The organism is Streptomyces sp. NPDC032198, from assembly GCF_040636975.1.
Classification (GTDB): domain Bacteria; phylum Actinomycetota; class Actinomycetes; order Streptomycetales; family Streptomycetaceae; genus Streptomyces.
In genome coordinates, this window is sequence record NZ_JBEZVL010000008.1 from 1 (window position 1) to 55,705 (window position 55,705).

56 protein-coding genes (1 of these 56 cut by a window edge) are annotated in these 55,705 nt (G+C 70.8%); 29 read left to right on the forward strand and 27 right to left on the reverse strand.

The annotated features are described in order from the left end of the window. On the reverse strand, positions 1-671 hold a 671-nt coding region (locus AB0E78_RS21555), incomplete at its 3' end, for a maltotransferase domain-containing protein (RefSeq protein WP_361834706.1). 73 nt (positions 672-744) lie between these two features. Further along, positions 745-996 carry a DUF5133 domain-containing protein gene (locus tag AB0E78_RS21560; protein ID WP_361834709.1) on the reverse strand — a complete coding sequence of 84 codons (252 nt, stop codon included), beginning with the start codon at positions 994-996 and terminating at the stop codon, positions 745-747. Between the two features lie 292 nt (positions 997-1,288). Here AB0E78_RS21560 and AB0E78_RS21565 point away from each other — a divergent pair, with 292 nt between their 5' ends. Both AB0E78_RS21565 and glgX read left to right on the forward strand, forming a co-directional pair. Then, entirely contained in the window at positions 1,289-1,807 is a 519-nt protein-coding gene (locus tag AB0E78_RS21565) for a pep a2 (RefSeq protein ID WP_361834712.1), read from the forward strand. Between the two features lie 89 nt (positions 1,808-1,896). After that, entirely contained in the window at positions 1,897-3,984 is a 2,088-nt protein-coding gene (gene glgX / locus AB0E78_RS21570) for a glycogen debranching protein GlgX (RefSeq protein ID WP_361834714.1), read from the forward strand. Between the two features lie 9 nt (positions 3,985-3,993). On the opposite strand, the gene AB0E78_RS21575 is transcribed toward glgX, so the two are convergent. From AB0E78_RS21575 to AB0E78_RS21620, 10 genes are all read right to left on the reverse strand, one after another. After that, positions 3,994-4,743, reverse strand: a complete 750-nt coding sequence (locus tag AB0E78_RS21575; protein WP_361834716.1) for a FadR/GntR family transcriptional regulator — start codon at positions 4,741-4,743, stop codon at positions 3,994-3,996. A gap of 5 nt (positions 4,744-4,748) precedes the next feature. Continuing rightward, a complete protein-coding gene (gene denD, locus AB0E78_RS21580) occupies positions 4,749-5,801 on the reverse strand; it encodes a D-erythronate dehydrogenase (RefSeq protein WP_361834718.1) in 1,053 nt (350 codons plus the stop codon). After that, positions 5,798-6,601, reverse strand: coding sequence for a 2-oxo-tetronate isomerase (gene otnI, locus AB0E78_RS21585; protein WP_361834721.1), 804 nt, complete (start codon positions 6,599-6,601; stop codon positions 5,798-5,800). Before otnI ends, denD begins: the two co-directional genes overlap by 4 nt. 41 nt (positions 6,602-6,642) lie before the next feature. Continuing rightward, positions 6,643-7,947 (reverse strand): MFS transporter, encoded by a 1,305-nt coding sequence (locus tag AB0E78_RS21590; RefSeq protein ID WP_361834724.1) that lies wholly within the window; start codon positions 7,945-7,947, stop codon positions 6,643-6,645. A 67-nt stretch (positions 7,948-8,014) separates the two neighbouring features. Then, the gene (locus AB0E78_RS21595; protein WP_361834727.1) at positions 8,015-8,689 is read right to left on the reverse strand and encodes an aldolase; all 675 of its coding nucleotides are present in this window, start codon (positions 8,687-8,689) and stop codon (positions 8,015-8,017) included. After that, positions 8,686-9,966 (reverse strand): 3-oxo-tetronate kinase, encoded by a 1,281-nt coding sequence (otnK, locus tag AB0E78_RS21600; protein ID WP_361834730.1) that lies wholly within the window; start codon positions 9,964-9,966, stop codon positions 8,686-8,688. The genes AB0E78_RS21595 and otnK overlap by 4 nt, the downstream gene beginning before the upstream one ends. A gap of 1 nt (position 9,967) precedes the next feature. Further along, positions 9,968-10,891, reverse strand: coding sequence for an L-threonate dehydrogenase (gene ltnD, locus AB0E78_RS21605; RefSeq protein WP_361834732.1), 924 nt, complete (start codon positions 10,889-10,891; stop codon positions 9,968-9,970). A gap of 173 nt (positions 10,892-11,064) precedes the next feature. Next, positions 11,065-11,715 (reverse strand): hydrolase, encoded by a 651-nt coding sequence (locus AB0E78_RS21610; protein WP_361834735.1) that lies wholly within the window; start codon positions 11,713-11,715, stop codon positions 11,065-11,067. Next, positions 11,663-12,550, reverse strand: coding sequence for a cytochrome c oxidase assembly protein (locus tag AB0E78_RS21615; RefSeq protein ID WP_361834738.1), 888 nt, complete (start codon positions 12,548-12,550; stop codon positions 11,663-11,665). Before AB0E78_RS21615 ends, AB0E78_RS21610 begins: the two co-directional genes overlap by 53 nt. Beyond that, on the reverse strand, positions 12,547-13,038 hold the full coding sequence (locus tag AB0E78_RS21620) for a DUF2243 domain-containing protein (RefSeq protein WP_361834741.1): 492 nt from the start codon (positions 13,036-13,038) through the stop codon (positions 12,547-12,549). The genes AB0E78_RS21615 and AB0E78_RS21620 overlap by 4 nt, the downstream gene beginning before the upstream one ends. 207 nt (positions 13,039-13,245) lie before the next feature. Between AB0E78_RS21620 and AB0E78_RS21625 the strand changes: the two genes are divergently transcribed. From AB0E78_RS21625 to AB0E78_RS21635, 3 genes are read left to right on the forward strand one after another with little or no spacing between them, the layout of a single operon-like run. Further along, positions 13,246-13,920, forward strand: a complete 675-nt coding sequence (locus AB0E78_RS21625; protein ID WP_361834744.1) for an HAD family hydrolase — start codon at positions 13,246-13,248, stop codon at positions 13,918-13,920. Between the two features lie 30 nt (positions 13,921-13,950). Continuing rightward, positions 13,951-14,805 (forward strand): NADP-dependent oxidoreductase, encoded by an 855-nt coding sequence (locus AB0E78_RS21630; protein ID WP_361835847.1) that lies wholly within the window; start codon positions 13,951-13,953, stop codon positions 14,803-14,805. Positions 14,806-14,831: 26 nt separating this feature from the next. Beyond that, a complete protein-coding gene (locus tag AB0E78_RS21635; protein ID WP_361834746.1) occupies positions 14,832-15,434 on the forward strand; it encodes a MepB family protein in 603 nt (200 codons plus the stop codon). Between the two features lie 39 nt (positions 15,435-15,473). Here the strand turns inward: AB0E78_RS21635 and AB0E78_RS21640 are convergent, their stop codons facing one another. Further along, positions 15,474-16,085, reverse strand: a complete 612-nt coding sequence (locus AB0E78_RS21640) for a winged helix-turn-helix domain-containing protein (protein ID WP_361834749.1) — start codon at positions 16,083-16,085, stop codon at positions 15,474-15,476. A 62-nt stretch (positions 16,086-16,147) separates the two neighbouring features. Here AB0E78_RS21640 and def point away from each other — a divergent pair, with 62 nt between their 5' ends. Next, positions 16,148-16,747, forward strand: coding sequence for a peptide deformylase (gene def, locus AB0E78_RS21645; RefSeq protein WP_361834751.1), 600 nt, complete (start codon positions 16,148-16,150; stop codon positions 16,745-16,747). Between the two features lie 27 nt (positions 16,748-16,774). Here def and AB0E78_RS21650 read toward each other — a convergent pair whose 3' ends face one another. Beyond that, entirely contained in the window at positions 16,775-18,103 is a 1,329-nt protein-coding gene (locus tag AB0E78_RS21650) for an aspartate aminotransferase family protein (protein WP_361834753.1), read from the reverse strand. A 90-nt stretch (positions 18,104-18,193) separates the two neighbouring features. On the opposite strand from AB0E78_RS21650, the gene AB0E78_RS21655 reads away from it, so the two are divergent. The 5 genes from AB0E78_RS21655 (at position 18,194) to AB0E78_RS21675 (ending at position 23,078) form a co-directional block, all read left to right on the forward strand. Then, a complete protein-coding gene (locus tag AB0E78_RS21655) occupies positions 18,194-19,120 on the forward strand; it encodes a LysR family transcriptional regulator (protein WP_361835849.1) in 927 nt (308 codons plus the stop codon). 48 nt (positions 19,121-19,168) lie between these two features. Beyond that, positions 19,169-19,447, forward strand: a complete 279-nt coding sequence (locus AB0E78_RS21660; protein WP_361834755.1) for a hypothetical protein — start codon at positions 19,169-19,171, stop codon at positions 19,445-19,447. Positions 19,448-19,529: 82 nt separating this feature from the next. Then, positions 19,530-21,239, forward strand: coding sequence for an Imm49 family immunity protein (locus AB0E78_RS21665; RefSeq protein ID WP_361834757.1), 1,710 nt, complete (start codon positions 19,530-19,532; stop codon positions 21,237-21,239). Between the two features lie 61 nt (positions 21,240-21,300). Further along, positions 21,301-22,290 (forward strand): ATP-binding cassette domain-containing protein, encoded by a 990-nt coding sequence (locus AB0E78_RS21670; protein WP_361834760.1) that lies wholly within the window; start codon positions 21,301-21,303, stop codon positions 22,288-22,290. Beyond that, a complete protein-coding gene (locus tag AB0E78_RS21675; RefSeq protein WP_361834763.1) occupies positions 22,287-23,078 on the forward strand; it encodes an ABC transporter permease in 792 nt (263 codons plus the stop codon). The genes AB0E78_RS21670 and AB0E78_RS21675 overlap by 4 nt, the downstream gene beginning before the upstream one ends. On the opposite strand, the gene AB0E78_RS21680 is transcribed toward AB0E78_RS21675, so the two are convergent. After that, a complete protein-coding gene (locus AB0E78_RS21680) occupies positions 22,999-26,244 on the reverse strand; it encodes a BTAD domain-containing putative transcriptional regulator (protein WP_361834765.1) in 3,246 nt (1,081 codons plus the stop codon). The two genes, AB0E78_RS21675 and AB0E78_RS21680, sit on opposite strands and share 80 nt — an antisense overlap. Before the next feature lie 172 nt (positions 26,245-26,416). Between AB0E78_RS21680 and AB0E78_RS21685 the strand changes: the two genes are divergently transcribed. Then, positions 26,417-27,391 carry an MBL fold metallo-hydrolase gene (locus AB0E78_RS21685; RefSeq protein ID WP_361834768.1) on the forward strand — a complete coding sequence of 325 codons (975 nt, stop codon included), beginning with the start codon at positions 26,417-26,419 and terminating at the stop codon, positions 27,389-27,391. 212 nt (positions 27,392-27,603) lie between these two features. Then, positions 27,604-28,308 carry a beta-ketoacyl-ACP reductase gene (locus AB0E78_RS21690; protein ID WP_361834771.1) on the forward strand — a complete coding sequence of 235 codons (705 nt, stop codon included), beginning with the start codon at positions 27,604-27,606 and terminating at the stop codon, positions 28,306-28,308. A 28-nt stretch (positions 28,309-28,336) separates the two neighbouring features. Here the strand turns inward: AB0E78_RS21690 and AB0E78_RS21695 are convergent, their stop codons facing one another. Further along, a complete protein-coding gene (locus AB0E78_RS21695; RefSeq protein ID WP_361834774.1) occupies positions 28,337-29,560 on the reverse strand; it encodes an erythromycin esterase family protein in 1,224 nt (407 codons plus the stop codon). 58 nt (positions 29,561-29,618) lie between these two features. On the opposite strand from AB0E78_RS21695, the gene AB0E78_RS21700 reads away from it, so the two are divergent. Further along, positions 29,619-30,356, forward strand: a complete 738-nt coding sequence (locus AB0E78_RS21700) for a TioE family transcriptional regulator (RefSeq protein WP_361834777.1) — start codon at positions 29,619-29,621, stop codon at positions 30,354-30,356. A 66-nt stretch (positions 30,357-30,422) separates the two neighbouring features. Here the strand turns inward: AB0E78_RS21700 and AB0E78_RS21705 are convergent, their stop codons facing one another. Next, positions 30,423-30,905, reverse strand: a complete 483-nt coding sequence (locus AB0E78_RS21705) for a hypothetical protein (protein ID WP_361834779.1) — start codon at positions 30,903-30,905, stop codon at positions 30,423-30,425. A gap of 260 nt (positions 30,906-31,165) precedes the next feature. Here AB0E78_RS21705 and AB0E78_RS21710 point away from each other — a divergent pair, with 260 nt between their 5' ends. The 4 genes from AB0E78_RS21710 to ppk2 all read left to right on the forward strand — a co-directional run bounded on the left by AB0E78_RS21710 (position 31,166) and on the right by ppk2 (position 33,638). Next, entirely contained in the window at positions 31,166-31,642 is a 477-nt protein-coding gene (locus tag AB0E78_RS21710; protein WP_361834782.1) for a DUF3995 domain-containing protein, read from the forward strand. A gap of 49 nt (positions 31,643-31,691) precedes the next feature. Next, entirely contained in the window at positions 31,692-32,132 is a 441-nt protein-coding gene (locus AB0E78_RS21715) for a sigma-70 family RNA polymerase sigma factor (protein WP_361835852.1), read from the forward strand. Continuing rightward, positions 32,129-32,590 carry a hypothetical protein gene (locus AB0E78_RS21720; RefSeq protein WP_361834784.1) on the forward strand — a complete coding sequence of 154 codons (462 nt, stop codon included), beginning with the start codon at positions 32,129-32,131 and terminating at the stop codon, positions 32,588-32,590. The genes AB0E78_RS21715 and AB0E78_RS21720 overlap by 4 nt, the downstream gene beginning before the upstream one ends. Positions 32,591-32,669: 79 nt before the next feature. Beyond that, positions 32,670-33,638 carry a polyphosphate kinase 2 gene (gene ppk2, locus AB0E78_RS21725; protein WP_361834786.1) on the forward strand — a complete coding sequence of 323 codons (969 nt, stop codon included), beginning with the start codon at positions 32,670-32,672 and terminating at the stop codon, positions 33,636-33,638. 74 nt (positions 33,639-33,712) lie between these two features. Here ppk2 and AB0E78_RS21730 read toward each other — a convergent pair whose 3' ends face one another. Next, the gene (locus AB0E78_RS21730) at positions 33,713-34,567 is read right to left on the reverse strand and encodes an alpha/beta fold hydrolase (RefSeq protein WP_361834788.1); all 855 of its coding nucleotides are present in this window, start codon (positions 34,565-34,567) and stop codon (positions 33,713-33,715) included. Positions 34,568-34,768: 201 nt separating this feature from the next. Here AB0E78_RS21730 and AB0E78_RS21735 point away from each other — a divergent pair, with 201 nt between their 5' ends. Next, on the forward strand, positions 34,769-35,113 hold the full coding sequence (locus AB0E78_RS21735; protein ID WP_361834791.1) for a VOC family protein: 345 nt from the start codon (positions 34,769-34,771) through the stop codon (positions 35,111-35,113). Between the two features lie 116 nt (positions 35,114-35,229). Here AB0E78_RS21735 and AB0E78_RS21740 read toward each other — a convergent pair whose 3' ends face one another. Both AB0E78_RS21740 and AB0E78_RS21745 read right to left on the reverse strand, forming a co-directional pair. Continuing rightward, entirely contained in the window at positions 35,230-36,777 is a 1,548-nt protein-coding gene (locus AB0E78_RS21740; RefSeq protein ID WP_361834794.1) for a hypothetical protein, read from the reverse strand. Beyond that, a complete protein-coding gene (locus AB0E78_RS21745) occupies positions 36,777-37,961 on the reverse strand; it encodes an FAD-dependent monooxygenase (RefSeq protein ID WP_361834796.1) in 1,185 nt (394 codons plus the stop codon). Before AB0E78_RS21745 ends, AB0E78_RS21740 begins: the two co-directional genes overlap by 1 nt. A 194-nt stretch (positions 37,962-38,155) precedes the next feature. Between AB0E78_RS21745 and AB0E78_RS21750 the strand changes: the two genes are divergently transcribed. The 7 genes from AB0E78_RS21750 (at position 38,156) to AB0E78_RS21780 (ending at position 46,099) form a co-directional block, all read left to right on the forward strand. Then, positions 38,156-38,752 (forward strand): hypothetical protein, encoded by a 597-nt coding sequence (locus AB0E78_RS21750; RefSeq protein WP_361834799.1) that lies wholly within the window; start codon positions 38,156-38,158, stop codon positions 38,750-38,752. Between the two features lie 102 nt (positions 38,753-38,854). Further along, positions 38,855-40,432 carry an FMN-binding glutamate synthase family protein gene (locus AB0E78_RS21755; RefSeq protein WP_361834801.1) on the forward strand — a complete coding sequence of 526 codons (1,578 nt, stop codon included), beginning with the start codon at positions 38,855-38,857 and terminating at the stop codon, positions 40,430-40,432. A gap of 146 nt (positions 40,433-40,578) precedes the next feature. Continuing rightward, positions 40,579-41,475 carry a universal stress protein gene (locus AB0E78_RS21760; protein ID WP_361834804.1) on the forward strand — a complete coding sequence of 299 codons (897 nt, stop codon included), beginning with the start codon at positions 40,579-40,581 and terminating at the stop codon, positions 41,473-41,475. A gap of 126 nt (positions 41,476-41,601) precedes the next feature. Then, on the forward strand, positions 41,602-42,510 hold the full coding sequence (locus tag AB0E78_RS21765) for a LysR substrate-binding domain-containing protein (RefSeq protein ID WP_361834807.1): 909 nt from the start codon (positions 41,602-41,604) through the stop codon (positions 42,508-42,510). Between the two features lie 64 nt (positions 42,511-42,574). After that, entirely contained in the window at positions 42,575-43,156 is a 582-nt protein-coding gene (locus tag AB0E78_RS21770) for a 2'-5' RNA ligase family protein (RefSeq protein WP_361834810.1), read from the forward strand. Between the two features lie 41 nt (positions 43,157-43,197). After that, positions 43,198-44,952, forward strand: a complete 1,755-nt coding sequence (locus tag AB0E78_RS21775) for an ankyrin repeat domain-containing protein (protein ID WP_361834813.1) — start codon at positions 43,198-43,200, stop codon at positions 44,950-44,952. Between the two features lie 343 nt (positions 44,953-45,295). Beyond that, entirely contained in the window at positions 45,296-46,099 is an 804-nt protein-coding gene (locus tag AB0E78_RS21780) for a carbon-nitrogen hydrolase family protein (protein WP_361834816.1), read from the forward strand. A gap of 14 nt (positions 46,100-46,113) precedes the next feature. Here the strand turns inward: AB0E78_RS21780 and AB0E78_RS21785 are convergent, their stop codons facing one another. From AB0E78_RS21785 to AB0E78_RS21805, 5 genes are all read right to left on the reverse strand, one after another. Next, positions 46,114-46,761, reverse strand: a complete 648-nt coding sequence (locus AB0E78_RS21785) for a GntR family transcriptional regulator (RefSeq protein WP_361834819.1) — start codon at positions 46,759-46,761, stop codon at positions 46,114-46,116. Between the two features lie 260 nt (positions 46,762-47,021). Further along, the gene (locus tag AB0E78_RS21790) at positions 47,022-47,213 is read right to left on the reverse strand and encodes a hypothetical protein (RefSeq protein WP_361834822.1); all 192 of its coding nucleotides are present in this window, start codon (positions 47,211-47,213) and stop codon (positions 47,022-47,024) included. Positions 47,214-47,313: 100 nt separating this feature from the next. After that, complete coding sequence (locus tag AB0E78_RS21795) at positions 47,314-49,440, reverse strand: tetratricopeptide repeat protein (RefSeq protein WP_361834824.1); 2,127 nt, start codon at positions 49,438-49,440, stop codon at positions 47,314-47,316. A 118-nt stretch (positions 49,441-49,558) separates the two neighbouring features. Next, positions 49,559-50,605, reverse strand: coding sequence for a hypothetical protein (locus AB0E78_RS21800; RefSeq protein WP_361834826.1), 1,047 nt, complete (start codon positions 50,603-50,605; stop codon positions 49,559-49,561). Between the two features lie 38 nt (positions 50,606-50,643). After that, positions 50,644-51,261: a hypothetical protein gene (locus tag AB0E78_RS21805; RefSeq protein ID WP_361834829.1), complete on the reverse strand. Its 618-nt coding sequence runs from the start codon at positions 51,259-51,261 to the stop codon at positions 50,644-50,646. 113 nt (positions 51,262-51,374) lie between these two features. Between AB0E78_RS21805 and AB0E78_RS21810 the strand changes: the two genes are divergently transcribed. Then, positions 51,375-51,827: an SRPBCC family protein gene (locus AB0E78_RS21810; RefSeq protein WP_361834831.1), complete on the forward strand. Its 453-nt coding sequence runs from the start codon at positions 51,375-51,377 to the stop codon at positions 51,825-51,827. Positions 51,828-52,076: 249 nt separating this feature from the next. Here AB0E78_RS21810 and AB0E78_RS21815 read toward each other — a convergent pair whose 3' ends face one another. Beyond that, a complete protein-coding gene (locus tag AB0E78_RS21815; RefSeq protein ID WP_361834834.1) occupies positions 52,077-52,709 on the reverse strand; it encodes a hypothetical protein in 633 nt (210 codons plus the stop codon). Positions 52,710-53,183: 474 nt separating this feature from the next. On the opposite strand from AB0E78_RS21815, the gene AB0E78_RS21820 reads away from it, so the two are divergent. Beyond that, entirely contained in the window at positions 53,184-54,326 is a 1,143-nt protein-coding gene (locus AB0E78_RS21820; RefSeq protein ID WP_361834837.1) for a hypothetical protein, read from the forward strand. A gap of 97 nt (positions 54,327-54,423) precedes the next feature. On the opposite strand, the gene AB0E78_RS21825 is transcribed toward AB0E78_RS21820, so the two are convergent. Next, positions 54,424-54,915: an Rrf2 family transcriptional regulator gene (locus AB0E78_RS21825; RefSeq protein WP_361834840.1), complete on the reverse strand. Its 492-nt coding sequence runs from the start codon at positions 54,913-54,915 to the stop codon at positions 54,424-54,426. A 105-nt stretch (positions 54,916-55,020) separates the two neighbouring features. Between AB0E78_RS21825 and AB0E78_RS21830 the strand changes: the two genes are divergently transcribed. Beyond that, a protein-coding gene (locus AB0E78_RS21830; protein WP_361834842.1) for an SDR family oxidoreductase crosses the window boundary here: on the forward strand, positions 55,021-55,705 show its 5' portion. The gene runs 56 nt beyond the window's last position; 685 of the gene's 741 nt are visible here — the first part of the coding sequence; the start codon lies at positions 55,021-55,023; its stop codon lies beyond the right edge, outside the window.

Sequence of the window (55,705 nt, forward strand, 5' to 3'; positions counted from 1 at the left end):
CCCGAGCGCGGGGGCTCGCCCTCCCGGACGACGGCACCCTCCGAACGCGGGAAGAACTCGTACCACGACCCGAACAACGCCCGCTCCCGCTCCACCAGCAACGGCAACGGAGCGCTCTCGGTGCGGCGTTCACGCAGCGGATGGGCCGACAGGAGCGCGCGTACGTCCGGTGCCGTGGCCGCCGCGAGACGGTCCAGCGGGGTGCGGGTGTCGTCGCGCAGCAGGCCGAGCGCCGTGCGCAGGGTGGTGCGCGCCGCGCCATCGGGCGTCTGGTCGACGGCCCGCTCGAAGAGCAGGATCCCGTCCTCCAGGGTGACCCCGGTGTCCACGTCGGCGTGCACCTTGATCACCGCGTCGCGCTGCCAGGCGGCCATCGGATCGGTCCACGCCTCGACGGTGAACGTCCAGCGGCCGATCGCGTCCGGGGTCACCTCGGCGGCCCACCGGTCCGTTCCCGGTGCCCGTTCCCGCATGGTCCCGCGCCGGGTGGTGCGCCCGTCGGGCGCGTACAGGACCGCCTCGGCGCCGACCACGCCGGAGCCTTCGACGAAGACGAGGGCCGTGACCTCGACGGCCTCGCCGACGACGGCCTTCGCCGGGCGCAGGCCACCGTGGACACAGGGCCGCACATCCTCGATGGGGATGCGGACGTGACTGGGGTCCACCGACATGCTGTCCACCTCCGGGGTCGTCCGGTGCGCGTTGTTCGTCTCGGCTTCTTTCCTTGCGGCTTCGCTTCCCGCGTCAGTCGCTCCCGGGCGGGGCCGCGCGGCGGGTGGACCCGGGGCGGATCGACGCGTGGAGCCGGCCGTGTTCCGCGGCCTCCGCCGCCTCACGCCCGCAGCGCCGGCTCGTCACCGCGCACAGGGCGACCACGGCGTCCTGGAACCCCGCGCGCACCGCGGGGTCGCCGGGGGAGGCGAGGAAGCGGCGCTGCCACGCGCGATACCTCTCCAGTTGCCGACCGACGTCATCTGTGGCGCGCTCCGCCCGCATCGCACTCGACCTCCTGGACCTCCACGACGGTGAGCCCTGGCGGGCTCTCGGGCCGTTCACGGAGGGGGAGCGAACCGTCACAGTGGGTTTGCTCACTCCTTCATGGTGCGAGGTGAAACGCGCTCCGTCCTGTTGAACGCAGAGCGCTCGGCCGATCACTCTCGTGTTGCACGAATGGAGTAGAGGGGTGAAGCTGAGTGCTGACTCTCAAGCGATCACTGCTCACGCTCTGTGCGTACAGCGACTCCGTCGACGCGTCCGAGCGCGAGCTCCGCGGTGAGGAGCAAGAACGATGAAGCACCACGCAGCGCCCCGCTACTACCACCTCGACGTGGATCTGGTGCCGGAGCGCGTCGGTCAGGTCCGGCGCATCCTGGCCGCCCATCTGAGGTACTGGGGGCTGGAGCAGCATGTGCCGGACGTGTCGCGGGGGATCGGTCTCCTGCTGGAACCGGCGGCGCGGAACACCTGCGCGGGGCGGACCGCGATCGAGACCTGGTGGACCGGACACCATCTGATCACCGCGGTCTCGCACGACGATCCGGCCGTCGCGACCGCGCACCACGTCGAGTCCCATTCCCTGGCCGAGATCGCGGCGCTCAGTGACGGGTGGGGCAGCTGCACCGCCGCCGACCAGCACATCGTCTGGTTCTCGCTGCGCAGCCGCAGGCAGCTTCGCGAACCCCTGGTTCCCAAGGGCCCGGCGCCCAGCACGATCGAGGCGCGGCCCCTGCCCCGCACCGCTCCGCAGCCGGTCGCCGTGGGCGCCCCGGAGCGGACGACGCCCCTCGAGGCCGCAAGCCCCGCCTGACCGGACCGTGTCTGCCGGGTGCGCGCCGGAAAGGCGCGCACCCGCCGCATGCCCGAAGGTCGTACCGGGGGACGACGACGGGAGACCTTGTGCGCGTGTGGACCGGCCGACCCTTCCCGCTCGGCGCCACCTACGACGGTGACGGGACGAACTTCGCCCTGTTCAGCGAGGTGGCCGAGCAGGTCGACCTCATCCTGCTCGACGCGGACGGCGCCGAGCGGGCCGTGACGCTGGCGGAGGCCGACGGCTCGGTGTGGCACGGCTATCTGCCGGACATCGGCCCGGGCCAACGCTACGGATATCGCGTGCACGGCCCCTGGATGCCCGCCGCCGGCCACCGCTGCGACCCGGAGAAGTTCCTCCTCGATCCCTACGCCAGGGCCGTCCACGACCTTCGAGACGACGCCGGGCCGGACGCCCTGTGCGGTGTCGTCGTCGATCCGGAGTTCGACTGGACGGGGGACAGCCCGCCCTCGCACGCCTACGCCGACTCCGTGATCTACGAGACGCACGTACGCGGACTGAGCCGCACCCATCCGGGCGTCCCCGAAGAACTCCGCGGCACCTACGCGGGCCTGGCCGCACCGGCCGTCCTCGACCACCTGACCTCCCTGGGGGTCACCGCGGTCGAGCTGATGCCGGTGCACCAGTACGTCCAGGACGGCTTCCTGCTCGACAAGGGCCTGTCCAACTACTGGGGCTACAACACGATCGGATTCTTCGCGCCGCACCACGCGTATGCGGCCCACGGGACGCTCGGGCAGCAGGTCACCGAGTTCAAGTCCATGGTGAAGGCCCTGCACGCGGCCGGCCTCGAAGTGATCCTCGACGTGGTCTACAACCACACGGCGGAGGGCAACGAGAACGGCCCGACCCTCTCCTTCCGGGGCATCGACAACGCGTCGTACTACCGGCTGTCCGACGACGACTTCAGCCGCTATTACGACACCACGGGGACGGGCAACAGCCTGCTGATGCGCCACCCCAACGTCCTTCAGCTGCTCATGGATTCGCTGCGCTACTGGGTCACCGAATGCCACGTCGACGGATTCCGCTTCGATTTGGCCGCCACCCTCGCCCGGCAGTTCCACGAGGTGGACCGGCTCTCGGCCTTCTTCGACCTCATCCAGCAGGACCCCGTGATCAGCCGTGTCAAGCTCATCGCCGAGCCGTGGGACCTCGGCGACGGCGGCTACCAGGTGGGCAACTTCCCGCCGCTGTGGTCCGAGTGGAACGGCAAGTACCGCGACTGTGTCAGGGACTTCTGGCGCGGGGGCGACCGGACCCTCGCGGAGTTCGCCTCACGCCTCACGGGATCCGCCGACCTCTACCAGCGCGACCGGCGCCGTCCGCGCGCCAGCGTCAACTTCATCACCGCCCACGACGGATTCACCCTGCGCGACCTGGTCTCGTACGACGTCAAGCACAACGAGGCCAACGGTGAGGGAAACCGGGACGGCGAGAGCACCAACCGCTCCTGGAACTGCGGCACGGAAGGCCCCACCCGCAACCCCGAGGTGCGCGCCCTGCGCGCACGGCAACAGCGCAACTTCCTCGCGACGCTGATGCTGTCCCAGGGCATCCCGATGCTCGGCCACGGGGACGAACTGGGCCGCACCCAGCGCGGCAACAACAACGCCTACTGCCAGGACAACGAGACCACGTGGATCGACTGGGACCTCGACGAGGAACGCGAGGAACTGCTGGACTTCACCCGCCGGGTGGTGGCGCTGCGCACCGCACACCCGATCCTGCGCCGCCGCCGTTTCTTCCGGGGCGACACCGTCACCCGTCAGGGGCAGCCGCTGCCCGACCTGGTCTGGCTGCGCCCGGACGCCGCCGAGATGACGACGGCGGACTGGGACCGGCCCGACGCGCACGCGGTGGCCGTCTTCCTCAACGGCGATGCCATCGCGGAACCCGACCGCGTCGGCCGGGCCGTCGTCGACGATTCCTTCCTCGTGCTGTTCAACTGCTACTGGGAGCCGATGGAGTTCCGGCTCCCCGACACCCCGTACGGAGCGTGCTGGACGACCCTGCTCGACACGTACGAAACCGGCGGCCCGCCGGACGAGACGGAACACAAGGCCGACACGACTCTCAGCGTGGGCCCGCGGTCCCTGGTCATCCTCTCCCGGCCCTCGGAGCAGCCCTCGGACCGGCTTTCGGACCAGTGACAGGGCGGGTCATTGCTGGTCCAGGTCCACCTTGAGCTCGTCCGTCTCCGTCCAGAAGCCCTCGTCGGCGTCCTGCAGCCGGGACGCGGCGTGCTTCATGTGACGGCGTACGGCGCTGCGGGCCGCCTCCGCGTCGCCCGACTCGACGGCCGCCAGGATCGCGTGGTGCTCCACCCGCACGGCCTCGATGAAGTCGTCGCGCCGCGCCTCGTTCGCCCGCGTGACGCGGATGCCGCCGCGCATGACCTCGCCCAGGTACCGCACGGTCGAGACCATCACCGCGTTCCCGGTCGACTCGGCGATCGACTGATGGAAGGCCAGGTCCTCGTCGACTCCGTCACCGCCGTCCGCCACCGCCTTGTCGATCGCGGCCAGCGACTGCCGCATCCGGGCGACGTCGTCCGGTGTGGCCCGGACGGCCGCCAGCGAAGCCGCCTCGCCCTCCATGGCGCGGCGGACCTCCACGATCTGCAGCACCTTGGACTTGGTGCCGGAGGCCTCGGCCTCCAGGTCCAGCGGCCGGGTGCGCCGGGGCATGACGAACACGCCCCGGCCCTGGCGCGGTTCGACGAGCCCGGCGTTGCGCAGCCGGGAGACGGCCTCGCGGATCACGGTGCGGCTGACGCCGAGCTGCTTGACCAACTCGACCTCGGTCGGCAGCTTGTCGCCCTCGGCAAGACGCCCGGACTCGATCTCCTCCGAGAGGATCGCGGCGACCCGGTCCGCGAGCCGAATGGGGCCACTCACCTTGGAGAACATGCTCGTCAGTCTATCCGTCGGGCCCCGATCGCCCCGGCCGCGGGCAGGTCCGCGGACCTCACGGCTTCGGGGTGGTCCTCGACGTAGGCCCGCACGACCGACTCGAAGCTCGCGTCGGGCCGCAGGCCGAGCGCCGTGGCGCGCGCGTTGTCGAAGGCGGCGGGCCAGGAGCCGACCATGGCCTCGACGGCGGGGTCGGGCGAGAGCGTCACGCGGTCGGCCACGGCGTCACCGGCCACCCGGCGCAGCGTGTCCAGCATCTCGGCGACCGTGACCGTCAGCGCCGGAAGATTGACCGGAAGTCCGCCCTCCAGCTCACCGGGGCCACTGCCGCGCCCGGCCTCGGCGATGCACAGGATGCCTTCGACGGTGCGCCGCGGCGAGGCCAGGGCGACCCGCAGATCGGGGCTGACCGGGCAGATGGCGGGCAGCCCCGCGAGCGGCTCGCGGATGATGCCGGACAGGAAGCCGGATGCGGCGGCGTTGGGCTTGCCCGGCCGCACCGACACGGTCATCAGGCGCGCCACGCGTCCGTCGACGAAGCCCCGCCGGGTGTACTCGGCGACCAGCTGCTCGCAGACGCGCTTCTGCGTGCCGTAGCTGGACTGCGGCGTGGGCAGCGTCGACTCGCTCACCACGGGCGGCAGCGGCAGCGCGGGGTCGGAGCCGTAGACCGCGACGCTGCTGGAGAACACCACCCGGGGCGTCGGGCCGTCGGCGGCCGACTGTGCGCGGGCGGCGTCCAGCAGCGCGCGGGTGGTGTCCAGGTTGGCGCTCATGCCGAGGTCGAAGTCGGCCTCGCACTCGGACGAGACGGCCGACGCCAGGTGGATCAGGACGTCCACGGGCTGCGTGAAGATCTCGTCGAGGCGCTCGCTCAGGTCGCCCTGGACGACGTCCACCAGGGGATCGGAGGCCACCGTCGCCTCGGCGGGCACGGACCGGTCGGCGAGCACCAGGCGGTCGATGGGCGCCCCGCACAGGGTGCGCCGCTCCAGCAGGGCGTCGGCGACCTGCCGTCCCAGGAAGCCGAAGCCACCGGTGATGACGATCCTCATGCGTGTTCTCCTCGGTAGTTCTTCAGCCAGCCGAGCCCCTCGCTCGTACCGGCCCGGGGGTGGTACTCGCAGCCGATCCACCCGTCGAAGCCCAGCTCGTCGAGGACGTCGAACAGGTGGCGGACGTCGAGTTCGCCCCGGTCGGGCTCGTGGCGGTCGGGCACGCCGGCGATCTGCAGATGGGCGACGCGGCCGGTGGGCAGGTCGCGGCGCAGTGTGGTGGTGAGGTCGCCCTCCACGATCTGACAGTGGTACAGGTCGAGTTGGACCTTGAGGTTCGGGGCGCCCACCTCCTGGACGACAGCGTGCGCCTCGGCCTGCCGGTGCAGGAAGTACCCCGGCATGTCACGTCCGTTGATCGGTTCGATCAGCAGGTCGACGCCGACGGCGGCGGCCCGCTCGGCGGCCCAGGCGAGGTTGGCCAGGTAGGTGGCGCGGTGCGCGGCCCGCAGATCGGGCGTGCACTGAGGCGACAGGAGACCGGCCATCACGTGCACCTGGCCGCAGCCGAGCACCGCGGCGTACTCCAGCGCCTGTCCGATCCCGGAGCGGAGTTCGCCCTCGCGGCCGGGGAGCGAGGCGATGCCCCGCTCCCCGGACTCCCAGTCGCCGGGCGGCGCGTTGAACAGCACCTGGCGCAGGCCGTGGTCATCGAGCCGGCGGCGCAGCTCTGCGGCCTCATGCGCGTAGGGGAACAGGTACTCGACGGCCTCGAAGCCGTCCGCCGACGCCGCGGCGAAGCGGTCGGGGAAGTCGTGCTCGGTGTACATCATGGACAGGTTCGCGGCGAACCTCGGCATGCTTGCTCCTGTGGTGGGGCCGGGACCGTGACCGGACCAGGTCAGCGGTTGACGACATCCTTCTTGGTGGTCAGCACGGCGACCGCGCCGATCACCAGGCTCAGGGCAAGGACGTACATCGGTATGGAGGTCGACCCGGTGGCGTCCTTGAGCCCGCCGATCATGTACGGGCTGACGAACCCGGCCAGGTTGCCCACCGAGTTGATCAGGGCGAGCCCGGCCGCCGCCGCGGTGCCACCGAGGAACGCGGTGGGCAGCGACCAGAACAGCGGGGCGCAGGTGAGCACACCGGCCGCCGCGAAGGACAGGGCGATCAGGGACAGCACCGTCGATCCGCTCCAGCCGGCGGCCAGGGAGAAGCCGAGGGCGCCCATGAGGCTGGGGACGACCAGGTGCCAACGGCGCTCGCGGCGCTTGTCCGCGGAGCGTCCGAACAGGTTCATCGCGATCAGCGCGGCCACGAACGGCACGGCGCTGAGCACCCCGATCGTCAAGTTGTCGTCGATGCCGGTGGACTTGACGAAGGTGGGCATCCAGAAGGTCAGGGCGTACTGACCCATCACGAAGCAGAAGTAGATGAGGCACATCAGCCACACCTTGGGGTCGCGGAAGCCGTCCCACACGCGGCCGTGCTTCTGGTGCGCGGTGTCCTTGGCGATCGCCGCCTCGACGATGTCCTTCTCCTCTTCGGAGAGCCACGTGGCGCTGCGCACCCCATTGTCGAGGTAGAACAGCGTCGCGACACCGATGAGGAGCGCCGGAATCGCCTCCAGCATGAACATCCACTGCCAGCCATGCCACCCGCTGACCCCGTCGAAGCTGTCCATGATCCAGCCGGAGAGCGGGTTGCCGAAGATGCCCGCGACGGGGATCGCCGACATGAACATCGCGATGACGCGGGCCCGGCGGTGGGAGGGGAACCAGTAGGTGCAGTAGAGGATCACCCCCGGGTAGAAGCCGGCCTCCGCCGCGCCCAGGAGGAAGCGGAGCGCGTAGAACGTCGTCTCGTTCGTGACGAAGGAGAACGCGCCCGAGACCAGACCCCACGTGATCATGATCCGGGCGATCCAGGTGCGCGCGCCCACGCGCTGGAGCATCAGGTTCGAGGGCACCTCGAAGATGAAGTAGCCGATGAAGAACAGACCGGCGCCGAGGCCGTACGCCGCTTCGCTCAGGCCCAGGTCGTCGGACATCTGCAGCTTCGCGAAGCCGACGTTGACGCGGTCCAGGTAGGAGAAGACGTAACAGAGGATCAGGAAGGGGACGATACGGAGAACGACCTTGCGGAACACGGCGTTCTCACGGGCGAGATCGGGGGTCTCGGCCGTCGCGGTGGGCGTGGGCATGCGGAATCCTTACTGCGGCTCAGGGGATTCTCCGACGGAGGGGCGCGCGGTGCGGTGCGGTGTGCGGTCACCAAGAGGCGCCGAACACGGACCTCAGTTCGTCGAGAGCGGGGGAGGGGAGCGGCTCGGGGCGACGGTCGGTCAGGAGCCAGAGGCGCGCCGTTTCCTCGAGTTCTTCGAGGACGGCGAGAGCGGATGCGGCGTCCGGGCCCCAGACCACCGGGCCCAGACGGTCGAGCAGCACGGCCCTGATTGGCGTGCGGCCCGCCGCACGATCAGCGATATGGCCGGTCACCAGGTCGGCCACGTGGGGATCGCCGGGCCGGTGGTAGGGGATGAGCGGGACGTGCCCGACCTTCATGACGTAGTACGGCGTGAGGGGCGGAAGCACATCGTCCTGGCTCCACACTCCGGCCAGGGTGAGCGCGACGAGATGCGTGGAGTGGGTGTGGACGACGAACCGTGCCGTGGGGTCGGCGGCACAGATGCGGCGGTGCAGGGTGAGGGTCTTGCTGGCGCGGTCGCCCGCGATCTGCTCACCGTTCGGATCGACCAGGGCGAGGCGCTCGGGCTCCAGGAAGCCCAGGGCGGCGTCGGTGGGCGTGATCAGGTGGGAGTCGCCGACCCGCGCGCTGATGTTCCCGGCGCTGGCGTGGACGTAGCCCCGGGCGAACAGGCTGGTGCCCACCCGGATGATCTCCTTGCGCGCCGCGTCCACGGCAGCGTGGGGCGGCTCGGTCATTCCGTCCCCCGGTCGAGGTGGGCGAAGGACGCGGTGAAGAAGTCGGGGCCGCCGAAGTTGCCGGACTTCAGCGTGATGTGGAGCGTGTCCCCGCCGGGCAGGGTCGCCGCGCACCAGGGCACACCGGGGTCGATCTGCGGTCCGATGCGCAGGCCCGTCAGACCGAGAGCCTGGACGACGGCGCCCGAGGTCTCGCCACCGGCGACGGCCAACTGACGCACCCCCAGCTCCACGAGCCCCTGGGCGACGCGGGCCAGGGTCCGCTCGACGAGCTCACCGGCCTCGGCGGCACCGAGGCGGCCCTGCACATCCTTGACCGCGTCGGGCGCTTCGGTGGAGTAGACGAGGACAGGCCCCTCGGCCAGATGCGCGGCGGCGAAGGCCAGGGCCTGCCCGGCCACGTCGTCACCGGCCGCGATCCGCAGCGGATCCACGCTGAACGCGGGCAGGCCACCGCGCAGGAACTCCCGGACCTGCCCGTTGGTAGCGGTGGAGACCGACCCGGAGACGATGGCCTGATGGCCGTGGGGGGAGGGCAGTCGGGCAGCGGCGGGGGACGGCTCGAACCCCCAGTTCGCGGGAAGGCCGATCGCCAGACCGGATCCGGCGGTCACCAGCGGCAGCTCCTTGACCGCCGCACCGAGCCGCAGGAGATCGTCGTTCGAGACGGCGTCCACGATCGCGGCGCCGACCCCCTCCTTGCGCAGCGTGTCGACGCGCTCCCGGATCGCCCCGGCGCCGGCGGCGACCACGGTGTGGTCGATGAGACCCACCGGACGCGCGGTCTGCGCACCGAGCACGGACACCAGGTTGGAATCCGTCATCGGCGTCAGCGGGTGGTGCCGCATGCCGCTCTCGCCGAGCAGTACGTCGCCGACGAAGAGATGTCCTTTGAAGACGGTGCGCCCGTTGTCGGGGAACGCGGGGGTGGCGACCGTGAAATCGGTGCCGAGGGCGTCCATGAGGGCCTCGGTGACGGGGCCGATGTTGCCGGCCCGCGTCGAGTCGAACGTCGAGCAGTACTTGAAGTAGATCTGCTCGGCGCCCGCCGAGCGCAGCCACTCCAGCGCCCGCAGCGAGGCCGTGACGGCCTCCGGCGCCGGGGTGGTCCGCGACTTGAGCGCGATGACGACGGCGTCGGCGTCGGCCGGCCCCTCGGCGCCGGCGGGCGGTACGTCGATCAGCTGGACGACGCGCATGCCCGCGCGCACCAGGTTGTTGGCCAGGTCCGTGGCGCCGGTGAAGTCGTCGGCGATGCAGCCGAGTCGGATGGCCATCTCAGGCCTTTTCCTGTGCGGGTGCGGGCAGCTCGATCCCCGGGAAGATCTTGATCACCGCGCTGTCGTCCTCGCCGCCCAGACCGGAGGCCGACGCCTGCAGGAACATCTGATGGGCGGTGGCCGCCAGCGGTAGGGGGAACTTCTCCGGCCGGGCCGCGTCGAGCACAAGACCCAGGTCCTTGACGAAGATGTCGACCGCGGACAGCGGCGTGTAGTCCCCGGCGAGCACGTGCGCCATGCGGTTCTCGAACATCCACGAGTTGCCCGCGCTGTGCGTGATCACTTCATAGAGCGCATCGGCGGGTACGCCCGCCTTGATGCCCAGCGCCATCGCCTCGGCCGCCGCGGCGATGTGCACCCCCGCGAGCAGCTGATTGACGACCTTGACCTTGGAGCCGATCCCGGCCTCGTCGCCCAGCCGGTAGACCGTGCTGCTCATGGCATCGAGCACCGGATCGGCGATCGCGTACGCGGTCGGGGCGCCCGAGGTCATCATGGTGAGCTCGCCCTTCGCCGCCCGTGCGGCGCCACCGGAGATGGGCGCGTCCAGGTAGAGCACGCCGCGCTCGGCCAGCCGCCGCTCCAGCTCGGCGGACCAGGCGGGGTCGGCCGTGGAGCACATGACGTAGACGGAACCCGGGTGCAGCCGCTCGGCCGCGCCGCCGTCACCGAACAGCACCGACTCGACCTGCGCCGCGTTGACCACGACGCCGACCAGGACATCGACGGAGCCCGCGAGTTCACCGGCGGAGGCGAAGGCGGTGCCGCCGTCCGCGGCGAAGGCGGCAGCCACGTCGGGGCGCAGATCATGGACACCTACGTCGAAGCCCGCGTTCCGCAGGCTGCGCGCCATGCCGAGCCCCATGGCCCCGAGCCCCACCACGCCTACGCGCGGCCGTGCCGGCCTGTCCTGGTCGTTCATGCCCATCCTCGTCTCGCTGTGCCATGCCGTCAGGAGCGCGGCACGGCTCGGAATCCGTGCGGCGATCGGGTCATATGATGACCTGAGGATGTGGCGTGGCGCACTGTGATGCCGGTCACAGTTAGGGGGCGCTCGGGGTGCTCGGGGGTGCGTGGACCGGGGCGCTCAGATCCTCAGATCTCTGCCTGGCCCATGCCGGCGAACCACCGGGCCGCCACGGCGGCGACCTCGTCCAACGCTCCGGGCTCCTCGAAGAGATGCGTGGCGTCGGGGATCACGCGCAGTCGGCTCAGGACACGCATCCGGTTGGCCGCTTCCCGGTTGAGTCGCAGTATTTCGGTGTCGCGCCCTCCGACGAGAAGCAGGACCGGGGCGTGCAGATGGCCGAGGACCTCGTCCCCGGCCAGGTCGGGGCGGCCGTCGGGGCAGACCACCGTGTCCACCAGGCCGGGCCTGGCGGCAGCGGCACCGAGCGCGGCCGCCGCTCCCGTGCTCGCGCAGAACAGGCCGACCGGCAGATCGGAGACGCGGGCGGAGAGCCAGTCGACGGAGGCGATCAGTCGGCGGGTCAGCAGATCGACCTCGCTGTGCCGTCGGCCGATCGGCCTGCCCCGGGCCGCTTCGTCGGGCGTGAGCAGGTCGATGAGCAGCGTTCCGACAGCGGCATCGTGAAGCGTGCCGGCCAGGGCCCGGCTGCGGGGGCTGTGCAGGGAACTACCGCTGCCGTGGGCGAGCACCGTGACGCCGAACACCGTGTCCGGCACGGTCAGTTCACCGATGAGTGCCCCCTCGCCGTTGGGCACGGTGACTGTCTCGCACAACATGGGACCTCCGGATTCCGGGGACGAAGTTCGCCGGGTACCCCGCGAGACTGTCGCTACGCGGGAGCGGTACGGGACAGGTGTGCGCCCGGGGCGCACGCCGGGCCCGGACCAGGGCCCGGCCCTCGGCCGCGTACCACTGGTGTCCCAGCAGCACGGCCAGCGCGATGCCGACCACATCCCCGCCGTAGTACATGACGTACGACGCCATACGCAGATCGGCCGCAGCGAAGGAAGTGCCGGGCGGGCCCGTGGCGTAGAGCGACTTGGCGAGGATTCCGTGCGCGGCCGACGCCGCCAGCATGGCTCCGCCGCGCGGCGTGAATCCGGCGCGGTGACGCAGCGGATCCAGGGCCAGGACGGCGAAGGTGAACAGCAGGCCGGACGCCACGAGATGCGCGCTGACCAGTGTGTGCAGCCACGGACGGTGGTGCGCGGCGGCCATGAGCGGCGTGCGGTACACCGCCCAGAGTCCGGCGATGTGCACGAGCGCGGCCACCGGCGGCCACACGAGCAGGGCTGCGGGCCGGGAACGTACGCAGGAGAGAAACAGCCGCCGCGGCCCCACCGGCAGGGCGCGCAGCGCCAGCGTCACGGGACGGCCGAGCACGAACAGCGGGGGCGCGATCATCCCGATGCCCAGATGGGTGGTCATGTGCCCGGTGAACGGCGGCCACGTGGCCCACGGAGCGGCCAGCGAGGTGATCAGTACCGCGCCGCCCGTACAGACCGCCGCGTCACGCCGGTGCGGCCAGCGGTCGCCGCGCCGACGCAGTTGCCGGGCCGCCGCCACATAGCCGAGACAGCTCATGGCCACGGCCAGTACGACAGCCGTCACCGGCGGGCCCGGAGCAGGAGCAGCGCGCCGGTCGCCAGGAACAGCACGGCGATCACGTTCCACGTCCAGTCGTACGGTGCCAGCTCCACGCCGTAGCGGATCTGGTGCAGCTCCAGCGCCTTGTGCTGGAACGTGCCGTCGTAGAGCTGGAAGCCGCCGAGCCCCAGACACAGGCCGGACCACCAGGCGGTGAGGTGCCGGGCGCCGCGGCGCCACAGATCCGCGTACAGGAAGAGGCCCGCCACCATCGCCAGCCAGCCGAAGGCATGGAAGATCCCGTCGGAGACGAGACCGGCCTCGCTGGACGCCTTGTCGTAGAAGTGGTGCCAGTGCAGCAGTTGGTGGAACACCATCTCGTCGACGAACGCCGCGATACCGACGCCGACCAGCGCCCCGGAGAGGAGGGAGCGCCGCTTCACCGGTCCATGGCGCTCGCGTTGCCGCTCATGGTGCTGCGTACGTTGGTGCTCACGAGGATGGAACGTCATCCGGGTCTCCTCGGCGCCGGGGCGGGCATAGGGGCAGGTCGAGCGGGAACGAGGAGTCGAGTACCCGCGAAGCGGAATGGCTGACCGCCACATTTGGGCCAGAGTGCGCCGGGGCGCGGAGGCGTGCCGTCGGTACGGCTCGGTCATGCGGGTCGCAGATACAGCTATTACGGTGAAAGCCCACGAAAGATCGCGAATGGAGTCCTCGTGACGCGTGCCGCCCTGTTCGACGTCGACGGAACGCTCGTCGACACCAACTACCTGCATGTCACGGCCTGGTGGGAGGCGTTCCGGCAGGCCGGTCACCGGGTGCCGATGCGCGCCGTGCACCACGCGATCGGTCTGGGCGGCACCGACCTGATCGAACACGTCCTCGGCGACGACCGCGATCCGGACCAGGACGACGCCATCAGCGCGGCGCACAAGACGCTCTACGGCACCCACTTCGACCGGCTCGAAGCGTTCGAGGACGCGGGACAACTGCTGCGTTCTCTCGCGGGGGAGGGGTGGACCATCGTGCTCGCGACCTCCGCGGGCGGCGCCGAACTCGACGCGCTGCGCGCCGCCGTCGACGCGGACGACGTCATCACCGCGACGGCCAGCGCCGACGACGTCGACGAGGGCAAACCGGCCGCGGAGCCAGTGACCCACGCGCTCGACCTGGCCGGTGCGAAGGCGCAGGACAGTGTGTTCGTCGGCGACTCGGTCTGGGACATGAAGGCGGCGCGGCGTGCGGGCGTCACGCCCCTGGCCGTGCTCAGCGGCGGCATCCCCCGCGCCGAACTCTCCGGGGCCGGAGCGGCAGAGGTGTACGACGACACCGCCCACCTCCTGTCCTCGCTCGGGAGCAGCGCGTTCGCCGGTCGGGAGAGCCGGGGCTGACCCGTCGGAGGCTGTCCGGAGGTCCTCGAGATCGTGGATCTGCCCGCCCCGCGCCCGGGCCCCGGCGAAGTCCGGATCGCGGTGCGCGCGGCCGGCATCAACCCGAGTGACTGGAACAAGCGCCAGGGTCTGATGGATCAGGAGCTCCCGCAGACCATGGGCCACGAGGCGGCGGGCGTCGTCGACGAGCTCGGTGCAGGCGTCACGGACGTGGCCGTCGGCGATCGCGTGTTCGGCCTCTGTGCCGACGGGGCGACCCAGGCCGAGCTGGCGGTGCTGTCCTTCTACGCGCCGATCCCGCCGTCGCTCGACTTTCCCGGCGCGGCCGCGCTGCCGGCCGCCGTCGAGACGGCCACGCGCGCGCTCGACCGACTCGGCGTCGGGAGCGGCAGCACGCTGCTCGTCAGCGGCGCCTCGGGGAGCGTCGGCAGTGCCGCGGTCCAGCTCGCCGTGGCGCGCGGCGCCCGCGTGATCGGCACGGCAAGTCCGGCGAACCACGCGTACCTGCGCTCCTTGCAGGCCGAGCCCGTGACCTACGGAGAGGGCCTCGTCGAGCGGGTTCGCACGCTGACGCCCGACGGCGTCGACCTCGCTCTGGACGTCGCAGGGAGCGGCGTGCTGCCCGAGCTCATCGACCTCGCGGGCGCACCGGAGCACGTCGTGACGCTCGCCGACTTCGCCGGTGCGCGGGAGCACGGGGTGACCTTCAGCCGCGGGGACGCCGGCCGCGCGGTCCACGCGCTCGCCGAGATCGGCGGGCTGATCGAGTCCGGCCGCTTCTCGCTCCCGGTCGCCAAGACCTTCCCGCTCGCCGCCATCGCGGAGGCGCATCGCGCCGGTGAGGACGGCCAGGTGCGCGGAAAGCTCGTACTGGTGATCGAATAGCGTGGCCGTCATGACAGGTTGCACGCATGGCACCGACCCGCGCGCACGCGTCCGCTCCCGCACCGTGGCTCGACACGGCCTCCGCTCACGGAGATCTCACCGCGGCCAAGGCGCTCGTGTACGACCCCTGCGGGTTCGCCTGCTCGCAACCGGTGCCCGAAGCCGAGAGCGCCGAATACGCCGCCCACGAGTTCACCCTTGAGGGACGCTCCATCCGGTTCCGTGCGGCCAGGACGACCCCCACCAAGGCCGGCCAGTTCGTCACCGTGTGGAAGAGGTCCCAGGCCGGCCCCATCCAGCCCTTCGACACCACGGACCCCATCGACCTCTTCGTCATCAGCACCCGCGACCACGACCGCTTCGGCCAGTTCGTCTTTCCCATGGACGCCCTGCGTGAGCAGGGAGTCGTATCCGGGGGCGGCTCCGCCGGGAAGCGTGCGTTCCGCGTCTACCCGCCCTGGGTGATCACCACGAACCGCCAGGCCGCCAGGGCGCAGGCCTGGCAGGTGGACTTCTTCCTGCGTCTGCCCCAGGACGGACCTGTCGACCTCGCCCGCGCCTGGGGGCTCTACGGCCCGCAGGGCGGGGCTGACGTACAGAACCATCAGGCGGCCGCGGACCCCTCATGACGTGCGGAGGGCGGGACGGCGTTATCTCCAAGGTGCCAACTAGGTAGCTGAAGGCGGAGTGTCTCCCCCGTCCGCACCGGAGTCGGGCTGCGGCAGCAAGGGGAACAGCCGGGCGATGAGTGCCACTGGGCGGGCGCCGTCGGGCCGGGCCAGAGGGCGCTGCTCGCGGTCCTGGTAGGGGGCGAGTGCGCGTCGCACGGCGTCCGAGACCCGGCTCATCTCCTCGGGTGTCAGATAGGCGATGGCACTGAAGGCTTCGTCACGGCGCCATTCGTCCGGAGCCTGATCGCGCTGGCCGAGCCAGCGCTGCCAGCTCTCGTCCTCCAGTCCTCGCGCCAAGTCCCCGAACTCCTCCACCGCGGGTTCGCCGGCGGTGGCATCGTCCTGCCTCAGGCGCCAGGGGCGTGCGCGGCCGCCGTGGTGAGGGGCTTCCTCGATGAGTCCGTGACGCGCGAGCTGCCGGAGGTGGAACGAGCAGAGTCCCGAGCTGTGGCCCAGCCGGGCGGCGGCCTCGGTCGCTGTCACGGTGCCGACCTCGGCCAGCAGGGCCATCAGGGCCGTACGGACCTCGTGCTCGCGCAGGGCGTCGCCGTGGGTGGCCCACGTCTGGTCAGCCCTGTCGGGGGAAGGGTTGAGGTCATCTTCAGTCACTTTGCAAAGTCTGCTACTTTGCAAAGGTCTTGGCAAGCGTGGAATCAAAGGGGGAGACAGCGATGTCTGTTCGTCACGACCTGCCGCCGGAGGCGGAGCGGGGCTCGGTGCGCAGGGTCACGGTGGTGGGCGAGGAGATCCTGGGCCGTCGGTGCCAGGAGGTGACCGAGTTCGGGACCGCGGAACTGTCGGCGCTCATCGACGACATGTTCCTGACGATGCACGTGGCCGACGGTGCCGGGCTCGCCGCCAACCAAGTGGACGTAGACCTGCGGCTGTTCGTCTACGACTGCCCGGACGACGACGGAATCCGGCATGTCGGCCACATCATCAACCCCGTCCTGGAGCTGTCCGGACCGGGCAGCCGCCGGCTCGTCGACGCACCCGAGGGCTGCCTGTCCGTGCCGGGTGCCACCATGGCGGTTCCTCGCACCGACCGTGCCGTCGTGCGCGGCCGGGACAAGGACGGCAACCCTCTCGTCATCGAGGGCACGGGTTACTTCGCACGGTGCCTGCAGCACGAGGCCGATCACCTCGAAGGCCACACCTATCTCTCCCGGCTCTCCAAGCGGGACCGGAAGGACGCCTTGCGGCAGATGGAAGACCGCCGTGAGGACGTCTTCGCCCAACGTGCCGCCAAGGCCCAGAACTTGGGGCGCTGAGGCCTGGGGCCGCGGTGGGGGAGCGGGTCAGAGGGAGGCGCCGGCGTCGCCGATCGCCTGGTCCAGCATCGACAAGCCGAGGGACAGCTCCTCCTCGGTGGCGGTCAGCGGTGGCGCCATCCGCAGGACCCCGCCCATGTTGGCGAGCTGGACGATGTTCATGTGCAGGCCCAGTTCGAGACAGCGCCGGGTGACCAGCGCGCCCAGTTCGCTCGAGTGCTGCTTGGTCTCGCGGTCGACGACGAGTTCGACCCCGGCCAGCAGGCCCCGGCCGCGGATGTCGCCCACGACCGGGTGCCGCGCGGCGATGTCGGTGAGGCCTTGGTGGAGGAACGCCCCAAGAGACTGCGCGCGCTCGTCGAGCTTGTCGGCGATCAGGACATCGAGGACGGTGTTGCCGACCGCGGCGACCAGCGGGTCGGCGACATGTGTGGTGAAGAACAGGAACCCGCGCTCGTACGCCTCCTGCTCGATCTCGGCGCTGGTCACCACGGCCGCCAGGGGCAGCCCCGCACCCAGCGTCTTGGACAGCGTGAGGATGTCGGGCACGACGCCGTCACGCTCGAACGCGTACCAGGTGCCGGTGCGGCACAGGCCGGTCTGGGCCTCGTCGAGGATCAGCAGCATCCCGCGTTCCCGGCACTTGGCCCGCAGGGCCGCGAAGTACCCGGGCGGCGGCTCGATGATGCCGCCGGAGCTGAGGATCGGTTCGACGAGGCACGCGGCCAGGCTGCCGGTCGACTGGGCGTCGATCAGGTCGAAGGCGAAGTCCAGCTGGCGCCGCCAGTCCAAGGAGCCGTCGTCCGTGGTGAAGTCGGGCCGGTACGCGTTCGGCACGGGGATGGCGAAGTTGCCGGGCGCGCCCGGGCCGTAGCCCTTGCGTCCCGCGCTGTACGTGGCGGACGCGGCGGCCTGTGTCATGCCGTGCCAGGACCGCGCGAACGAGACGATCTCGTGCTTGCCGGTGACGAGCTTGGCCATCCGGATGGCGGCCTCGTTGGACTCGGCGCCGGTCGTCAGGAGCAGCGCCTTCTCCAGCGGGGCGGGCAGCGTGTCGGCGAGGCGCCGGGCGAGGTCGACCACCGGGCGGCTGAGCATGCCGCTGAAGAGGTGGTCGAGGCTCGCGACCTGCCGCTGGACGGTGGCGACGATCTCCGGGTGCGAGTGGCCGAGGACCGCGCTCATCTGGCCGGAGGTGAAGTCGAGGATCTTCCGGCCGTCCGCGGTGAACACGAAGCTTCCGGCGGCACGTTCGATGATCTCGTGGGTGAACTCGGCGCCGTAGCGCACGAGATGCCTCTCGGTATCGGCCCAGAAGGTTTCGGTGGACGCCAGGGCGGTGGTTGAAGCGGTCATGCAGCCGACGGTAGGCGGCAGCCGAGCGACACGTCCATCTCACGATTCCGGCTTTCCTGTTCGGTAGAACCGCACAACAATGGGGTGGTGATGAATCCCTGGAGGCTGCGGCTGCTGAGCCAGCTCGACACGCTGGGCACCGTCAGAGCGGTCGCCCAGGCCGCCAACCTGAGCCCGTCGAGCGTGTCCCAGCAGCTCGGCGTGCTCGAGACCGAGACGCGTACACAGCTGCTGGAAAGGACGGGGCGCCGGGTGCGGCTGACCCCGGCCGGGCTGATCCTCGCGCGCCGGGCGCGGGCGATCCTCGACCACATGAACAGCGTGGAGGCGGAGCTGCGCGGCTTCGGCGAGGAACCGGCAGGCCTTGTGCGGCTCGGCGCGTTCCAGAGCGCGATCCACACCATGGCCGTGCCGGCGGTGAGCCGGCTGGCGCGCGAGCATCCGCACCTCGACGTCGAGCTGCTCGAGCTGGAGCCGCACGCGAGCATGCCCGCGCTGCGGGGCGGCGACGCGGACATCATCGTCACGACCACGGACTTCGACGAGCTTCCGCTGGGCCCTGACCTGGACATCGTGCCGCTGGCCATGGACCCGATCCTGTTGGTGGTCCCGCCCGGGCATCTGGCGGCCGGCCGCGGTGCCGTGGACCTCGCGGCGTACGCGGACGAGGCGTGGGCGTTCGACATCCCGCAGTCGTACATGGCCAATCTCGCGCTGCGCCTGTGCCGTCAGTCGGGCTTCGAGCCGCGCGTCGTGTGCCGGTTCAGCAACTACATGATGACCTTGCAGCACGTCGAGGCGGGACTGTCGATCGCGCTGCTGCCCGGCCTGGCGGTCGACCGCCGCTACGACGTCACGACCAGGGAACTCGCCACCCCCATGACGCGCACCATCACGGCAGCGATCCGCCACGGCTCACCGCCTCGCGCGGCGGTGCGCGCCGTGCTGGAGGCACTGCGCCACCATCCGGAACTGCCTCTACCGCTGCCGGGTGGGGACGGGGGACCGCCCCGGTGAGATCGGGCAGGAGCCCGATTGTCAGTGGTGGCTGGGAGTGTGGGACGTATGGACAGGGATGAGGAGTTGCTGCGCGGCCGGGTGTACGGCCAGGACCATGACGATCCCCGGCGGGGCCCGCGGCCGGGGAGGGATTACGGGCAGCTGGTCGGTGGCCCGCTGGACGGGCTGTTGCTCGACATCACCGGCTGGACCAGGACCGAGAGAGCGAGCGGAGTCGCCCTGCCCACGGAGCTCGGGCAGTTCGGCGCGGGCGGGCGGGCGATGTACGACCCACGCCCCGGCGACCGGCGGTGCCGCTGGGACTGGTCCGGTGATACGCCGTGACTCCGCGCCCTCATGACTCCATGGCGAGGGGTTCGTATACCCGAGGCCAGACCGCCCACGCACAGATCGTAGAGTCGCAACGGTGAACGAAAACAACACCTTTGGCACGCCTGACGCTGCCTTCGCTCCCGACCGTGATCTGCCGATGCTGACCACTGCTCAGGCCACCCGCCTGCGGGCACTCGCCGCCCCGTACGCGCAGGAAGGGCGCACCTACTCCCTGTACAACCTGGCGCAGAAGTGCCGACAGGCACCGGAGGAGCGTTGGCCCGAGCTGGTCGAGGCGCATTTCGCCGCTCTGGCGGAGGGCAGTCAGGGCGGCGAGAGCGCCGCGGAGCTTCTTCGCGGTGTGCACGCGCGGCTGCTGCCCACGGATTCGCTCACGCCCGAGATAGCCGGTGCCATGCGTTACGCACGCGTGGTGGCCGAGGGACTTGTATTTGCTTACGCCCTCGACATGCCCACGAGCGTGCGGATGCTCACCGACTCCGACGTGGAGCGCGCCGGGATCGAGGAGTTGGGGCAGGCGGCGTACGCGAACTTGATGAGTGTTCCGGTCGAGCACGACGAAGTGCACATCGGGGGAGGGGCGTTGCTGCACTCCCTGTACGGCGATTCGCCGTTCGTCGCGAGCAAGGCGCTGTTCCTGTCCGAAGCGGCCCGGCAGGTCACCGGAGAGTCACTCCCGGACGCCGGAGCCCTTGTCGTCGTGCCCAATCGGAACCTTCTGGCGTACCACCCGATCGCCGACGGGTCCGTTGTCGACGCCGTCAACGGCCTTGCTTCGTATGCCCTCGGCGCCCACGAGGACGGGCCGGGCGGGCTGTCCCCCCGGGTCTACTGGTGGCACCGGGGAAGCCTGACGTCGCTCACGGTCATCGACCACGACACCCGCTCCTTCTCCCTGCAGCCGCCGCCGGAACTGCTCGACCGCATGAAGGGCCTGGTCCGCCTCGATGGTGCCGGGCGCCTTGACACCGCAGCCGTCGCCAAGGCACCCGACGTGGCCGCCCTCACCCACGACACGGCCGAGGCGATAGGCGGTCTCGCCGCCAACCCGGCCGGACTGGGCGATGCCTTCGCCTCGGCACTCACGCTCGCCCACGCCCGCTGCACGGCCGACCCCCAGGCGGGGAACATCGAGACCTGGGATGCCTGGGCCGCCGCCGTACAGCTCGGCTCGGCGCTCTTCACCGGTGCGCAGGCCCAGGAGTGCCATCTGGGCGAGGACATCGTGAGGCAGCTGCCGGCGACTCCCGCCGCGCCTCCCGCGGACGCCCGCGCCTGGCTCGACGCCTTCTACGTCGCGGTCGCGTGCCGTCAGCAGGCCAGGGCCGACCGGCTGTGCCAGGTACCACTCGACGTGCTGCGGCAGGACGACTCCGTCGACGCGTACGTACTGCACTGGATAGACACGCTGCAGACCTACTGGGCAGAGCGCCCGATGGACGACGTCGTGGCAAAGCTCCTCGCCACCATGGAGACGTCGCAGCCCCAGTCCTTGACCCACACTCCCAAGGACTTCGCGGACCTGGTCGACTACCAGCCCGTCGCCCTCTTCCACCGCCTGCTCACCCGCGACCACGACGCGTTCGCCGAGGCGCTGACCGAAGCCGTCGCGCACCACGGCACCTACTGGGGGGAATCGGCGGCGCCGCGTGCCCGGGTGGCGCTGGGGACACTGGCGATGGCGAGCCTGGCGTACGACTACGGCTTCCCCGTCGCCCTGCCGCAGCCGTACCTGCCCACGTACCTGCTCAACCGCGAGCGGATCGAGGAGATGCCGGCCTGAGGCCCCACGCTGAAACCCTCGTGAAACCGCGTTGAATGCGCCGTGCCGCAACCTCTGCGGCATGACGACACCGACGACATCGACACCGATCACGCGGCCCTCATCGGCCATAGCGGCCACGGGGCTGCGCAAGGCCTATGGGGACAAGACGGTCCTCGACGGCATCGACCTGTCGGTGCCCGCCGGCACCGTCTTCGCCCTGCTCGGGCCGAACGGCGCCGGGAAGACCACCGCGGTCAAGATCCTGTCCACGCTCATCAGCGCCGACGCCGGCACCCTGCGCGTCGGCGGCCACGACCCGGCCGCCGACGCGCAAGCCGTGCGGGCCGCGATCGGTGTCACCGGACAGTTCTCCGCCGTGGACGGTCTGATCACCGGTGAGGAGAACATGCTCCTCATGGCCGACCTGCACCATCTCTCCCGCAGCGAAGGCCGCCGAGTCGCCGCCGAACTCCTGGAGCGCTTCGACCTCACCGACGCCGCCAAGAAGCCCGCCTCGACGTACTCCGGCGGGATGAGGCGCCGCCTGGACATCGCCATGACGCTGGTCGGCAACCCGCGGATCATCTTCCTCGACGAGCCCACCACCGGCCTCGACCCGCGCTCCCGGCACAACATGTGGGCCATCATCCGCGAGCTGGTCTCCGGCGGGGTGACCGTCTTTCTCACCACGCAGTATCTGGAGGAGGCCGACGAACTCGCCGACCGCATCGCCGTGTTGAGCGACGGGAGGATCGCCGCCGAGGGCAGCTCCGAGGAGCTCAAGCGGCTCATCCCCGGCGGCCATGTGCGGCTGAGGTTCACCGACCCGGCCGTGTACCGGTCCGCCGCCCTGGCCCTGCGCGAGGTGACGCGCGACGACCAGGCGCTGTCCTTGCGGATCCCCAGCGACGGCACTCAGCGCGAACTGCGCTCCCTCCTCGACTGGCTGGACTCCGCCGGCATCGAGGCCGACGAGCTCACCGTGCACACCCCCGACCTCGACGACGTCTTCTTCGCCCTCACCGGCCCGGCCAACACCCGCAGCCAGCCCAAGGAGTCCGCCCGATGAGCTCCCTCTCCCTCGCCGTGCGCGACTCCTCCACGATGCTGCGCCGCAACCTCCTGCACGCCCGGCGCTACCCCTCCCTCACCCTGAACATCCTGCTGACGCCGATCGTCCTGCTGCTGCTCTTCGTCTACGTCTTCGGCGACACGATGAGCGCGGGCATCAGCGGCGGCGGCGCCGACCGCTCCGACTACATCGCCTATCTCGTCCCGGGCATCCTGCTGATGACCATCGGCGCCACTCCGGCAGGGACCGCGGTGTCCGTCTCCATGGACATGACCGAGGGCATCATCGCCCGCTTCCGCACGATGGCGATCCACCGCGGATCGGTGCTCGTCGGGCACGTCGTCGGCAGCGTGCTGCAGGCCATCCTCAGTGTGCTGGTCGTGGGCGCCGTGGCCGTGGCCATCGGCTTCAGGTCCACCGACGCCACCGTCCTGGAGTGGTGTGCGGCGTTCGGGCTGCTCACGCTCGTCGCGCTGGCGTTCACCTGGATCGCCGTCGGGATGGGGATGGCGAGCCCGAACCCCGAGGCGGCCAGCAACAACGCGCTGCCGCTGATGATCCTGCCGCTCATCTCCAGCGCCTTCGTGCCGGTCGACGCGATGCCGGGCTGGTTCCAGCCGGTCGCCGAGTACCAGCCGTTCACCCCCGCCATCGAGACCCTGCGCGGGCTGCTGCTCGGCAGCGAGATCGGCGACAGCGGGTGGATCACGGTCGCCTGGTGCCTGGGTCTTGCCGCGCTCGGCTACCGCTGGTCGACGTCGCTGTTCCACCGCGACCCGAGGTAAGCGCGCGGGCCGCCTCCCACAACTGGCCCCGATCCAGGGCGGCGTACCGCGACTCCGCGTCGGCGTACGCCGCCGGGTCGGCGTTCTCGGCCGCCTCCCGTGCGCGGGCCGCCGCCATCGTGGGCTGGAACTCCCGCAGCACCCGCAGCCGTTCGGCAAGCGCGATCAGCCGTACGGCGGAGGCGTCGCCGGACGCGAGACCGGCCATGCCGAGGGCGTGCAGCATCGTGCCGAACACCGGCAGCTCCACGGCCGAGCGGGGCGGGCCGTCGAGCAGCGTCCGCAGCCGCTGCCCCAGCCGGTCGACCGGCTCCGTGACCAGTTCGAGGCGGCCGGCGTGCGCGTGCGCCGTCACCGCCGCCGACTGGATCTGCAGGGCCCAGGGGTCGAGCCACGGGTCGCCGCCGTGCAACGATCCCGCCGCGGGCATCCGCTCCACGGCGCTGCGCCACAGGCTTAGCCCGGCCTCCGTCAGCCCGCGGGTGAGGGCGATCTCCGCGCGGCTGCCGAGGTCGGGGCTGTAGAAGGCGTTCTCGTACGGGGTGCCGTCCACCTCGGTCTGCCGCAGCCAGTACTCGGCCTCGTCGGGGTCGCCGCGCTGCAGGCAGGCCAGGACGAGGGCCGAGCGGATGCCGATGTAGTCGAGCTCGTCACCGAGCCGCGGCAGAGCCTTCAGCGCCGCCTTGAGATGCTCGTAGGCGGTGTCGCCCCGCCCCATCCGCAAGGACAGTTCACTGAGCCGGGAATGGCCCATGAGCTGCAGGGACGGATGATCGACGGGAGCGAGCGCGGTGATCATCCGGTGGGCCGAGGCGAGCGCGCCGTCGATGTCGTGCTCGTACTCCCACACATAGCTGGCCACACACTCGGCGATCCCGGCGACCAGGGGCTGCTCGCTGGCGCAGAGCGCGTGCAGCACGGCGTAGTCGGGAGGGCGCATCCCGGGAAGTGCGCTCAGGACTGCCGCGGTGGCGCGCGGCAGCGTGTCCGGCGGGGCAGCGGGCAGCCGACGGAGGGTGGCGAGCTGGCGTACGCCGTGCGGCCCGTAGTTCATGAACAGACCCGCCGCGCACAACACCGCCGCGGCGCGGGCGACTTCGACGTACTCGGGCCCGGGGTAGTAGTGCGACAGCGGCGGGCCGGTGTCGGCGGCGAGCGTGGCCAGGCGGGGATAGTTGGAGTCGGTGGACCACAGCGCGGCGAGGACGGCGGTGAGGGCGGCGATCGTGGGGCCGTCGGTGCGGGCCAGGGCATACCGCAGGGCGGCCACGAGGTTGTCCTGCTCGGCCCTGATCCGCTCCCGGGCGGCGACGGGGCCGCCCCCGTCCGAGGCGAGCCGGGAGCCCGGGGAAGCGGCCGGGCCGAAGAGCACGTCGTGGTGGGCCACCCCGAAGCCCCGCGCCCACGCCAGGAAGCGGCCCACGGCCTCGTCCTCCTCGCCCGCCTCCGCACGGCGGGCCGCGCTGAACTCCCGTACGGCCTCCAGCATCCGAAAGCGCACACCGGCCGGGGTGTCGGCCACGGTGAGCAGCGACTGGCCGGCCAGCTGCTCGAGGAGCCACAGGGCGTCGTCGCCGAGCACCTGCTCCGCCGCCGCACCGGAGAAGCCGCCGGGGAAGACCGACAGCAGACGCAACGCTGCCCTGGCTTCCTGGGCGAGCAGGTTCCAGCTCCACTCCACGACCGCGTGCAGCGTGCGGTGGCGCTCCGGTACGTCCCGCGCCCCGCCGCGCAGCAGCGCGAACCGGTCGCCGAGCCTGCGGGCGATCTCCGGCACCGACAGCGCCCGCACGCGCGCCGCCGCCAGCTCCACGGCGAGCGGCAGCCCGTCGAGGTGACGGCAGACCTCGGCCACCGCGTCCGGCGACAGCTCCACGCCGCTCCTCGCGGCCCGCGCCCGCTGCGTGAACAGCTCCACCGCGGTGTCGAGTCCGAGCTCCGGCAGCGCGTACACCGCCTCCGACGAGAGGTCCAGCGGAGCCCGGCCGGTGGCCAGCACCCGCAGCTCCTTCGACGAGGCGACCAGAGCCTGTACGAGGTCGGCGGCGCCCCGGATGACCTGCTCGCAGTTGTCGAGCACCAGCAGCGCGGGCCCGGAGCCGAGCACGCCGAGGATGCCGGAGACCGGGTCGGCCGCGCCATGGCCGCTCACGACGCCGTGCCGCCCCTCGCCCGCACCCAGCGCGGAGGCCACCTGCGTGGCGACGTCCGCGTCCGCGGTGACGGCGGCGAGCGGCACGAAATACACCACGCGCTGCTCGGCCCGGCGGCTGACGGCGTGCGCGAGGCGGGTCTTGCCGAGGCCGCCGGGCCCGACGACGCTGACGGCACGGAAGGTGCCCAACAGGTCCTCCACCGCCGCGATGTCCTCCTGCCGGCCGAGGAGCGGATTCGGCTCGTGCGGCACACCGTGCCGGATCACCCGCGCCTCACCGCCCAGCAACTCCCGCTGTACGGCCCTGAGCCCGGTACCGGGATCCGTGCCGAGTGTCTCGCGCAGCTCACGGCGGTAGGCCTCATAGCGCGTGAGCGCGGCGGACGGGCCCGCCGTCGCCGCCTCGGCGCGCAGCAACTGGGCGAGCACTTCCTCGTCACGCGGGTGCTGCGCGGCGGCCACGGCCAGCGGAGCAGCGGCCTCCGCATGCCGACCCAGGCGGGCGAGCGCGAGCGCCTGCGCGCGCATGAGCGTGCCTCGGACGGGAGCGCGGTCGGCGCGCAACGCGGCGACAGGATCGCCGGTGGCGTCGGGGCCGTCGGTGCCGGCCGCCACGCCAGGGGTTCCCTGCCACAGCGCGAGCCCGGCCTCGGCCTCGGCCAGCGCTCCCGCGTGATCCCCGGCCCTGGCACGCTCCGCGCTCGCGGCGGCATGCAGCAGCAGGGCGGAACTGTCGACCTGATCCTCGGCCAGGGTGAGCCGGTATCCCGTCGGTGTGCTCGCGATGACGTCGGCACCCCACTGCGCCCGCGCCCTGGACACCAGGACCTGCAACGCCTTGCCCGGCCGCTCCGGCAACGCGTCCGGCCACAGCCCTGCCACCAGCCGCTCGATTCCGCAGCCCGAGCGCAGGTCGCCCGCGAGCAGCGCCAGGAGGCCGCGCAGCCGGGGCGCGGTGACCTCCTGCCCGCGATGGGCGACACGCGGCAGCAGGGTCAGTTCGGTGGTCACATGTGCAGATTAGCCAAGGCGCCGTCGGCCCTTGGCCCCTGTCACGAGCCCAACTCCCACGGGGCGGGCGGGGCCTCACCCGACGTCCGCATGGTGGACGCGAGGACCGGACGGCGCGTCATGTGCCCCACGCCACACGACGTGAGGAGACATCTTCGGCGAGAATGCGCCGATGGACCTCCCCCGCCAGCTCACCCCGATCCCGAACGCCGCCGGGCTGCACGTGTGGATGCCTCCCGGCGGCGGCAGTTGGGGCTACGCCAACTGCCTGTGGATCATTTCCGGCGACGAAGCCGCCATCATCGACACCCCGTACGACGGGCCGCTGACCGACGCGATGATCCGGGCGGCCCGCCCGGTTCTCGGGACGCGACGCGTGACCACCGTGGTCAACACCCACGCCAACGGCGACCACAGCTGGGGCAACCACCTGTTCCCCGGCGCGAACATCATCACCACCCGCACCGGCTCCGAGCACCTGGCGCACGAGCCGACGCCCCAGGAGATGCACCGCCTGCTGAACGAGACGCCCTCCGACGGGGCACTGGGCTGGTACATCCGCCGTCACTTCGGTGTCTTCGACTTCCTCTCGGCCCGGGTGACCCCACCCACCTCCACCTTCAGCGGGCACCACACCTTCACGGTCGGTGCAACGGAGGTCGAGCTCATCGAGGTCGGTCCCGCGCACCACGCGGGAGACCTCATCGTCAAGGTGGGTGACGTGGTCTGCGCGGGCGACGTCTTCTTCCCCGAGGACCATCCTCCGCACTGGTCGGGCCCGTTGCAGAACATCATCGACGCCAACGAGACCATCCTGGGACTCTCGCCCCGCGTCATCGTTCCCGGGCACGGCGGGCTCAAGGGGCCCGGTGACCTGAGCGAGCACATCGACTACCTGCGCACCATGCAGGGCGAGATCCGGCTGCGTTTCGAGAAGGGTCTGTCGGCCCGTGAGGCCATGGACGACATCGTCCGACGTGGCCTCTACCCTCAGCTCGGCCTCCCGGAGCGCCTCATGATCGTCATAGCGCTGGAGTACAGCCACCTCCGGGGCACCAGCCCCGACAACACCGTCATCGAGCTGGCACACAGTGCAGCCCAGTGGGCCTTCGACCAGCGCACCGAGCCTCAACTGCCGGTCGCCTGACGGTCCGGAATGTGGCCGGCCGCCCCGGAACGTCATTCCCGCGTCGACTGGGCCGTACTGGACGCCGCAGCCATGATCAGCCGTCAACTGACCCGGGCCGGCGCGTCTCCGCCCCCGCTCTGTGACCTGATCCGACGTGACCTAACCTGATCGGTTCCGACCCATCCATCGGATCCATCAACTGCTCGACAGTGTTTTGCGAAAGGCTTTTTGTGACCCGCTCCGTCCTGATCACCGGCGGCAACCGCGGCATCGGCCTGGCCACCGCCCGCGCCCTGCAAGCGGCGGGCGACCGCGTCGCCGTCACCTACCGCACCGGTGAACCCCCCGAGGGACTCTTCGCCATCCGGTGCGACATCACCGACACCGAGCAGGTGCAGGCCGCCTTCAAGGAGGCGGAGAACGAGCACGGCCCGGTGGAGGTACTGGTGTGCTGCGCGGGCATCACCAAGGACCAACTCCTCATGCGCATGAGCGAAGAGGACTTCACGTCCGTCATCGACACCAACCTCACGGGCACGTTCCGCGTGGTCAAGCAGGCCAGCAAGGCGATGCTGCGCGCCAGGTTCGGGCGCGTCGTCCTGGTGTCCTCGGCGGTGGCCCTGCGCGGGGAGAGCGGCCAGGCCAACTACGCCGCCTCCAAGGCCGGACTCGTCGGCTTCGCGCGCTCCATGGCGCGCGAACTCGGCTCCCGCAACGTCACCTTCAACGTTGTCGCCCCCGGCCTCACGGAAACGCAGATGATCGAGAGCCTCACCGACGAGCAGCGCGAGAGCCTCGTACGGCAGATACCCCTGGGCCGCCTGGCCCGCCCCGAGGAGATCGCCGCGACCATCGCCTTTCTCGCGTCCCCCGCCGCCGGCTACATCACGGGTGCCGTCATCCCCGTGGACGGTGGTGGCGGCATGGGGCACTGACACCCGCGCGAGACACCCCGCCGAACCGTCAGGCCCCTTTGTGCGGGACGTCCTTGACGAACACGAGCCCGTCGAGCCCGGTCAGGTGGGCCGGGTCGACCGGGGCGTAGCCGAACCAGGGGGAGACGCGGGGTGCGATCGGAGTGCCGCCGAGGGCGGTCGCCAGCCGCGGGGCGTCGATGAGGCAGCGGTGCTGGGGGAGCGCGTAGAGGAGCCCTTCGACCGTGTCCGGCGGCGGGGTGTCCACGCCCTGGTGCTGAAGCGTGCCGAGGGCCGTGGCCAGGAAGGCGTACTCCTCGCCAAGCCGTGCGCTCACGAGCGCGCCGGCGCTCCACCACTCGACCAGCGGCTGGTCCCACATGCGCATCGTGCTCTTGTCCCGCTGGAGATGACTGTTGTGGGCGTGGACGAAGGTCCGGCCCCGGTCGGCGAGGGCGAGGAGGTTGTCCGCCATCATCTGGTCGCGCAGACCCACCAGCCGGGCCATCCGCCTCGGGGAGGTGTCGGCCATCCAGTGGTGGTAGCGCAGCAAGCCCGTGGCGGTGCGCCCGTACAGGCGCGCTCGGTCCAGGTCGTCCCGCGAGGTCACCGTGATCAGGTGCGGGGTCTGCGCGTCGAGCAGGGCCACGAGGTCGTCGGCGAGCAGCCGCAGCTCCTTCGCCTCCGCCGACTGCCCCACGGACTGTGCCGGGTCCATCATCGCGTCGGGGTTGGTCCACTTCTCGTCGGCGCCGAGCAGGCGGTCGAGGGTCTCCGCGGTGCAGGGGAGCAGGTCCGCATCCACCATGCGGGCCGAGAGATAGCTGTGGAGCAAGGTGAGTGCCCGGCGGGGGCTCGCGGCGTGGGTGATCTCCAGGGGGCCGTCGAAACCGGCGAAGCGGACCTGCTCGGACGCGGGCCGGCCCTCGTTGAACGCCCGTGTCCAGCGTACGAGTTCACGGTTGGCCGCGGAGGTGCCCAACCCCAGGTCGGGGTGGCTGAATCCCTGCTCCATGACCTCGTCGAGAGAGCCGGTGCCCGAGGTGACGTAGTCGTCCACGACCAGCCCCTTCATGCAGTCGCTCTCGATCGCGATCGTCCGGTAGCCCGCTTCCTCGACGAGCTGCCGGAAGAGCTCGTTGCGCAGGTCGAGCAGAGTGTCCTCGCGGTGGGTGGGCTCACCCAGGGCGAGTACCTGTGGCCGGGACGGGAGGAGCTTCATGACAGCGGTCGCTTCGAAGGCATGGGCGGTGTCCTTGATGTGAAGAGCCATGCCTTAAACGCTATCGTTGAACCATCGGTTGAAACTTTTCTGCCACATGGGTGGGCGCATGGGGGAAAACCTTCAAAACGGGGTGCGGCTCAGGCCGGTCGACCTGGCGCGCGGGCACGGTCTGTCGACGCAGGCGATCAGGAACTACGAGGAGGACGGGATCCTCCCGGCCGCTGAGCGCACACCCAGCGGCTACCGCACCTACACCGCGCTGCACGCGCGGGCCCTGCGCGCGTTTCTCGCCCTGGTGCCCGGCCACGGCCACCGGACCGCGACGGCGATCATGCGGGCCGTGAACCAGGGCGAAGCCGAGGAGGCGTTCCGTCTCATCGACGAGAGCCATGTGCAGCTCCTCGACGACCGGCGGACCCTCCAGGCCGTGGAGAGGGCACTCGGCGACCTGGGGCCCACGCCGGCGTCCGGGGCGCAGGCCGGGGCCGACGACCGGTTCATCGGGCCGCTGGCCGGAAGGCTCGGGATCCGGCCCGCGACGTTGCGTAAATGGGAGACGGCCGGTCTCGTGCACCCGCGCAGGGACCCGCGGACCGGGTACCGCGTCTACGACGAAGCCGACGTACGGGATGCCCGGCTGGTGCACCAACTCAGGCGGGGCGGCTACCTGTTGGAGCAGATCGCCCCGCTGATCGCCCAGGTGCGAGCGGCCGGCGGCCTGGAGCCCTTGGAGGCCACGCTGAGCGACTGGCACGATCGGCTGTCCGCCCGCGGCCGTGCGATGCTGACGGGCGCCGCCGAACTGGAGGCGTACCTCAGCGAGAGCGGGCGAGCCGAACCCTGATCGCCGTGACTCCACACTCCACGGTCTTGCTGTGCCGCTCGCTTTTCCGCATCAATTCTCCCCGCGTCAATGCAGGATTTCCGCCCGCAGCCTCTCTTCCGGTGTGGCGATGTCCCAGTAGCGAACAGTGCCCCGCGCGTCACTGAAAGCGCCGGTGCCACCGGTGATGGCCATGTCGAGGGAACGCGTTCCGCTGGTCCAGAGCGACTGCATCGTCAGCGAACCACGCTCGAGTTCCACCGTGATCAGACACTGTGTCGTGAGTTTCTCGCCCTCGATGCGAACGACCTGACACGATCCGCCCCCATGCCCGACTCGGCGTCCGTCCTGTAGCGCGATGCCGGAGTAGACGTCCATGTCACCCAGGCTCGGCCCCGCCGGGCCGAGATCAGTGGCCTCGTGCTGGTCGTTCTGAATCTTGATCTCGAGGACCTCGACCTGACGCTTCCCGCCCTGTGCCGGGGTATCGGCGGTCGCTCCTCCCGCAGCGCAGAAGCCAATCGCAGCGGTGGCCAGAGATATCGCGAACAATCTCTTGCTGGTGACCATGGTGGATTCTCCCCACTTGGAATTCCTGTTTCCCGTGCGAACAACTCGACGCTATTGCGCGTGCGTCATGACGTCTAAGATCAATTTCGCTATGGGGTCATGGCCGCGGAGGCATGAGGAGCGGAGCGCGTCGTCACCCTGTATCGGTGGCTTGTCGGTCGCCTGTCGGAAGGGGCCCGGCACCTTTCCTGCACCTCCGCGGGAACCTTTGCCCGAGTCGGCTCCTCTGTCGGGCATCGATTCCCGACGCAGGAGGTCTCATGTCCGACCGAACGGCACAGCGAGCAGCCGTAGTTCTCGCCTCGGTGCTCACCGTGGACGCACTGTTCCACCTCTACTGGGCGACCGGCTCCACCTGGCCCGCCGACGACGCGGAGAGTCTGTCGTACGCGGTCCTGGGCACCGAAGCGCCGTTCACCCCGCCCGTCGTCCTGCCGCTCGCCGTCCTCCTGCTGGCGGCGAGCGGCATCGTCGTCGCTCAATCCCGGCGCCCCCGCAGACTGTTCCGGCTCGGAACCCTCGCGGTGGCGGGCGGACTGGGCCTGCGCACGGTGGCGGGCCTCTACTGGCTCTTCGCGCAGGACACCGGTTCAGCCTTCTACTGGCTCAATCTCGGGCTCTACACCCCGCTGTGCGCCCTGCTGGGGATGGCCGCGATCAGAGTCCTCCGTGGCGCGGCGACACCCACTCTCCGCAAGGGCAAGGCCCGTTGGGAGGATGCCGTACGTGTCCGATGAGGAAACGGCGGGCCGGGTGCGCGCGGCGCAGCGCGGCGACACGCTGGCCATGGCCGAGCTGCTGGACGAACTCGCCCCCTACGTGAGCCGTATCTGCGGCCCCATCGCCCTGGATCAGGGTCAGGACGCCGCGCAGGAGGCACTGGTGGCGGTGTTCCGTTCGCTGCGCACCCTCAAGGAGCCGGCGGCGCTGCACGGCTGGGTCCGTGCCATCGCGGTGCGCGAGGCCGTCCGGCTGGCCCGGCGCGCCGCCCGTGCGGTGCCCGCCGACCTGAGCGCCCTGCCCTCACGCGGCGACCCCCAACTGGGCGCCGACATCAGGGACGTACTGGAACGGCTGTCCCCGGAGCACCGGGCCGTACTCGTGCTGCGTGACGTGGAGGGCCTGGACGAGCGGGCCGCGGCCGAGCTGCTCGACATCCGCGTGGGCACCGTCAAGTCCCGGCTGCACCGGGCCCGCGACACCTTCCGGAAGGCATGGACCTCATGACTGAAACCACCGGCGGGTGGCCCGCCGCCGACCTGGACCCCGTGCGGCGACTGCGTGTGCTCGCCGCCGCCATCCCCGGCGCACAGGTCACCGAGGGCTTCGTCGCGGCCCCCTGCGATCGTGTCCAAGCCCTGCTGGGCGATCTGGAGGGAGCCTTCGGGCGGATCACCCCCGACATGCGGGGGCTCAGGGTCGTACGGAGGGATGGCGTGCGCGTGGAGGCGCTGGCCCGCAGCAAGTACGGGATGCGGGCCCGACTGTACGGGGAGCAGCGGCCCGGCTGGTGCTGGCTGCAGAGCCGCTTCCTGCTCATCGGCGCCGCCGCGGCACCGGACGGCGAGGGCACCAGGGTGGCGTTCACCGGCGGGGTGCGGGTGCCGGGACGTGCCGCATTGGTGCCGCTGGGTGTACGACGGGAGGGGGAGCGGAGCCTGCAGCGGCTCAAGGGCCTGCTGTGAAGGGGGAGGGCGTGGTCCTGGCCATATGGCGATTTCTGTGGAGTAGCGCTCGATCCGGGTAGAAAGGAGGGACGCGGCGATGAGAGGAGACGTAGTGGCGTCGGACGACGAGGACGCGGAGCGCCTGCTGGACGGCCTTTCGGTCGATGAGGCCCGACCGGAGCGCCCGGTGCTGCTCGACGCGCAGGGTGAGCCGCTGCGGACCTGGCAGGAGAACTATCCCTACTCGGAGAAGCTGAAGCGCAAGGAGTACGAGCGCCAGAAGCGGATCCTGCAGATCGAGCTGCTGAAGCTGCAGAAGTCGGTGCGCGATCAGGGCCAGCGTGTCGTGGTCGTCTGCGAGGGGCGGGACGCGGCAGGCAAGGGCGGCACCATCAAGCGCTTCACCGAGCGCCTCAACCCCCGAGGTGCCCGTGTCGTGGCGCTGGACAAGCCCACGGAACGCGAATCGGGCCAGTGGTACCTGCAGCGCTACGTCGCGGAGTTGCCGTCCGCCGGGGAGATCGTCTTCTTCGACCGCTCCTGGTACAACCGAGCCGGTGTCGAGCCCGTCATGGGTTTCTGTACTCCGCGCCAGCACGAGGAGTTCCTGCGGCAGGTGCCGATGTTCGAGAAGATGATCACCGATGACGGCATCGTGCTGGTCAAGTTCTGGTTCTCCGTCTCCAGGGCGGAGCAACGTACGCGCTTCGCCATCCGCCAGGTGGATCCCGTACGTCAGTGGAAGCTCTCGCCCACGGATCTGGCCTCGCTGGATCTCTGGGACGCCTACACCCGCGCCAAGGTGCAGATGTTCCGCGCCACGGACACCGCCCACGCACCGTGGTCGGTGATCAAGTTCAACGACAAGCGCCGTGGTCGCCTCGAAGCCATCCGGCACCTGCTGCTGCGTGTCGACTACGAGTCGATGGACAAGGACGCGGTGGGGGAGGCGGACCCGCTCATCATCGGCCCGGCCGACACGCTGTTGGAAGCGGGCGAGGACCCGACGGACCTGTCACCCAGCAGACTCGCCGAAACTGGTCAGGGACCTGGCCTGCACCCCTAAGGGCCTGCACCCCTAAGGGCCTGCACCCCTAAGGGCCGGTCGCCCGGCCGCGACCGGTGGGGAGGCGCGGGCCGTCAGCGTGTCGCGAGGTCCGCGAGCAGCTGGGCGGCGGGCTTCGGGTGGACGAGCCAGCGCAGGTGGCTCCCCTCGAGGGTGCCGACGTGGAAGGGGTTGTCGGGGGTGAGCGCGTCGGCCTCGCGGATCATGCGGTCCTGCATGGCGAGCGGGACGCTGGCGTCGTCGGCCAGTCGCACATAGCTCTTCGGGATGCGGCCCCACGTCGCGGCCTGCGCACGGTCGGCGGGCGTGCCGATGTCGAGGTTCTCGTCGGGCTGGAAGGTGTTCAGGAACGTACGGAACTCGTCGTCGGTGAGGTCGTCTGCGAAGGCCTGCTTGACCGCGGCGAGCGTCTCCGGGGCGGCAGTGCGGAAGTTGACCCGGAGCAGGCCGAGCTCGGCCGGGTTCCCGACGAGCGCCGAAGCGTAGGAGCCCCCGTCGACCTCCGCCATCTCGGGCTCGGCGTAGTAGCCGTTGACGTCCAGGTCGACGGGGCACCAGGCGGCGACGTAAGCGATCCGGTCGACCAGCTCGGGCCGGGCGTTGCCGACCGCGGTGATCGTGGCGCCGCCCCTGCTGTGGCCGACGAGGATGGTCGGGCCGTTCTGCTTCGCCCGTTCGAGGACCTCGATCACGTGGGCGGCGTTGTCGGCGAGAGTGACCCCCTTGAGGCTGCCCGGTTCCCCGGCGAGCGCGTCGAGATCCTGCGGCGCCTGGTAGGCGGCGGGGTAGGTCGCCCCGAACCCGTGGCCCGGAAGGTTCAGCGCGACCGAGCGGTGCCCGAGGAGGCCGAGCTCCGCCTGCAGCGGCGCGAACGAGAACGAGTTCGAGAAGGCGCCATGAACGAATACGAACGTCGGCTGCTTTTGCATGCTCGTAGCCTCCAATGGAACGATCTTCGAAGCAAGCACGATTTGGGCAGTTCTGTGTCGTTTTCCGGCCCGCCGGTGCGACCTTGGCCTGTAGTGCTCGCGCACGTATTCGTATACGGAAAAGACCAGGTGGGACGCCGTGCCGTCCTGGTGCCAGGTACGCAAGGGGCTCGCGGGCGCCGCCGTGCTTAGCATGGCCTCATGACCGTAGATCTGTTCGCGGGTATCCCTGTCCGCGACTACACCACGGCGGTGGCCTGGTACGAGCGACTGCTCGGCGGGCCGCCCTCCTTCCTGCCCAATGACACCGAGGCGGTCTGGGAGCTCGCCGAACACCGGTACGTGTTCATCGAGGTGCGGCCCGAGCACGCCGGGCACGCCCTGCACACCCTCTTCGTCGAGGACTTCGACACCCGCGTCGCCCGGATCGCCGAGCGGGGTCTGAAACCGGACACGCGCGAGACCTACGCCAACGGCGTCCGCAAGGCCACCTTCCGCGATCCGGACGGCAACGAGATCGGAATCGGCGGCGGCCCGTCGGACTGACCGGGACCGACCGGGCGGACGGCACTGGCTGGGGGGACGGGACCGACCGGGCGGACGGGACCGACTGGGGTGGACGGGACGGGCGATTTCGTCCAGCTCTTCGTCCAGCCCGTCGTTCAGCTCGGTGAACTCGCCGCCGTCGCGCTCGCCTTGGCACAGAGGTAAGGGCGCGCGAGGAACAGGGCGGTGCCGGTCAGGATGATGCCGAAGTAGACCGGCGCCAGGTGGATGAGGTCGGTGTAGTGGATCGTGCCGTGCACCACGACAGCCGGCAGGAAACCTGCCGCGCCCGCCGCCGCCAGAGTCCAGAACACCCACGCCTCGCCCCGCCGCCAGCCCCACGCGCTGAGGAGCACGATCGCCACCGCGGCGGACATCAGGGCGCCGCCGAACCCCGCGCGGTCGTGGGCGAGGAACGGCACGAGCCGCGGATTCACGGCTTCCAGTGTGTGCGCGTCGGTGCCGAGGAAGGTCAGGTCCGTCGGCACGAAGACATCGGTCAGACCGACCACCGAGATCACCGCCCCGCCGACGAAGAGGCCCGCGCCCGTGAGAATCATCAGGAGCTGGCCGACCAGTGCCCGCCTGCGCTCCGGCTCCGGCCCCTCGGCCACCAGGCGCCACCGCGGCCCCTGCGGGGCGCGGCGGACGCCTGCCACGAACATCGGGAACAGCACGAGCGCGGTGGCCGTGTGCAGGGGCTCCACGAAACCGGTGGCCAGGAAGTAGAACAGGGTGGGGAAGCCGATCGCTCCTGAGAGCAGATACACCTCGCGGGCCCATGGCCAGCCGCGGCGGATCCCACCCACGGCGAGGCCGGTGTAGAGCGCGCCGATGGCCACCATCGTGCCGGCCATGGTGATCCGGTCGTGCTGGAGGAAGTGCACCAGGTGGTGGTTGGCGGCGTGCAGTTCGTGCAGCGTCATGCCGAGGTAGTCGCGGTCGTACCAGAGCAGCACCGGCCCGAGCGTGATCGCCGCCGCGCCGAGTCCGGCGCCCGTCATGCCGAGCCCGACGAGCAGTGCCCACCACCAGGCGGGCCAGCGCCGTGGATCACGGCCGACGTCGCGCAGCACCGGAGCGGGGGCGGTGGGCGTGGCCGCCTCGACGACCCGCGCGAACCAGCCGGGTCCCGCCGCCACGAGCACCCCCGGCCGGATGAGCACGACGGTGCCCGGCTCGTCGAGCACGGTCGCGGCGGCGGTGACCGACGGATCGGACACGTGGACGACGCGCGGGTCGTCGTCGCCGGTGAATCCGTCCACGTGAGGCTTGAGGGCGGCCTCGACCTCCGGGTCGCAGGTGCGCGCGACCACCGGTATCGCGCGGCCGTCGGCGGCCTCGCGCACGGTCTGTATGTCAGCCGCCGAGACGGGCGCCACCTCGACGACACCGGCCCCCAGCGGTGACATGGCGCGGACCGTGTCGCGGGCCAGCGAGGGCGGGACGGTGATGCCGAGGCGGACGGCCACGGGCACACCGGCCACCTCGCCGGCCAGCCGCTCCGGCGGATGCCGGTGGCCGAACCCGCGGGCGATCAACCGCGCTCCCGCGGGGCGGGAGCCGATCGTGGCCAGCATCCGCAGGGCGGTCCGCTGCGAACGGCGCAGTCCGAGTACGGCAGCGGCGGCGCCGCGCAGGGGTTGGTAGGTCCAGTCCGGCATCAGGGGGTCTCGTTCTCCGTCGTGGTCGACTGCTCACCGGGTGCGGTCCAGCCGAGGACCGGCGTCATGGACCGCAGCGTCGCCCACGCGGGCATCAGCCGGGCTGCCGTGTCACGCAGCAGTACGGCGGGTGGCCACGCGAGCTGGCCCATGTCGCCGAGCCGGGCGGAGCGGCGCGTGATGGCCTGGGTCCGCGGGCGGCGCAGCAGGTCGTACGAGTGGAGCGCGGCGGCCAGGTCGTCAGGGGCGGAGTCCAGGCAGTGGGCCAGGGTGACCGCGTCCTCGAGCGCCTGGCACGCACCCTGGCCGAGGTTCGGGGTCATGGCATGGGCCGCGTCCCCGAGCAGCGCGACCCGGCCGCGTACGAAGGAGGGCAGCGGCGGCAGGTCGTACAGATCGTGCCGGAGCACCGCGTCCGGGGGGACCACGGCCAGCAGACGGGGGATGGGGTCCGGCCAGGACCCGAACCGGCGCAGCAGTTCGTCGTGTTCGGAGGAGTCGCTGATCGTTCCCGCCGGCAGCGAAGCGGTCGCGAAGCAGTACATCCGCCCGCCCGGCAGCGCCGTGTAACCGAACCTCTCCCCGCGGCCCCAGGTCGCCGCGCCCTCGGCGGGCGGGTCGGCGAGGGGCTCGGTGACCATGCGCCAGGCGGTATATCCGGCGTACCGGGGGTCGGCCGCGCGGGGCCACAGCGCGCCGCGGACCGCGCTGCGCAGCCCGTCGGCGCCGATGACGAGGTCGGGCCGGGACGCGCCGCCGGGGTGCTCGACGACCGGGCCGTGGTCGTCGTCGCGGACCTGGGAGACCTCGCTGTCCGGCCGCAGGCTGTCGGCGGGCAGCGCCTCGGCGAGCGCCCGCAGCAGGTCCGCGCGGTGGAGGACCAGCAGGGGGTGGCCGAAGCGGCGGGTCAGCTCCGCGTTGTCCGTACGGGTCAGCCAGCGGCCCTTGCGGTCGCGTACGCCACCAGCGGCCTCGACGGCGCCCAGTGCCCGGACGGTGTCGGCCAGGCCGAGCGCGTCGAGGGCTCGCAGCGCGTTGGGCCACAGGGAGATGCCGGCGCCGATCTCGGTGAACTCCGGGGCCCGCTCCAGGACTTCGACGCGCCAGCCCCGGCGGTGCAGGGCGATGGCCGCCGCGAGGCCGCCGATCCCGCCGCCGACGATGGTCGCGGCGCGCTGCGGCATGGTTCCTCGCTCTGGGTTCGGGGGCGCCACCCCCGGTCAAGTGGCCTGCGATCCGGTGCCCGAACGGCATGCGAGGTGCGCAAGTCCGGCTGAGCAGCGCCTTATAGCAACATGTCGACAGGAGCCTGTCAACGTGACGAGGAGCGGTTCACCCCCGCCGTCCGGCGCTCGATCAGAAAGCCTAGCCTTGCGGCATGGGAGTGGGCATCGAGGTTCTTGTCGTCGACTGTGACCGGGTCGAGGCGGCACCGGCGGGCGAACGGCGTGAACTGCTGGAGGAGGCCGCATTCGGAGTCGAGGGCGACCTCGACGAAGCGGGGTGGATCTGGCCGTCGGCAGCGGGCACCGACTGGTACGGCCGGTACGCCTTCCGGCACACCTTGGGCTCGTACAAGCCGCACTTCTGGGCGGGCGAGCGATGGGAGAACGTCAGGGACTTCGCCGCCCCCGGCCTGCGCGCGGCCCTTGACCGCTTCACGGCCGCACTGTTCTGGCAGGGCCTGGAGGACGTGGCCGGGGAGACCGCCGGGGGTCTGCCCGAGCGGGAGTGCCCGTGGGACGCGGACCTGCTCCTGTGGCGGCCACCGCACGACATCGCCGCCATCAAGGCCTTCTGGACCCAGGCAGCCCCTGACCTGGACACCTTGCGGGAGCCGTTCGCGCGACACGCGGCGGTGCCGAACGGCTGGATCGGCGACTTCGCCTCGTTCGCCGAGTTCCTCAAAGGATGGGGCGAGGTGGTCGCCGAGGCGGACCGCCGCGGCTGGGGCATCGTCGGGCTCCGCTGCTGAGCCCCGAAGCGCGCTCCCGTCCGCGACGGCGTGCCGGATCTCCACGACGGCGCGTCGGAGATACGGCGAGACGCCAGGCCGGCGGGGATACTGTCCGGTGTGATGCGGTTTGTACTGTTGTTCGTGCTCGCGCTCATGGGCTTCGGGTTCACGGCGCTGTCCCTCACGGTCTCGCCGTGGTGGTGGCCCCCTGCCGCGATCGCGCTGGCCCTGACCGCCGTAGGCCTGTACGACCTGGTGCAGCGCAAGCATTCCGTGCTGCGCAACTATCCGCTCCTGGGCCACCTCCGCTACCTGCTGGAGAGCCTGCGCCCGGAACTCCAGCAGTACTTCGTCGAGCGCAACTACGACGGGCGTCCCTTCGACCGGGACGTCCGCAGCATCGTCTACGAGCGGGCGAAAGGCACTGCGGCGGAAGAGGCCTTCGGGACCGAACGCGATGTCTACGCCGAGGGCTACGACTTCCTGGTGCACTCCATCGCGCCCGTACCGGTACGCGAGACTCCGCCCGTCGTCCGCATCGGCGGTCCGGACTGCACCCGGCCGTACGACATGGCGCTCCTGAACGTCTCGGCGATGAGCTTCGGGTCGCTGTCCGCCAACGCCGTGCTCGCGCTCAACCACGGCGCCGCGCTCGGCGGCTTCGCCCACGACACGGGAGAGGGCGGTATCTCCGAGTACCACCTGCGGTACGGCGGTGACCTCGTCTGGGAGGTCGGCACCGGATACTTCGGCTGCCGCACGAAGGACGGCGATTTCGACCCGCGGCAGTTCGCCGAGCAAGCGGCGCGCGACGAGGTCAAATGCGTGTCGCTGAAGCTGTCCCAGGGCGCCAAGCCCGGCAGCGGCGGCCTGCTGCCCGGCAGCAAGGTCAACGCGGAGATCGCCCGGGCCCGCGGCGTTCCCGAAGGTGAGACCGTCGTCTCGCCCTCCTACCACCGCGTCTTCAGCACGCCGCGTGAACTGATCCGGTTCCTGGCGCGGATGCGGGAACTCGCCGACGGGAAACCCGTGGGATTCAAGCTCTGTGTCGGATCCCGCCGCGAGTTCCTGGCCCTCTGCAAGGCCATGCTGGCAGAAGGCAGCACCCCGGACTTCATCATCGTCGACGGTTCGGAGGGCGGCACCGGAGCCGCGCCCCTCGAATTCGCCGATCACCTCGGTCAGCCGCTCACCGACGGACTGCTCATCGTCCACAACGCCCTGACGGGCACGGGTCTGCGCGACCGGATCCGCATCGGCGCCAGCGGCAAGGTCGCCACCGGCGCCGACATCGTCAAGCTCCTCATCCAGGGCGCGGACTACACCAACGCGGCCCGCGCCATGATGTTCGCCGTCGGCTGCATCCAGGCCCAGCGCTGCCACACCAACACCTGTCCCGTCGGCGTCACCACCCAGGACCCACGCCGTGCCCGCGCCCTCGACGTGCCCGACAAGTCGCTGCGCGTCCAACGCTTCCAGACCGCCACGGTTGCCGGCGCGATGAAGATCATGGCGGCCATGGGGGTGTCCGAGCCCGGCGAGCTCCGCCCGCACATGCTGCGCCGGCGCACCGGCCCCGCCACCATCCTCGCCGGCCATGAGCTCCACGAACGCCTGGCGCCCGGGGAGCTCCTCGACAACACCCCGCCGCACTGGGCCGATGACTGGTCGGCCGCCGACCCCGACCGGTTCGCCTAGCGGAGCGGCGGATGGGGCTTTGCGGTGATTCATCCAGGGCGCGAGGGGTACCGGCAGGGCGAGTGATCGTTGGCCCGCTGAAGCCAACCGACAAAGAATCGACCCATCGACCCATCGACCAAATGACCAATCAGCAAGGAGAAGTCATGTCAGAGCACGAGAAGGGGGCGGGACGGCCTGTCCTGGTCGGAGTCGAGCAAGGCGGCGACCAGCCCGCCGTGGTGCGTTACGCGGCGCGGCACGCGTCGTTGCACGGCCTCCCGCTGAACCTCCTGCACGTCGCGGCGGAGGGGTCTTCGCCGGCCGGTCCCGGGGAAGGGCACGCGGACGGGGAAGAGCGGAGCCCGGTGACGCAGGCGGTGGCGACGCTCGTGAAGCCGTTGGTGGAGCTGGTCGAGACGGAGTTCCCCGATGTGGCGGTGACGGCAGAGGCCGTGGCCGGTCGGCCCGCGGCGGTGTTGGTGGAACGCTCCGCCGAAGCGGCGTGGCTGGTGGTCGGCCACCGCGGCGGTGGCGGATTTCCCCGCCTGCCGCTGGGGTCGGTGAGCTGGCAGGTGGCCACTCATGCTTCCTGTCCCGTCGTCGTGGTCCGGCCTGGGGAGAACACTGCCCGGGAGAACCGGGTCGTGGTCGGCGTCGACGTCCATGACGTTCCGCACGAGGCACTGGATCTCGCCTACGCCGAGGCTCATGTCCGCGGAGCCAGGCTGGAGCTGGTGTACGGCGCGTTTCACCTCGGCCAGATGCCCGCGGGACCGGGCATGGTGGCGCCCAACTTCGAGGAGCTCGACGAACGGGCGCGCCAGGCGCTGCGGGCGGAGGCCGCCAAGCGCCTCAGCCGGTTCCCGGAGGTGGCGGTCGACCTGCGGGTCGAGCAGGTGCGGCCCGCGACGATCCTCTCCGAGGCGTCACGGCGCGCGGCCCTGCTGGTCGTGGGTTCTCACGGCCGTACCGGACTGCGACGGCTGATGCTCGGATCGGTCAGTGGCGAGGCGCTGCACACGGCGGAGTGCCCGGTGGCGGTCGTGCCGCACAGGCATTGATCGCGACGCGGTACGGCGGCCCGCGCCCGGCCGGGAGCTGGTACCCCAGCGTGATCCGCACCTGGCTCACCAAGGAACGGGAAGAAGAGCTGGTGGGGGCCCTGGGCATGGGCGAGGGTGTGGACCATGGACCTTCTGCAGTTGCGCTACTTCCAGGCCGTCGCCCGCTTCGAGCACATCAGCCGCGCCGCACAGGAACTGCGCGTCGCTCAGCCCTCGTTGAGCCGCACCATCGCACGTCTGGAGTCCGAGCTGGGCTCGCCCCTCTTCGACCGGCAGGGGCGCCGCATCAGACTCAATCCGTACGGTGCGATGTTCCTGCGGCACGTGGAGCGTGCCCTGAGCGAGCTCGACGACGGCTGCAGGGCCGTGCGTGACGCCCGTGACACCGGGCTCGGACGCGTCAGCGTCGCCTCCGAAACGCTTCTGACGATCACTCACCTCCTGGGCAGCTTCCGGACCGATCATCCGCGGGCCGACGTACGGCTCTTCCAGTCGACCGCGCAGGAGATGGACCGCCGATTGCGCACCGGCGAGGTCGACTTCTGCGTGGCCTCACAGCCGCTGACCGGCACGAACCTCGAGTCGGTCGAGCTCGCGCGCGAGGAGGTGCTGCTCGCGGTGCCGATCGGGCACTGGCTCGACGGCCGACAGAGCGTGACGATCCCCGAGATCGCCGACGAGCCCTTCGTCACCACGCGCCCGGGTCACTGGCAACGCACCCTCCTGGACCGGCTGTTCGCGGCCGAAGGGCTCACGCCGCTGCTGTCCTGCGAGGGCGATGAGCCGGGCGCCACCCAGGACATGATCAGTGCAGGGCTCGGCATCGGCCTCATCCCGGAGATCTCCCACCAATCAGGCACGGAGATACGCGTCCCGGTCGCCTGGACCCACGTGGACGCACCCGACTGCGAGCGGATACTCACCCTGGTGTGGAGCCAAGACAGCTACCTGTCCGAAGCGGCCCTGAAGTTCCACGAGTTCATCACCCGCGAACCTTTCACGACCCACCGCCTACCGGACGCACGCGGTTAGGGTGCTCCCCGCTCCGCCTCCAGTGGGGCGGTGTCGATCGAGTCGTGTGTGCGAGCATGCCGAGATGGTCGAGGCGAACCTGGGCAAGCTGGCGGACGCGACGAAGACGGCGATCGTCGTTCCAGTAGCCGAAGTCGAGGCAGTGGTAGGGCTTTACCGGCGCGTGCTGGACCACACGGCGTCCTGGCCGGTTCCGGCGCACGTCACCGTTCTCCACCCCTTCGCCGCTCCGGCGAGAATCACCGACGGCATGCTCGAGGACGTGCGGACATGTCTGGCGGAAGTCCCCGCCTTCACCTGCACGTTCTCGAAGGTCGCGTGGTTCGGGCAGGACGTCATGTGGCTGGCTCCCGAACCGGATACGCCCTTCCGTCGGCTCACCGACATCGTGTGGCGTCAGTTCCCCGAGTTTCCGCCCTACCGAGGTACACATCCCGAGCCGACGCCGCACCTGACTGTCGGAAGCACACGCCTGGCGGATCTTGCCGGTATGCAGCGGGCAGCCGGTGACTTGAGGGCGAAGCTCCCGATCGATGCCCGCATCGACCGTGTCCGTCTGATCGCCGGTACTGAGGCGCCAGGCTCGTGGCGGAACGTGGCCGAGTTCGCGTTGCCGCCCACAGCGGCCACGACCGCCCGAACCTGAGTCCCAGCATCGATGTCAGACCCCTCTGCCACGATCGGCGCATGGGATTCTTTGACGATCTGGTGGTGGCGGAGGAACCGGTCGCGGAGCGGGACGCGTTGGTCTGGCTGTGTCCGCCGGGGGATGATGCCGGGCGTCACGCGCCGCCCGTCGACTGGTTCGCACCGGTGTTGCACTCGCAGTTGGAGGTGGTCGGAGCAGCGGCCAACGCCCGGGTGGTGGTGACGGGATGGTCCCTGTGGCCGCAGGCGGCGACCCTGCATCTGTCGGTCTTCCGCAAGGCCCGCTGGTCGACCGCGGACGCAAGGCGGCAGTCCGGGCTCAGGGTCGGCCTGTCGTTCTGCGACGGCCGCCGAGTGACTTCCCTGGACGCCCCGGTGCACCGAGCCGTGGAGTGGACGAGGCCAGACGGGCAGCAGGCCACGGCAGTCACGGAGCAGGCCGTCGGCCTGATCCCACTGGACGTCGACCTGCACCAGCCCCGCCGCTCCCTCTTCAAGACCGACGTCGACCTGTACCTGGCGGAACTTCCCCCGCTGGGCGAGGCGCAGTTGGTCGTCGAGTGGCCGGACGAGGGCATCGGCGAGACACGCACCTCGATCGACACCGCTGCGCTGCATGCCGCGTCGGCGCGCGTGCTCGAGGTCTGGCCGGGCCTCGAACCGCCGGAGCCGAGCCAGCAGCCGGGTTCTTTCGCGACCTTCGAAGTGGGTGGAACGCCCGGGTTGCTGGCTCGGCCTCTGACAGGGCACCAGCGCACGATGCTTCGTCGTCAAGAGGAGGAGCAGCGGCGCTATCTGCCGCGGGCCGACTGGGAACAGGTGGCCTACGGGGACTGGGGGGACGCGGATGTGATCCGGGCCCGGCTCCAAGGCGGTGCACCGCCCGACGCCCGTGTCGGATGGCTGGGGTCGACCCCGCTGCACCAGGCAGCGGAGCGCGGAGCAGCGGAAGCAGTCGCCGCGCTCCTGTCCCATGGCGCGGAGGTCGACTCACCCGACGACGACGAACACACCCCGCTCTGGTACGCCGCCTGCACCGTTGACGAGGACACCGTCCGGGCCCTGATCGCCGCAGGGGCCGACGTATGGACACCCCAGACGGGACCCTGGTCGCCGGGCCGGCTGCTGCTGACCACATCGCTCGCGTCCCTCGTCGCGGACCTTCCCGGCGCGGTGGAGCTCCCCGCCGAAGAAGCCGCCGCCTTCCGGGAGGCGGACACCCTCATCGCGGCCTGCGGCGAGCGAGAGTTGTGGACCGAGGGGCTCGGCCTCTGCTTCGTGCGGGGGCTGAGCGAGGAAGAGGTGATACGCCGCCTGGGCGCTGACCCCGCACAGTGCCCGACGGTAGACCTTGAGCACGCTCCCTTCGACCTGACGGACTACGACGAATCCCTCCACTACGTGGGGGTGGGCAGCGTGCCCGGCGCACCAGGCGGCTGCATGATCACACAGGAGGGATACATGCCGAGCGACGACACCGTGCTGCGGGCGATATCGGCAGGCACTGCCGCGTACGGCATCTACTTCAATCCCAAGGGCGGCACCTTCGGGACTCTGGCCGAAGACGGCGAGGTCACTGCGCGCGAGGAAATCGGCCTGCGGCCGGACGAGTCGGATCCGTCCGCCTACTGGCACTTCCGCTTCTGGCAGCGAGAGCACCCCTTCCCGCACGACGCCAACACCTTCGCCTACGCCGCCGCGGCGGCCGGTCTGCGTATCAGGGACGCCGAGGAGGCGGTGGACCGCCGCATGCCGCGCCGCTGGGTGGAACTGCCTCCCCAGCTTCGGCGATGAGAGGTCCGGTACGCGGCCGCGCGTGATCAGCCGATGGGCGCAGGCAGGGGAACCACCCGGTAGGGGAGCTGGATCGTGTTGCCGGTGGCGGGGTCGCCCAGCTCCACGCGCCAGCCCTCGGCGAACTGGTCCACGCCCTCGGCCATGGGGACGCCCTCTACCTCGCCGTCGCGGCAGCCGTGACCCTCGTTGGTCTCGGCCTGGGCAGGGACTGCGCCCACGCCGAGAAGGAGGACGAACTGCTCGCGGGCGCCACCACACCGGAGGCCGCCCCCGCCGCCCGCGTACCGTGACCCACCAAGTCAGCCCCTGACGTCCTCCCGAAACCGAAAGGCAGCCCACCGTGCGCATCGCACTGAGCCAGCTCACCACCGGACCCGATCCGGCCGAGAACCTCGCCCTCATCGAGGACTGGACCGCACGCGCGGCGGACGCCGGCGCGGACATCGTCGTGTTCCCCGAGGCGTCGATGGCCTGCTTCGGCACCCCTCTGGCGTCTCTCGCCGAACCCCTGGACGGCCCCTGGGCCACCGCGGTGCGCGCCATCGCCGAGGCTGCGGGCATCACGGTCGTGGCGGGCATGTTCACCCCGGCTCCCGGCGGCCGGGTGACCAACACCCTGCTGGCCACGGGGCGCGGCGTCGAAGCGACGTACGACAAGATCCACCTCTACGACGCGTTCGGCTACGCCGAGTCCGACACCGTGGCCGCCGGATCGCGGGTCGTCACCATCGACGTGGACGGCGTACGACTGGGCCTGGCCACGTGCTACGACGTGCGCTTCCCGGAGCTGTTCCGGGCCCACGCCGACGCGGGTGCCACCGCGACCCTCCTGTCGGCCTCCTGGGGCGCGGGCCCCGGCAAGGTCGACCAGTGGGAGCTGCTCGTGCGGGCCCGCGCCCTGGACGCCACGCTGTGGATCGCGGCCGTCGACCAGGCCGACCCGGCCGCCGGGGGAGTGGCGGCCGGTGGCACGGCGCCCACCGGTGTGGGGCACAGCATGCTCGTCGGCCCCGACGGGACCGTACGCCGCCGTCTGGGGGCCGAGCCCGAACTGACGGTGGTCGAGGTGGACGCCGACGAGGTCGCGGCGGTCCGCAAGAACATCCCGGTACTGGCCAACCGCAGGCTGGGGGAGAAGCGCTGAGCGCCAGGCCCCGCCTATCCGGCCAGCAGTACCTTCAGCGTCGACTCCAGGTGGCTGTCGATCGCGGCGCAGGCAGCCTCCGTGTCACCGGCCGTGATCGCGTCCACGATCGCCCGGTGCTCGTCGAGCACGGCTTCCTGGCGGCCCTGCTGGTTGTAGAGGGCCACGACACCGGCCCGCACCTGGCGGCTGCGCAGCCCCTCGTAATGCCGGTCCAGGAGCGTGTTGCCCACGGCCGACACGAGCGAGGAGTGGAAGAGGTGGTCCACGTCGATGAACTCCTTGGCCTGGTCGGGGCCGCTCAGCGCGCGCTGCCGCTCCAGGCACGCGCCCAACTCCCGTACCGGAGCCCGGCCCGAGCCGATGACGTGCTGCGCCGCGTACCGCTCGACGATCCCGCGCAGCTGCATCAGCTCGGTGATCTGACGCCCCGACAGCGGCGCCACCCGCGCACCGCGCTTGGGCACGAGATCGACCAGATCCTCGGCGGCCAGCAGGAGGAGGGCTTCGCGGATCGGAGTGCGCGAGACGCCGATGCGATCGGCGATGTCCTGCTCGGAGAGGAACTCGCCCTGCATCGCAGGGTCCGTCAGGACCGTCTCCTTGAGGTACGCGTACGCCTTCTCCCGACCCGATGCCACTACTACCCCCAGAGATCGCATACACCGTGTATACGGAAGTTACCACGAGGCCCCGCATCCCGGCCTCGCCCGGACCGGAGGAACGCCACGCCGTAGAACGGCCACATCTGGGCCACTCGGCGTGGTTCAGTCCGGCAAGGCTGGGAACGCCGCACGAGAGGGCACCGAATGCCCTCCGGGCGCCGTCCTGAACAGGGGCTCCCGCACCCCTGGGTGCCCGTCGAGGGAGTGCGTCCCGCTGGGTGAGAGGGGAGCTCGCCCGCGCGGGGCGCACGCTGCCGTCACCCGGGAGCTTCGCCCGTCGACGTGCTCGGGTTGTAGTCGGCGAAGTAGTGCCGGGGGTCGTCGATCTGCCGCAGCAGGCGGGCCATCGGCTCGGCCAGCGTGTCGCCGTCGAGGGACAACAACGCCTCCAGAGACACCCCTTCGAGGTCGACCACGTCGGACTTTATGGCGGTCATCGGCTCTGTCATGGCTGCCCGGACTCCCTTCCTGTCCTGTCTGCGGACGTCGGTCGGCTTGCGCCTGCCGAGGATGCCGACGGCGTAAACCGGGTTCAACACAGTGGCCGGGTCAAGCCCAGCGCGTGCCGCGTCGCCAGCCCGTCATGGGCACCGTACCCGCCCCTTCGGTCCGTCGGCCGAGACTGTGGGCAGTGGCCAGGGTGTCGGGATGCTTCTTCCCCAGCACGCGTTGCTGCACGCCGATGATCTCCTCGTACTCCCGGCGCGCCCATGCCGGTTCTCCTTGCTCACGCCGTACGCAGGCCAGGGCGTACCGGGTGTTCAAGGTGGCTCGGTGCTCGTCGCCCAGAAGGCGCCGCTGAGCGGCGTACACGTCCTCCAGTTCGGCCCGCGCCGCGCCCAGTTCGCCCAGGTCGTACATGATGTGAGCGAGGTTGTAGCGAGTGGTCAGCGTGGAGCGGTGGTCGTCCCCCAGCGTCTGCCGCCGGACATCGAGAATGGCCTCGAACTCGCGTCTGGCCACGAGCGCGTCGCCCAGGTCGTACAGCACGCGGGCGAGCACATGACGGGTGTTCAAGGTGTACCGGTTGTCGGGGCCGAGGACCCGCTCCTCGGCGGCCAGCACCTCCTGGAGCTCCGTGCGTGCGATGTCCAGCTCACCGCAGTCGTGCAGCAGCCGCCCCAACTCGTGCCGTGTGGCCAGCGTGGAGGGATCGCCCTCGCCCATCAAGGCACGCTTGTCGGCCAGGACCGCTTCGAACTCCGCACGCGCCTCATCCAGTCTGCCCTGGCCGTGCAGCAAGTGGGCGAGGTGATGCCGGGTGTGCAGTGAGTCGGGGTGCCTGTCGCCCAGTGCGTTCCGAAAAACGGCGAGGATATGGATGCTCTCCTCGTGGGCCGGCTCGTACAACGTGCGGGCGCTGAGATAGCGGACCGCGAGCTGCGCACACCGCAACGCGTCCTCGACCACGCCGGTCGGCAGGTGCGTGGCGGCGATGCGGTGTGACAGGTGCAGCGCATGCGGGAGCAGGACCTGCCACGTGGGCCAGTGTGCGACGTCCTCGGGCACTCCGGTGGCGTCGTCGAGCGCCACGCGGTGCATCAGCGCGACGGCCGTGGGGAGATCGACGCGTGCACGGCTCGTGTCGCGGATCAACGGATGGAGCCGGGCCAGTGGAGGACCGGAACCGGGCTCCGGCGCCGTGAGCAGTCGGATGAGCCCGACGCCCGACAGCGCCTGCAGCAGCTCCCACAAGCCGGGACCGTCAAGGCCGGGAAACGCTTCCGTCGCGGCCAGGGACGGGGGATGCAGGAGCAACGTATAGGGCAGGGGCGCGTCGGCGAACGTGGCCAGCAGGTCCAGCAGGGGCTGGGCCAGCGGCTGCCCCTGCCTTCTCAGCAGGTCCAGGGAGAAGCGCCAGGTCTGAGCGATGGCCTGCTCGGCGTTGACGAGACCCAACCCGCCCTCCAGGGCGTCTCGGTACGCCGTGAACGTGGTGAACGTCTGCGCGTCGCGAAAGGCCGCCGGGATCTCCGTGGTGCGGGAGAGGTACGAGCCGGCCATGGTCAGGGCCAGCGGAAGGCCACCGAGACGGTGCGCCAGATTCTCCGCCTCCGCGGCGCCGCCCGCCCGGCCCCCGGTGTGATCGAGCAGTACGTGTGCGCCGTCCGCGTCGCTCAAGGTGTCCAAGGGGTGGAGAACAGCGGTGGGCCCCCACGTGGCACGCGTGCCGTCGCGAGTGGTGACCACGACATGGCCGTGCGGCGCGGTGTGCCGCCGGATCCAGCCGGTTCCTGCGGACAGGTGCCCGGCGCCATTCAGTTCGACGGGGTCGTCGGCGTTGTCCACCACAAGGAGCCACGGCTGGTCCAGAGTCGGCAGGCAGTGCCACAGTGCGTCGGCCGCTATGCCCGAACGCAGGTCGACCTCGGTGGCGCCCGCCTGCCGTGCGACCGCGCGCAGCCCGGCCTCCAGCGAAGCCGTCTGCCGGGCGTCCACCCACCAGACCCGCACCGCTCTTTCCACCGCGGAGCGGGCCAGTTCCAGCGCCAGCGAGGTCTTTCCGCAACCGCCCATTCCGTGTACGACGTGCAGAGAACCGTCCGACTCCGTGTCGAGGAGCCCCGTCAGCTCCCGCAGGGCAGCGTCACGGCCCCGCAGCGGCAGAGCCGGATCCAGCAGACCCAGCGGCGGCGCCAAGGTGAGCACGGCCGACTCGGGCTCTCTGCCCTGCAACAGCGTGCCGATGGCTACGCCACCGTGGCTGGACCGTACGGTCAATGACCGGGTGGCGGCCGCATCTTCCCGCGCGGCCTCGGTCGGGCCCGTGTAGTGCCGGGTACGTTCAGGAGCATTACGTACCCGGCCGTGGAGGGGTGGCGCCCAAGGTCACCGACCCACTGATGTTGGCCGCACCGGCGGCGAAGGAGCCCTGGTCGGCATGGATGTCGACGTGCTCGCCGACCATGGCACCGGCACCGGTGATCACAGTCTTCCGGGCGTCGCTGTCCTGCCCGGCAACCCTCTGCACCATCTGCACGAGCTCACGCAGTTGCTCGGCGCCTTCGGCGCGCTCGGGTTCGTCCATGCTCTCCAGCAAGTCCTCGAACCGCGTACGCCACACGGTGTCCATCCGGGTGCGAACCTCTGCCCCCTGAGATTCCGGCGCGTTCTCCAGTTCGGTCGCGGCACGGTCCAGCCGTTCCATGGCCGTCTCCGTGGCGCGCTGATCGCCTCGACCGAAGAGTGCGGCGACCCGTCTGCGCAGTCCCGCCCAAGCGTCGGTCCCCGCCGCTGTCGCAACTGCTGAACCACCGGCCGCAGCCAGCACAGTCAACGATTCCGTCAACACCCTGGATGCCCCCTCCCGCGTCCCACTCAGTGCATAGCACTCGATCCCTTCTGTCCAGACTGCGTGGGACCGCCGCCGCACTCCTCGACCGGCTACGCGCGACCGGTAGCGAAGCTTCTCGAACGGCCAGTCGGACGCCAGCCAGGCGGCCACGGCCCGGTGCAGCGGGCCGTCCAGCTCGGCGCGGTCCGCGCACACCCACGAGCGCACCTCCGTCACGCCCGCGTCCGCGTGCGACGGATAAATGTAGACGCAGCCGATCACCCGGCCGGCGTCGTCGAGAACCGTGTACGTGAAGCCGGTGCGCGCCTGGAAGTCGTGCGCATGGCTCTCCAGGTCGCGCAGGTTGTCGGCCAGGCTCATTCCCGCGGGAGGCGGCCAACTCCGTTCCAGGAAGCCGGGGGTGGCACGGATGTGCTCGATGCTCGACGTCCAGGCGGCGTGGTCGGCGTCATTGTGCTGCGGCCCGAGAGGCTCCAGGCGGAAGCCGTCGGCCGCAAGGCGCGTGGGAGCGACGAAGTCATGGGGGACAAAGGGATTCTCGGACATCCCGAGAGAGTACCGAGGGGGTCAGCGGCGCGACCGGCTCACGGTGACCGAGTCTCGTAGGGGCCGCCTCTGAAGTACATGCTGCTGCGCGCTCGGGGACGGTCACCCCGCTCATGCGCGGCATCGGACCGGTCGGCGGGCGCCGACCGGTCGGCCAGCGCCCGCAGTGTCCGCAGACCGGCCAGGACGCCGGCGCGATGGTCCGACCCCTTCATCCAGGCGGGAAGCCGCGCGAACATGGCCATCGTCGGCCGGTACCCGCCACGCTCGCGCAACCCGGCACCGACATAGGCGGCCAGTTCGTCGACGTGCTCTGCGTTGTAGGCCCACAGGATCCGGCCCACGCAGCGGGTCTGCAGCCAGAGCGGCCGCCGGAAGAACGGGTCCTCGCTGCCGCCCGGCGCCACACCGACCAGCCCGGCGCCCCGCACCTCCGGCTCCCAGTCGGCCACGGCCCCGCACCTGCCGCAGGCCACACGGCGTGGCTGGAACATCAGCTCGCTGACGTACCGGGGTGCGGCGATCCCGGGCCGGGGCAGCACGACCGCACGGCCGCCGCACGACCGGCAGACCACCAGCACGCGGTCGCTGAACTGGACCAGCCAGCGCCCGGCGTCGTGATGGCGGCCGGGCCCGGTCTCCGGCGAGGAATCCATGGCCACAGCCTTCCAGGTGCGCCCGCCGGTGAGAAGGCGGCCAGGAATGGACCGCCCTAGGGTGGGCACACCGGTTCAGGAACGTCCCACCCCACGTAGCGCAGGGAGCCGTCATGGCAGTACGTCACCGGCTGATCAGAAGGCCGCCCGCGGAGGTATGGGCCGTGCTGGCCGACGGGGCCCGGTACGGCGACTGGGTGGTGGGCCCGGACTCGTCGCGTGAGGCCGGGAGTGACTGGCCGGAGCTGGGTTCCTCGATCGAGTACACCGTCCGTCTGGGGCCGTGGACCGGTACCGGCAGAACAACCGTCCGCGACATCGATCCGCCCCGCCGGATCGAGCTGGAGGCGGACAGCGGAAGGCTGGGCACCGCCCGCATCGCCATCGAGGTACGGCCCTGGGGCCGCGAGACACTGGTCATCGTCGACGAGCACCCCCTGCGCGGCCCCGGCGCCGCCCTGCACAACGCCGCACTCGACGTGCTCCTCCAGCTACGTCACCGCAGCATGCTCTCCCGGCTCGCCGACACCGTCGAGAACTCCCCCTCCGCACCGGCGCTGCGCTAGAAGCCCCTGCGGTGACCAGAACCATCTCCCGAACTGACTCTCCGCGTACGGGACTTGCGCGACGAGGCCTGTCAGATACGGGCAGGCCGGTTCCGTACCCGGGAGCAACGCCTGCCGCCGCGACAGGGCCAGCCTGCGTCGTTCCCGGTCGACTTCCGTGACGACCACGCAGATCTCGTCGCCGACCCGGACGAAGGCGCCGAACGGGATCAGTTTGGTGACCTGTCGGTCACGTCGAAGCGGGCGGGCTCAGCCGGAGACGGGGACGGCCTGTGGGTCGACATCACAGTGAGCGACCGAGTCGGCCAGGCCCTCACCACTGATCTCGATCCGTGTGGTCGCCTTGCCCTTCCCGGGCACCTTCACCTTCTCGCTCTCCTCGATGACGGTGATGCCGTTCGCGTCCTCGAAGGTGACCGACACCCAGAAGCGCGCTGCCTTCCGGTTGCCGTTCGTGACCTTGACCGTCGCGTACGGGGCCGTCTTGGTCGCGCAGCGCACCAACTCGGCCTGTGCGCTCTCCAGCTGCTCGCCGCCGGGGGAGCTGGAGGGGGTGGAGCGGTGGGTCGGCCGCCGGTTGTAGGAGCCGCCGCTGGTGCTGCTGTCTCCGCTGCTGCCGTACGCATCGTCATCGTCGTCGTAACCAGAACCTGAGGTCGTCGACCCGGAAGATCCCGAAGATCCGGACGAGCCGGACGAACCGGAGCTGCTGGACGACGAACTGTCGTGGTTCTGGCTCGAACTGCTGCAGCCGCCTCCGCCGCCACCGCTGCTGTGGCGACTGCCACCGCCGTGGCCTCGGCCCGTCGTGAAGCCGGTCAGCGCGAGTGCCGACAGCGTCAGTACGGCTGTGATCTTGATTGTGCTCCCCCGATTACTCATTCGATCATCCTACCCACGGCTGCTCACGGGCAGGCGCGGTTCGCCCGAGCAGGTCAACTCTCCTCGATCTGTTGGGATTTGGAGCTTGCCCGTGGGTGGGGGTGATCCGCTCTCACGCAGCACATTGCGCCGTAACGGCAGATACCCCTCGCGCCTGCTGGGGGACGTCTGCCCCCCCGCCTCGGCGTACGCGTCGGTGCGTGCGCCGGTGGCGTTCCTCGGCGTACGGGGTGACGCGGGAGGTGGCGCGGCCTGCTCCCCGTGGCCGGGCCGGGATCGATCGATCATCTGCCGGGGAACGGGTGTCGGCGACTCTCTCGGCGACTCTTCCAGTGGCGGGGCGAATGAAGCCTGCATAGAACGGGAGACACGATCACGCGCGGGACGAGGACGTCCCGCTGAAATGGAGAAGCGAAAATGGCCGCTGAGTCATTCTCTGCCGCTGGGGACACGTCCGGGACCGGCGACCCTTTGGTGTCGACGTCGGTTCACTGGGGCACCGCGCAGCTCGGCGCCCCGCCTGCCCACCAGCCCGCCCCGTGGCCGCAGGCCGTCGACCACGACACGGAGGACGCGCAGCCGGAACCGGCCGCGCACGCCGCCGCCGACGGCCCCCCGCAAGAGGCGCCCGAAACCGACGGCGGACCCCCGGCGCAGGCAGCGCCCGGCCCCGACGAGGACGCCGTGGAAGAGCTCATACGCGTCGCGGTGGTGTCCAGGCCGCTGGACGACGTCGTCGACCTCGTCACTCTCCTGGAGCAGTCGCCTGACGGCGTGACAACTGCCGCCTCTGTGCTCCGTCTGGCCGCCGTGGCCCGATCCGTCGACGACGTCACCCGGCTGGTGGAACTGCTCGGCCCGCCGGAACACCCGGCCGAGCACATGGACGAGGCCATCCGGCACGCCGCCGAGGAACGGCCCGTGCCGGAGGTGAGCCGTCTCGTCCACCTTCTGTCCCGTCCTCCGCACGATCCGCACAGCAGTGCCGAGGCGGTGCACGCCGCGGGCACGACCAGGTCCGTCGAGGATCTGATGCAGCTGATCGGCAGCCTCAGGGAACACCGGGACGCCGACAACTCCGAGGTCGGCCCCGGTGCTTCGGCCTCGGCCGCTCCGCTCGCACCCGCAGCCGATGCGGCCCACCCGCCGCCCGCTCCGACTGCCGAGGCCACGAAGGACTCGCAGAAAGCGGAGGCCGCAGAGGCGCAGGGCAGGACGTCCCTGGTGTGGCTGCGTCGCGTGGCAGGCGTACTGCTGCTGCTCTGCGCGGCGGCTCATTTCCCGATGAACTGGTCGGAGGCTTCCGCCCTCGGTCTCTCCGCCGCGCTCTGCGTCTCCGTCCTCTGCGCCCTGGTGGGCGTGGCGCTCTGTCTGAGCGGGTCACCGGTGGTGGCCGTGGCGAGCACCTTGATCGCGGGTGGGCTGACCGTCGCCCACCTTGTGGACGACCGGTTCAACTCCACCACGCTCGCCTATGTGCTGCGGCCCGACGGGGTGTCGGCGCCGCTCCCGACCCTGTCGGCGGTGATCGCCACGCTGGCCTCACTGCTGGTCGTGGCGCTCACGGTCGCCGGCCTGAGGGCCGCGGCCAACCGGAACGCCAGCGCGCGTCTCTAGACGCACGCGAGTTGTGCACGAGGTGCTCGCGCTCCTCGGTGAAAGCCGAGGAGCGCGAGCACCTCTGTGTCTGTCAGCTGTCTGTCAGCTGTATCTGTCAGCCGTCGGAGCCATTGGCCGCGTTGAGCCACACCCCGATGGTCGGCAGGGCCTCGGGTCCGCTGTTCTCTTCCACGGAGCCGACCAGATCGGCGATGGAGACAGCCTGGAGGGAGGCTCGCCAGGCGGCATCGGCCGCGCTCATCGCGCGGGCGATGGGGCACGGCTCGGTGCAGTCCTCGGGCGGTGTGCCGAAGGGGCCTCGCCGGCGGATCTCGGTGCAGGTGAAGGCCGGGCTCGCGCCGTCGACGGCCTGCACCACGTCCAGGACCGTGATGTCACCGGCCGACCTGGTCAGGACGTAGCCACCCGTCTTGCCCTGAATGGATTTCACCAGGTCGGCCCGTGAGAGGGCTTGCATCTGCTTGGCCAGATAGCTGGGCGAGACGTCGTGCAGCTGCGCCAGTCGCGCAGCCGGGACCGGCTCGGTTGCCGCGGTCAGCACCACGCAGCAGTGCAGTGCCCATTCCACGCCGCCGGACAGTTTCATGTGCCCTCCCAGTTGACTCGGACACAGCGTATCCGAGTAATATCTCGGACATCGGATATCCGAGTTTGTGCCGGCAGGGCGCTCGGCTCACGGAAGGGCACGATCATGAACATCACGGTCATCGGCGGTACCGGACTGATCGGTTCGCAGCTCGTCTCCAGGCTGCGCGAGGCAGGACACGAGGTGGTCGCCTCGTCGCTGTCCACCGGAGTCGACCTGCTCACCGGCGCGGGCCTCGACGAGGCGCTCAAGGGTGCGGACACGGTCGTCAACGTGACGAACTCACCCACGTTCGACGAAGCCTCCCTGGACTTCTTCCGCACCTCCGTGGGGCACCTGCTGGCAGCGGGGGAGCGCGCGGGCGTCCGCCATCAGGTCACCCTCTCCATCGTCGGAGTCGACCAGGTGCCGCAGCTGGACTACTACCGCGCGAAGGCCCTCCAGGAGGACCTGCTGCGGCAGGGACCCACCCCGTACTCGATCGTGCGCGCCACGCAGTTCTTCGAGTTCATGGACGCGGTCATGACCTGGACCGCCGACGACCGGACCGTCCGGCTGCCCGCCACGCCCATCCAGCCCATCGCGAGCGCCGAGGTGGTCAAGGCCCTCGCCGACGTCGCCACCGCCGAGCCCCTCAACGGCACGCTCGACGTCGCCGGCCCCGATGTCTTCCCGCTCGACGAGCTGGGCCGCCTGACGCTGTCGGCCCGCAAGGACCCCCGCACCGTCGTCACCGACGACACAGCGGGCATGTTCGCGGCCGTCGAAGGTGACGTGCTGATCGCGGGTC

Bases quoted from the DNA above. Each gene is read 5' to 3' on its own strand.
- AB0E78_RS21730 (WP_361834788.1), bottom strand. From the start codon at position 34,567: ATGCAAAAGCAGCCGACGTTCGTATTCGTTCATGGCGCCTTCTCGAAC.
- AB0E78_RS21660 (WP_361834755.1), top strand. From the start codon at position 19,169: ATGGACAGGGATGAGGAGTTGCTGCGCGGCCGGGTGTACGGCCAGGAC.
- AB0E78_RS21635 (WP_361834746.1), top strand. From the start codon at position 14,832: ATGGCACCGACCCGCGCGCACGCGTCCGCTCCCGCACCGTGGCTCGAC.
- AB0E78_RS21805 (WP_361834829.1), bottom strand. From the start codon at position 51,261: ATGGATTCCTCGCCGGAGACCGGGCCCGGCCGCCATCACGACGCCGGG.
- AB0E78_RS21770 (WP_361834810.1), top strand. From the start codon at position 42,575: ATGGTCGAGGCGAACCTGGGCAAGCTGGCGGACGCGACGAAGACGGCG.
- def (WP_361834751.1), top strand. From the start codon at position 16,148: ATGTCTGTTCGTCACGACCTGCCGCCGGAGGCGGAGCGGGGCTCGGTG.
- denD (WP_361834718.1), bottom strand. From the start codon at position 5,801: ATGAGGATCGTCATCACCGGTGGCTTCGGCTTCCTGGGACGGCAGGTC.
- AB0E78_RS21740 (WP_361834794.1), bottom strand. From the start codon at position 36,777: ATGCCGGACTGGACCTACCAACCCCTGCGCGGCGCCGCCGCTGCCGTA.
- AB0E78_RS21700 (WP_361834777.1), top strand. From the start codon at position 29,619: ATGGGGGAAAACCTTCAAAACGGGGTGCGGCTCAGGCCGGTCGACCTG.
- AB0E78_RS21620 (WP_361834741.1), bottom strand. From the start codon at position 13,038: ATGACGTTCCATCCTCGTGAGCACCAACGTACGCAGCACCATGAGCGG.
- AB0E78_RS21610 (WP_361834735.1), bottom strand. From the start codon at position 11,715: ATGTTGTGCGAGACAGTCACCGTGCCCAACGGCGAGGGGGCACTCATC.
- AB0E78_RS21650 (WP_361834753.1), bottom strand. From the start codon at position 18,103: ATGACCGCTTCAACCACCGCCCTGGCGTCCACCGAAACCTTCTGGGCC.
- AB0E78_RS21575 (WP_361834716.1), bottom strand. From the start codon at position 4,743: ATGTTCTCCAAGGTGAGTGGCCCCATTCGGCTCGCGGACCGGGTCGCC.
- AB0E78_RS21655 (WP_361835849.1), top strand. From the start codon at position 18,194: ATGAATCCCTGGAGGCTGCGGCTGCTGAGCCAGCTCGACACGCTGGGC.
- AB0E78_RS21685 (WP_361834768.1), top strand. From the start codon at position 26,417: ATGGACCTCCCCCGCCAGCTCACCCCGATCCCGAACGCCGCCGGGCTG.
- AB0E78_RS21595 (WP_361834727.1), bottom strand. From the start codon at position 8,689: ATGACCGAGCCGCCCCACGCTGCCGTGGACGCGGCGCGCAAGGAGATC.
- AB0E78_RS21695 (WP_361834774.1), bottom strand. From the start codon at position 29,560: ATGGCTCTTCACATCAAGGACACCGCCCATGCCTTCGAAGCGACCGCT.
- ppk2 (WP_361834786.1), top strand. From the start codon at position 32,670: ATGAGAGGAGACGTAGTGGCGTCGGACGACGAGGACGCGGAGCGCCTG.
- AB0E78_RS21775 (WP_361834813.1), top strand. From the start codon at position 43,198: ATGGGATTCTTTGACGATCTGGTGGTGGCGGAGGAACCGGTCGCGGAG.
- AB0E78_RS21560 (WP_361834709.1), bottom strand. From the start codon at position 996: ATGCGGGCGGAGCGCGCCACAGATGACGTCGGTCGGCAACTGGAGAGG.
- ltnD (WP_361834732.1), bottom strand. From the start codon at position 10,891: ATGAACGACCAGGACAGGCCGGCACGGCCGCGCGTAGGCGTGGTGGGG.
- AB0E78_RS21670 (WP_361834760.1), top strand. From the start codon at position 21,301: ATGACGACACCGACGACATCGACACCGATCACGCGGCCCTCATCGGCC.
- AB0E78_RS21785 (WP_361834819.1), bottom strand. From the start codon at position 46,761: ATGCGATCTCTGGGGGTAGTAGTGGCATCGGGTCGGGAGAAGGCGTAC.
- AB0E78_RS21800 (WP_361834826.1), bottom strand. From the start codon at position 50,605: ATGTCCGAGAATCCCTTTGTCCCCCATGACTTCGTCGCTCCCACGCGC.
- AB0E78_RS21590 (WP_361834724.1), bottom strand. From the start codon at position 7,947: ATGCCCACGCCCACCGCGACGGCCGAGACCCCCGATCTCGCCCGTGAG.
- AB0E78_RS21720 (WP_361834784.1), top strand. From the start codon at position 32,129: ATGACTGAAACCACCGGCGGGTGGCCCGCCGCCGACCTGGACCCCGTG.
- AB0E78_RS21675 (WP_361834763.1), top strand. From the start codon at position 22,287: ATGAGCTCCCTCTCCCTCGCCGTGCGCGACTCCTCCACGATGCTGCGC.
- otnK (WP_361834730.1), bottom strand. From the start codon at position 9,966: ATGGCCATCCGACTCGGCTGCATCGCCGACGACTTCACCGGCGCCACG.
- AB0E78_RS21815 (WP_361834834.1), bottom strand. From the start codon at position 52,709: ATGAGTAATCGGGGGAGCACAATCAAGATCACAGCCGTACTGACGCTG.
- AB0E78_RS21810 (WP_361834831.1), top strand. From the start codon at position 51,375: ATGGCAGTACGTCACCGGCTGATCAGAAGGCCGCCCGCGGAGGTATGG.
- AB0E78_RS21760 (WP_361834804.1), top strand. From the start codon at position 40,579: ATGTCAGAGCACGAGAAGGGGGCGGGACGGCCTGTCCTGGTCGGAGTC.
- AB0E78_RS21710 (WP_361834782.1), top strand. From the start codon at position 31,166: ATGTCCGACCGAACGGCACAGCGAGCAGCCGTAGTTCTCGCCTCGGTG.
- AB0E78_RS21790 (WP_361834822.1), bottom strand. From the start codon at position 47,213: ATGACAGAGCCGATGACCGCCATAAAGTCCGACGTGGTCGACCTCGAA.
- AB0E78_RS21735 (WP_361834791.1), top strand. From the start codon at position 34,769: ATGACCGTAGATCTGTTCGCGGGTATCCCTGTCCGCGACTACACCACG.
- AB0E78_RS21750 (WP_361834799.1), top strand. From the start codon at position 38,156: ATGGGAGTGGGCATCGAGGTTCTTGTCGTCGACTGTGACCGGGTCGAG.
- AB0E78_RS21745 (WP_361834796.1), bottom strand. From the start codon at position 37,961: ATGCCGCAGCGCGCCGCGACCATCGTCGGCGGCGGGATCGGCGGCCTC.
- AB0E78_RS21565 (WP_361834712.1), top strand. From the start codon at position 1,289: ATGAAGCACCACGCAGCGCCCCGCTACTACCACCTCGACGTGGATCTG.
- AB0E78_RS21755 (WP_361834801.1), top strand. From the start codon at position 38,855: ATGCGGTTTGTACTGTTGTTCGTGCTCGCGCTCATGGGCTTCGGGTTC.
- otnI (WP_361834721.1), bottom strand. From the start codon at position 6,601: ATGCCGAGGTTCGCCGCGAACCTGTCCATGATGTACACCGAGCACGAC.
- AB0E78_RS21825 (WP_361834840.1), bottom strand. From the start codon at position 54,915: ATGAAACTGTCCGGCGGCGTGGAATGGGCACTGCACTGCTGCGTGGTG.
- AB0E78_RS21705 (WP_361834779.1), bottom strand. From the start codon at position 30,905: ATGGTCACCAGCAAGAGATTGTTCGCGATATCTCTGGCCACCGCTGCG.
- AB0E78_RS21715 (WP_361835852.1), top strand. From the start codon at position 31,692: ATGGCCGAGCTGCTGGACGAACTCGCCCCCTACGTGAGCCGTATCTGC.
- AB0E78_RS21765 (WP_361834807.1), top strand. From the start codon at position 41,602: ATGGACCTTCTGCAGTTGCGCTACTTCCAGGCCGTCGCCCGCTTCGAG.